Raw genomic sequence first — 50,850 nt, forward strand, 5'->3', positions numbered from 1 at the left:
CCTTCCGCGTACTCCTTGAAAGCGATCCGAAGCTCATCGTGCGTGTTCATGACGATGGGTCCGTACCAGGCGACCGGCTCGCCGATCGGCTTCCCCGACACGAGGAGGAATCGGACCGGCCCGTCTTCCGTGGTGACAGCCACCTCGTCCCCGTCGCCGTAATGGACGAGGGCCTCCGCCCCGCAAATGCATTTCCGTTCCATGTCGTACCAGTTCCTCCCGACCGCCTCGCGGGCGAAGGGGTCCCGCTCCGGATCGAAGAAGCCGTTCCCGTCGACGACGTAGGCGAAGACGGTGTGCCCCCGCTTCACCGGGCGGGTGAAGGTCGTTCGCGCCGGCACGGTAACGTCGAGGTACTCGGGGTCGGTGACGATGTCTCTCACCGGCCCCTGGATGTCGTTGACCCGACCACAGAGGATCCTTGCCGTGACGCCGTTTTCCAGGGCGATCTCGGGGATCTGGCTGCTTTTTATCTCCCGGTAGCGGGGATCCATCATCTTGTGGGAGGCGGGGAGGTTCGCCCAGAGCTGAAACCCCCACATGCGGCCCTCCACGTCTCCCTTCGGCATCTCCTGGTGGATGATGCCGCTTCCCGCAGTCATCCACTGCACGTCGCCGGGGGAGATCACCCCCCGGTTCCCCATGCTGTCACCGTGCTCCACGTCCCCCTGGAGGACGTAAGTGATCGTCTCGATCCCCCGATGGGGATGCCATGGGAAGCCAGGGAGATACCTGGAGGGGTCGGCGGAGTGGAAATCGTCGAGGAGAAGGAACGGGTCGAGATGCGGCACCTGGTCGTATCCGAAAGCCCTCTTGAGGTGGACACCGGCTCCCTCGATAGTGGGCTTGCTTCTCCATACCGTTTTGATCCTCCGTACGGTCGACATGGATTCCTCCTTTGGTTCCGTCCGTTCCGGTCGTAAAATACAATAACTGCAGACAGGATGTCTGTCCAGATGAGCAGCGTCCTCCCGGCGGCGTCCGTCGCATGCCGTGGCCCCGGCTCCACGCCGAATTGGCGTACGTCGACTCCTTTCGGTTTGCGCCGGATTCTCTTTTTTTGTTACAAAGGCATTATGGCTTCCACAACCCGGGAGACCCCTCCGCTCGATATCCTCGTCGTCGATGACGAGAGGAACATCCGCAAGACGCTGACCGTCTGCCTGGAGACGGAGGGGCACCATGTGGCCGCCGTCGGCAATTTCCAGGATGCCGTTTCGGAAGGTTCCAGGCGCTCGTTCGACCTCGCCTTCGTGGACCTTCGGCTCGGCACGGCGAGCGGCCTCGACCTGATCCCCGCTTTGCTCGCCTCGTCGCCTTGGCTGAAGATCATCGTCATCACTGCGTATGCGTCCATCGACACCGCGGTGGAGGCCATGCGAAGGGGCGCGACCGATTACCTTCCGAAACCGTTTACGCCGGCCCAGGTGACGCTTGCGGTCCGAAAAGTGGCGGAAGTCCGGTCGATGGAACAAAGGATCGCGGCTCTTCAGGAAGACCTTGGAAGAGCGGCCCCCGAGGTGGATTTCATCAGCAACAGCCCCAACATGCGGCGGGCCCTGAACCTTGCCAGGCAGGTTGCCCCGACGGAGGCGATCGTCCTCCTGCGGGGGGAGAGCGGAACGGGGAAAACCGTCCTGGCGCGCGCGATTCATGGCTGGAGCCCGCGGGCAGGCAAACCGTTCGCACTCGTTTCCTGCCCTTCGCTTTCCGCGGAATTGCTGGAGAGCGAGCTGTTCGGGCACGTCAAAGGCGCGTTCACCGGCGCCGTCCGCGACCATCCGGGACGCATCGCCGCCTGCGAGGGAGGGACCCTTCTCCTGGATGAAATCGGGGATCTGCCCCTCTCCTTGCAGCCCAAACTGCTGCGTTTTCTGCAGGAGCGGGAATACGAGCGCGTCGGCGACTCCGCAACCCGGAAAGCGGATGTCCGCATTCTCGCGGCCACCAACATGGACCTGGAAAGGGCGGTGCGGGAGGGGAAGTTCCGGGAAGATCTTCTCTATCGGCTCGACGTCATCCGGATCGAGATTCCGCCGTTGCGGGAACGTCCCGAGGACCTGTCCGTCATCGCCGAGCGGCTTCTTGCGTTCTACGGCCGCATCCACCACCGGTGTTTCCTCGGGTTCACCGAAGAGGCGCTGAAATCGCTCAAGGAATATCCGTGGCCGGGGAACATCCGGGAGCTGCGGAACGTTGTCGAACGCGCGTCCATCCTCTGTCCTTCCGACCGGATCGGCATCGAGGTTCTCCCAGCGACGTTGGCGCCCCGGGACGTGCCCCCGAAAATCGGGGACCCGGTTCGCCTGGAAAAGCTCGAAGAGGAGCACATCCGGCGTGTTCTCGCCTCAGCGAAATCGCTGCAGGAGGCCGCTGACATTCTCGGCATCGATCAGGCGACGCTCTGGCGCCGCCGCAAGCAATACGGAATTTAGCCGACTTCGCCTTCCCTTGCATTTTGCAATGACGCTGTTCCCGGACCCTTGCGATAAGCAATTCGCCAGCGGTCTACCAAGTTATTTATACCTAATGATATCAACTGGTTGCTTCTTAATCCCGGCAGGCATGGCCCTTGCCTTTTCTCAATTCGCAAGGGGGCACCACATGAAGATGCGCATCCCGGTCACAAAATATCTGGCGATGATCGGTGTGGTTCTCCTGTTTGAAAATGTTGGTGTTGCCCAGCAGATGATTCATGAGATGGGAAATGCTGAAGGGTTCAGGGAATTGGAGTGGGGAGATTCCATCGGGAAAGCCTCAGAAATATATAACGACTTGTATTTCGAGAAGTACGTGATCTTGAACAGCAAGGAAGATCCGTCGAAAGTGTATGCCCGAAAGAATGAGGAAGGCATGATTCATGGTGTTGCATTCGGTTCCGTTGAGTATTGGTTCAGGGATGGCGCTTTTTTTCAGATCAGAGCGGTACTGCGATCGAAATTCGGTCCGAGAACCCTGGTTACGCGGGCGGAAGATGCGTTTGACACGATATCCAACAGTCTCCAGCATCGGTATGGCAAGCTTTCGGAATATCAAGTTCATTACGTTACCGAATTCATGGCGGTGGTGAGGGAAGCTACCTGGAAAACCGGAATTTCCACAATAACCCTGAAGTACGAAGGTCCCAGGGAAAACAATGAAGATTTATTGATCCTGGAAATACGAAAATCCTTTCGGGGAGGATAATCTTGAACCTTCGCCAAAAATTAGCCCTCGGGTTCGGCGGGCTGCTGATGATCATCGCGGTGATCGGCGTACACAACATCTCGCGGATCACTACGCTTGGGCAATCCATCGATGTGATCCTCCGGGAGAATTACCGGAGCGTGGTCGCATGCCAGGAGATGAAGGAGGCCCTCGATCGGATGGACAGCGGGGCGGTGTTTGTGCTCCTGGGCGCCGAGCAGAAGGGGAACGACCAGATCGCGCAGAACGAGACACGCTTCGAGAAGGCCCTCCAGGTCGGGTTGGGCAACATCACCCTGCCCGGGGAAGGGCAAAAGGCGGAGCTTCTGAAGCAACTCTTCCAGCAGTACCGGTCGGACATCAAAGTGATGGGGAATCCTGCTTTCGGGCGTGAAGCGCGGCGCAAATCCTATTTTGCCGGGCTTCTTCCCTTGTTTCAGCGGATCAAGGACACGGCGGACGACATCCTGCGGATGAACCAGGAGAACATGGTCGCCATGGATGCACGGGCCAGACGACAGGCGTCATCGGTGAGGAGGCAGATGATCCTGATGTTGTTTGCCTCAACGGTTGTCGCCGCCGGTTTCCTGTTTCTCACGGGAAAATGGATCCTTCGGCCGATCACCCGGCTGATCCATTCCGCCAAGGAGATACAGAAGGGAAACCTGGACCTCGTTGTTGAAAGCGCTTCCCGCGACGAGATCGGCCAGCTCTCCGAGGCGTTCAACGAGATGGCGGCAAGCCTGCGCGAATTCCGGCGCACCGGCCAGACCAGGCTCCTGCGCATCCAGCGTTCCACCCAGCAGGCGTTCGACAGCCTGCCCGACGCGATTGCCGTGGTCAACCCGGAGGGAGAGGTGGAGGTGGCGACCGAAGCGGCGAGGGATGCATTCGGCCTGAAACCGAATGTCAGCGTTCGGAATTTGCCCTATCCGTGGATGCCCAACCTGTTCGAAGAGGCCCTTGCAAAGGGACACACCGCGGAACTCAAGGGAGCGCAAGCCGTCCTGCAGCAGTTTGTCGGGAACCAGGAGAGGTTCTACCGCCCCAGGGCCGTGCCGATACTCGATTCCGGCAGAGAACCGGCAGGCGTGGTCCTGATCCTCCAGGACGTGACGCAGCAGCGCCAGCGGGACGAGATGAAAAGCGGGGTGATCTCGACGGTCTCCCACCAGCTGAAGACCCCGCTCACCTCCATCCGCATGGCGATCCACCTCCTGCTGGAGGAAAAAATCGGGGGGTTGACGCCCAAGCAGGCGGACCTGCTGGTGGCAGCCCGGGAAGATTCCGACCTGCTTCACACGATCGTCGAGGAGCTCATGGACATCGGCCGGATCGAATCCGGAAAGGTCCGGATGGATTTTCATCCCGTCCCCCCGCTCAGGATGGTCCTGGAGGGGGTGGAGCCGTACCGCAGCGCGGCCCGCGATCAAGGGGTGTCTCTCACCGTGGACCTGCCGGACGACTTGCCGGAGGTGTGGGCCGACCCGACGCGGATCGCCCAAGTCTTCGCCAACCTCCTTTCGAACGCCCTGAAATACACCCCCCCGGGAGGCAAGGTTTCCCTCTCCGCTAGGTCTGAGGGGGACACCGTCCGGTTTCAGGTTTTCGATACCGGGATCGGGATTTCCGGCACGTATCTTCCCCGCGTTTTCGAGCAATTTTTCCGCGTTCCCGATCAGGGGGCCGGGACGGGGGCGGGGCTGGGACTGGCCATCGTGAAAGAGATCGTGGAGGCCCACGGGGGGACCGTCGGAGTGGAAAGCCGCGAAGGGGCGGGAAGCACCTTCTTCTTTTCCCTCCGGAGAGCGGACCGCACACCCAAGGAGGGTAGCCCATCATGATCGACGCAATTTACCTGGTCGTTCTCGTCGCAACGTTCGGCTTGTGCGCCCTGTTCGCACAGGCCCTGGAAAGGATGTGAATCCATGATGGACATCCTGGTCGGTTTTGTCGGTGTTCTGTTGATCGCATATCTCTTGGTCTCGGTTTTCAAGCCCGAGAAATTTTAGGGAAGAGGTCCTCCCATGGATCGTTTCGGCTGGATTCAACTCGGGGTTTTCCTGGGCGTCCTCCTGCTCGTCACCCGGCCGATGGGCGTCCATCTCTATCGGGTCCTGGACGCGGAAGGGAAGACGTTTCTTGACCCGGTTCTCAAGCCCATCGAACGGCTCTTTTACCGATTCCTGCGGGTCGACCCGAAAGCGGAGCAGGATTGGAAGCGGTACACGGTTTCCCTCCTGGCGTTCAGCGTGGTCGGGGTCGTTTTCACGTATGCCGTCCTGCGATTACAGCACGTTCTTCCGCTCAACCCGCAGCATTTCGGTCTCGTGAGCGAGCACTTGGCTTTCAACACGGCGGTCAGTTTCACCACGAACACCAACTGGCAAAGTTACGGAGGGGAGTCCACAATGTCGTACTTCTCCCAAATGGTGGGGCTTTCTTTTCACAATTTTGCCTCCGCCGCCTCCGGCATCGCCGTGGCAGGTGCGCTCGTGCGCGGGATCGCGCGACACACCGCCAAGACCATCGGCAACTTCTGGGTGGATCTGGTCCGGGTGCACCTCTACCTGCTTCTCCCCATCTGCCTTTTCTATGCGCTTTTCCTGGTCTCCCAGGGGATGATCCAGAACTTCCATCCGTATGTCGCCGCAAAGCTGGTCGAGCCCGGGACCGTGCACACCCAGACCATCGTGCAGGGCCCGATGGCATCGCAGGTGGCCATCAAGATGCTCGGCACCAACGGAGGCGGGGTTGTGAACGCCAACGCCGCGCATCCTTACGAGAACCCGACGCCCCTTTCCAACTTCATCCAGATCCTCTCGATCTTTCTGATCCCCAGCGGACTGACCTATTACCTGGGGCGGATGGTGAAGAACCAGCGGCACGGCTGGGCGGTATGGAGCGCGATGGCCGTCCTCTTCCTGGCGGGGGTTCTCCTCTGCTGGTGGGCGGAAAGCACGGGAAACCCACGGCTCCACGCGCTGGGGATCGACGCCGCCGGCGGGAACATGGAAGGGAAGGAGACCCGTTTCGGAATCTTCAACTCCGCCCTTTTTGCCACCGTGACCACGGACGCTTCCTGCGGAGCGGTGAATGCGATGCATGACTCCTTCACCCCGCTCGGGGGCCTCGTCCCGCTGATCAACATACAACTGGGAGAAGTGGTCTTCGGAGGGGTCGGATCGGGCCTGTACGGGATGCTCGTCTTCGTGGTGCTGACCGTGTTCCTGGCGGGACTGATGGTGGGCCGCACGCCGGAATATCTCGGTAAGAAGATCGAGTCGTACGACGTGAAGGTCAGCGCGCTCGCCGTGCTGATCCTCATTTTCGATATCTTGGGGTTCACGGTATGGGCGGTTGCAAGCCGATGGGGACTTGCTGGTTTGAACAACGCGGGCCCGCACGGGTTCAGCGAGATCCTGTACGCGTTTTCCTCCGCCACGGGGAACAACGGCAGCGCCTTTGCGGGACTCACCGCCAATACCTACTGGTACAACACGACGCTTGGGCTAGCGATGCTGATCGGGCGGTTCTTCTTCATCGTGCCGGTCCTGGCGTTGGCCGGAAACCTGGCGAAGAAGAAGATCGTCCCGGAAAGCGGCGGAAGCTTCCCCGTCTCGGGGGGTACCTTCGTCGTCCTGCTGGTGGGAACGGTTCTGATCGTCGGCGTGTTGTCGTTCTTTCCCGCTCTTTCCCTGGGGCCCATCGTCGAGCACTTCATGATGGTCCATTCCAACGTCGTCTTCTAGAGAGGAATCCCATCCATGGCCGTGAAGAAACATTCCCTGTTCGACAGGGAGATCGTCCAGCAGGCGGTCATTGCGTCGTTTCCGAAGCTGCACCCGCGTACCTTGATGAAAAATCCCGTCCTATTCGCCACTGAAGTGGGGGCCTTCATCACGACCGTCGGGCTCTTTTTCCGACCCGCCGGCGAACCGCTGGGATTCAGCCTACAGGTGGCGATCTGGTTGTGGTTGACGGTGCTGTTCGCCAACTTCGCCGAAGCCATGGCCGAAGGAAGGGGCAAGGCCCAGGCCGACGCGCTCCGGAGAACGCGAACCCAGACGATGGCAAATCGGCTCCGGAAGGACGGCTCGCAGGAATTGGTGCCGGCGGAGCAGCTCCGGAAGGAGGACGTCGTGACCGTATCCGCCGGGGAGCTCATCCCCGGAGACGGGGAGGTGATCGAGGGGATCGCCTCGGTGGACGAGTCCGCCATCACGGGGGAGTCGGCCCCCGTGATCCGCGAGGCGGGAGGAGACCGCAGCGCCGTCACGGGAGGCACCCGCGTCCTGTCGGACCGGATCAAGGTTCTCATCACCGCGAATCCGGGAGAGAGCTTCCTGGACCGCATGATCCGACTGGTGGAAGGGGCCCAGCGCCAGAAGACACCGAATGAAATCGCCCTGACGATCCTCCTCTCCGCCTTGACGATCATCTTCCTGGTCGTCGTCATGACGCTCAAGTTTTTCGGTATCTATTCGGGTGTCGCCTGGTCCGTTACCGTCCTGGTGGCGCTGCTCGTCTGCCTCATCCCGACCACCATCGGAGGCCTGCTGAGCGCCATCGGCATCGCCGGCATCGACCGGCTTGTGCAGAAAAACGTGCTTGCCATGAGCGGTCGCGCCGTGGAGGCGGCGGGAGACGTCAACGTCCTGCTTCTCGATAAAACCGGGACGATCACCCTCGGGGACCGGCAGGCGACCGAATACCTGCCGGCGGAGGGCGTGTCGGTCGAGGAGCTGGCGGATGCCGCGCAGCTCGCGTCCCTGGCCGACGAGACGCCGGAAGGCCGCAGCATCGTCGTGTTGGCCAAGCAATACGGCCTGAGAGGGCGGAATCTCTCGGAGATGCCCCTCGCCCGTTTCCTGCCGTTTTCGGCGCAAACCCGGATGAGCGGTGTCGACATCGACGGAAGAAAGATCCGCAAGGGGGCAGCGGATGCCGTCAAGAATTTTGCAGGCGGCTGTTTCCCCGAGGAGGTCGAGGACGCGGTCACCCGGGTTTCTTTCCAGGGCGGGACCCCCCTCATCGTGGCGGAAGGCAACCGGGTTCTCGGGGTGATCTACCTGAAGGACATCGTCAAAGGAGGCTTGAGCGATCGTTTCGAGCGTTTCCGGGCGATGGGGATCAAGACCGTCATGATCACCGGCGACAATCCTCTGACAGCCGCCGCGATTGCCCGGGAAGCGGGTGTGGACGACTTCCTGGCCGAAGCGAAGCCCGAAGATAAACTGGCGCTGATCCGGAAGGAACAGGCATCCGGCTACCTGGTCGCCATGACGGGGGATGGGACCAACGACGCCCCCGCTTTGGCCCAGGCCGACGTGGGGGTGGCGATGAACACCGGGACCCAGGCCGCCAAAGAGGCGGGGAACATGGTGGACCTGGATTCCAACCCCACCAAGCTGATCGAGATCGTGGAAATCGGCAAGCAGATGCTCATGACCCGCGGGGCGCTGACCACCTTCAGCATCGCCAACGACGTGGCAAAATATTTCGCCATCCTCCCGGCCATGCTGATCGGGGTGTTCCCGGTGATCGGGCCGTTGAACATCATGCGGCTTGCGTCGCCCCAAAGCGCCATTCTGAGCGCGGTCATCTTCAACGCTCTCATCATCGTCGCCCTCATTCCCCTGGCCTTGCGCGGGGTGCGTTTCCGGCCGTTGAGCGCCGCGGAGATGCTGCGCCGCAACCTGCTGATTTACGGATTGGGTGGGGTGGTTCTTCCCTTCCCCGGGATCAAACTCATCGATCTGGCGGTGAACGCGTTCCACCTTGCGTAAGGAAGGAGTCCCCATGAAGAACCTGATCGCGGAACTGCGCAAATCCTTCGTTGCGACGCTGTTCCTGGTCGTCCTGTTTTGCGGTATCTATCCCGTGGCGGTCTGGGTGATTGCCCAGGGGTTGATTCCTCACAAGGCCAACGGTTCACTGGTCGAAATAAACGGCAGGGTCGTGGGTTCGTCGCTCCTCGCCCAGGGATTCAACGGTTTTGCCTACTTCCATCCCCGTCCTTCCGCGGCGGGGCAGGGTTACGACGCCGCCAATTCCTCGGGCACGAACCTCGGACAGACGTCGAAAAAGCTGATCGAGGATGTGAAGCAACGGGTCGCCGGCTACAGGGAAGAAAACGGCCTGCCGCCGGATGCCCGGGTGCCGGCGGACGCGGTGACGTCCTCGGCGAGCGGCCTCGATCCTCACATCAGCGTCGAAAATGCGATGCTCCAGGCGGGCCGGGTGGCAAAGGTACGTGGCATGAGCCTGACGGCCGTTTCGCAAAAGATAAGGAACCATACCGAGGGGAGGGACCTTATGATATTGGGAGAGCCCCGGGTGAACGTGCTGATGCTCAATCTGGACCTCGACGGTAAAATGTAAACATGCTGCTGGAAGAACGAGCCGATACCTTCCTCCGGATGATCCGCCGCGCCGAGCGCGGGCGGCTCAAGATCTACCTCGGTTACTGTCCCGGCGTCGGGAAGACCTACCAGATGCTGCTGGAAGGCCGCCGGATCAAGGAAGAAGGAATCGACGTGGCGATCGGCTTCCTGGAAACCCATGGCCGGACCGAAATCGCGAACCTCGCCGAAGGGCTGGAAACGATCCCCAGGAGAAAGACGGAATACCGGGGTGTTCCCCTGGAGGAAATGGACCTGGATGCCGTCCTTGCCCGGAAGCCCCAGGTCGCCCTTATCGACGAACTTGCCCACACCAACGTTCCGGGAAGCAGGAACCCGAAGCGATACCAGGACATCCAGGATGTTCTGGCCGCGGGGATCCACGTCATCACCACGTTGAACGTCCAGCATCTGGAAAGCCTCTACGACACGGTGGAGCGGGCCGTCCACGTCAAGGTTCGCGAGCGTCTGCCGGACAACATCGTTGCCGAGGCGGACCAGATCGTGAACGTGGACGTGACGACCGAGGATTTGCAGAAGCGCCTGAAAGAAGGCAAGGTCTACCGGGCGGACCGGATCGAGGCTGCGATGGGCAATTTCTTCAGGACCTCGAACCTGGAGAAACTCCGCGAGCTCACGCTGCGGGAAATGGCCTCGCAGATCGACCTGCGGAGACGGGAGGCTGTGGAGCAAGAGGCAGCGGCTCCCGACCAGGTGATGGTCGCCTTGAGCTCCCGCGGCCCAAACAGCGAAATGCTGCTCCGCTACGCATCCCGCCTGGCGGGAAAGCTCAACCGGAACTGGTACGCGGTCTACGTCCAGACCCCGTCCGAGGAGCCCACGGTGATCGACGCCCATACCCAGCGCATCCTTTCAGGAACCCTGACCCTCGCCAAGCAGCTGGGGGCGATGGTGTTCACCTACAAGGGGGAAGACATTACGGGGACGATCCTCCGTTTCGCGAAGGAGTACCGCGTTGGGACCATCGTGGTCGGCACGCCGACACCGAAACCGCTTTGGAAGACGATTTGGAGAAAAAGCACCGTCGAACGCCTGATTCACGAAGCGAAGGGACTCACTGTGGTGATTCTCGATACGCGCAAGGAGGAACCTTCCGGGATCATGGCTCCTGAGGAAGAGGCAGGGCCGCCCGTCGCCGCGTCGTACGTTCCGGTTTCAACAGGAGCTTCGGCGTTGAGCGGATTCCTCTCTCCCGAACGGATCGTCGTCTGGGACCGGCCCGCGGAAAAGGACACCGTTCTTCGAACCCTGGCGAAGGCGGCGGTGGCCGGCTGCGGAGAGGTGGATCTGAATCTGGTATTGACCAACATCGCGAAACGCGAGGAGCAAGGGTCCACCTTCCTGAACGAAGGCATTGCCTTGCCTCATGCGCGCATCGAGAACCTTCCCCAAACTGTCGTCGCTATCGGGTTGACTCGGAAAGGGGTAACGGATGTATCCACTTCGATCCCGATCGAATACGTCTTCTTGATCCTGTCCCCGGCGGAGTCGCCGGAGACCCAGATCCAGATCCTGGGGCAGGTCAGCAGGGCTTCCCGCAACCGGCAACTGGTCCAGAACCTGGAATTGTGCCGCACTCCTGCAGAAGTCTTGACCGCCTTCCGTGACTGGGAAACGTCACAAGGTGCCAGCCCCCGGAAAACCGGAATAACGGGTTGAACGATCAGGAACGCTTAACGGCTCTTCGAATGAATTTTCAAGCTTCCGGGTCTTCCGGGTTCGCCGTCGATGGAGTGCGTGAACGCGTGGAAGAGCCCGGTTACCCAGAGGTTGGTCAGGAGGTGCTGCGTGATGCGGGATGTTGTGAAGTACGATTCCTCACCGCAGATCGAAAGATAGAGGGCGATCTGATCCGGCAGGTGGGGGTCCAGGGCCGAGCCCGTGGAATGATACCGGAGAAATTCCGCCGCCGCCTCCTCCCCGACCGTCTCGGCGCGCTTCCCGATCGCGCCGAGGGAGGTGAACCCCGCGGCTGCATTTTCGGATGCGGCGTGAAGGAACAGGAACGTCCCCTGGCCGGGAGTCGGCGCCTCCAGGAGGTCGATGCGCACCCCGACCTCCGACTCGCCGATTCGGGAACGGATTTTTTCCATTGCAGCCTTCCTTTGCCGTTCCGCGATCGACCTGGGGAGTCGACCGACGGCGGAGGACCCGGTGATCGCAAGGAGTTCCCCTCGTTCCGCCATCCGCAAGGGGAGGATTTTGGCCGCCGGGCGGATTTCCGCACCGATTTTCCCCCCTCCCCGCGGATAGAATCCGTATGACTCGATGGACAGCCGGACCTCCAGCCCCATCTTCGCGAGGGCCGGTGCGAAGACGTCGGAAACGTAAGGATAGGAGGGGCTGAAGGGAACGTGCGTCCCCCCGGTGAGCGTCACCGTACTCCTGCTCTCCGCGAAGAGCAACGGAGGAAGCAGGGTTTGAAGGACGAGCAGGGTGGATCCGGCGGTCCCGACGTCGAAGGCATAATCGCCTGCCTTTACCTCGCCGGGGGAAAAGGTGATCTCCGTTGAACCCGTGCGATCCCCGGTGACCTGCGCACCGGAAACGGCTTGCGCCGCCCGGACGCCGGTCAGGTGCTGAGGGCTGAGGCCCGGCTTCTTACGGTTCCTGCGGATATTGATGATCCGGAACGGTTTCCGGAACATGCAGGAGAGCGCGAGGGCAGTCCTCAAGATCTGTCCGCCGCCTTCCCCGTGGCTCCCGTCGATTTCGATCATGCCTTTCGTTGCTGTCCGTTCAGCTTGTCCCGTACCTTCGGAGAATGTCCCAGTACGCCCCCCGGTATCCTTCGCGGATGGCGTCCACGAGCAGCTGGTTGGCGTTGTAGTTGTAGTTGCTCGCGGGTCTCGACGGATCGAAGAACAGGAAGCGGGGATCGCCCCGAGTAAGCGCGTCGAGCAGGTCGAAGAGAAAAGGCGCGATCCCGGGGTCGATGTAAAAAACCGGCCTGGAGAGGTCCTCCCCGCCGATCAGCCCTTTCTTTCGCTCCCCCTGCAGGACCCATCCGGCCAACTTCGTTCCCGGGTAGACGCGCGCGCCCGCAGCGACGCCCGCACGGTCGGGACCGGCTCTTTTTACCATGTCGATCGTGCGAACGATGCTCTCCCGGGTCTCCCCCGGAGATCCGATGAGGAGGTCGAACATGACGGTGATGCCGGCCTCCCTGCAGGACCGGGCGGCGAGGAAGATGTCCTCCGACCTGAAGCTCCGCCCAAGCCTTCGCAGCATTCCGTCATCGCCGGAGTCCACGCCGAAGTTGATCCCTAGGCACCCCGCCCGGCGCATCAGGTTCGCCAATTGCGGGGAGAAGGGAGCCGGGGCGCAGTAGGCGTACCAGCAAAGCTTCTCGCCCAGGCCTCGCCGCAGGATTTCCCGGCAAACTTCCATCGCGTGGGCTTCCGGCACGTTGAACTCGCTGTCGCAGGTGTGGGCATGGTCGATTCCCTGCGCGAGCAGGCGCGTGATCTCGTCGGCCACTGCCGCCGCGGGACGCAGTCGGGAGGTCTTCCCTTTCGCCACGGGGTCGGCGCAGTAGACGCAGCCGCACGGACAGCCCCGCTTCGTTTCGAATCCGGCCTGACCCCCTTCCCGGAAGTACCTGCGGTTGTCCAGGAATCCCCGGCTCATCGGCGGGAGATCCGCAAGGGGAGGGGTTGAAACGGCATTGCGGTGCCACCTCCCGTTTTTGCGAAGGATGAGGTTGGAAAGGTCGCCCCAATCTTCATCCCTTTCCAGCCTGGCCGCGAGTTCCGGCAGGGCGAACTCTCCGTCCCCCCAAATGCCGGCGTCGGCCCCGCACCGGTCCAAAACCTCTTCCGGCATGATGGAAAAGCCGACGCCTCCAAGAAGGATCAGCCCTCCGGTGTGTTCGCGGACGGTTCTCGAAATGGCGGCGTGTTCCGGGAGGAAGGACTCCCGGCTTGCGAGTGAACAGTCGTCCGTGTTGCGGATCGAGATCCCGACCAGGCCGTACTCCCTCCGGGAGAAGAAGGACGCGACGGCCTGTTCCCATCCTTCCTCCCAGCAGAGGTCGAGGATTTCCACCTCCTGCCCGGATGCGGCGAGCGCCTCGGCCACGTAATCCAGCCCGATCGGCGCGATCGGCGGTTGGATCCGGTTGGTGTTCACAAGGGCGATGCGCATAGCTTCCAGACTGGCATATCGGCCGGCCAATTCCAACCGGGGAGGCAACGTGCCGGGGAACCGGCAGCGAGACGAGGGGGATGAAACCCTTGGATCACGGGAGGAATCGAAAGGTACAATACCGTTTGGGGGTGGTCTCATGCCGGCGCACGAACTCGGATCCGTCGCCCGTTCTCTCGTCGCGGCCGGCAAGGGGATTCTCGCAGCCGACGAGAGCGCTCCCACCATCGAGAAGCGCCTGAAAGCCGTCGACGTTCCTTCCACGGAAGAACACCGCAGGGCTTACCGGGAGCTTCTGTTCACGACCCCCGGCGTTTCGGAGTTCATCAGCGGGGTGATCCTGTTCGACGAAACCATTCGGCAGAAGGCCTCGGACGGGACTCCTTTCCCGGAAGTCCTTTCCCGTCCGGGGATCCTCCCCGGAATCAAGGTGGACCAGGGGGCCAAGGCCCTTGCGGGGTTCCCCGGGGAAAAGATCACGGAGGGGCTCGATGGTCTGCGGGAGCGCCTGGTGGAGTATCGCAAAGCGGGAGCCCGATTCGCGAAGTGGCGAGCGGTCATCGCAATCGGCGCCGGGATCCCGACGTCGTACTGCCTCAAGGCGAACGCGCACGCCCTCGCCCGCTATGCCGCCCTGTGCCAGGAGGCAGGGCTTGTACCGATCGTCGAGCCGGAAGTCCTCATGGACGGCTCCCACACCATCGAACGTTGCGAGGAAGTCACGATGACGATGTTGAGTCTCGTCTTCTCCGAGCTCCTGGAACACCGAGTTGTCCTTGAGGGGACGCTCCTCAAGCCCAACATGGTGCTTTCCGGCAAGGAGTGCCCGAAACAGGCGAGCGTTGCCGAAGTAGCGGAAGCCACCGTGCGTTGCCTTCGCAGGGTCGTCCCGTCGGCCGTTCCCGGCATCGTCTTCCTCTCCGGAGGCCAGTCCGCCGGGCAGGCAACCGAACATTTGAACGCCATGAACGCGCTCGGGAAACAACCCTGGGAGCTGAGCTTCTCTTACGGACGCGCCCTCCAGGACCCGGTCCTCAAGACTTGGAGAGGAATTCCCGCGAATGTCCCTGGGGCGCAGCGTACTTTTTATCATCGGGCCAGGTGCAACGGGGCGGCGCGCCACGGCAGATACACGAAAGAGATGGAAATCTCCGCCGCCTGAACGATTTTCGAAAGGATTCATCGAATCGCCACCCGGACCAGGGTTGGTTTCAGGATCCGGGCGACATCTTTCGGATCGACCCCGACCAGGTATCCGCGCTTCCCGCCGTTGATGTAGATCTTCGGAAGATCCAGGATCGTATCTTCCATGTAGACCGGCATCTCCTTGCGCGTGCCGAAGGGAGAGGTTCCTCCCACCAGGTACCCCGTATGTTTCAGCGCGGTTTCGGGAGAGCAGGGAATCACGGTTTTAACGCCGATGATCCGTGCCAGATCCTTCGTGGATACCTGCCGGTCGCCGTGCATCAGCATCACGAGCGGGTTCCTTCCGTCGTCCTCCAGGATGAGGGTCTTGACGACGACGTGCTCGTCCACCCCCAACTCCCGGGAGGAGACTGCGGTTCCCCCCTTCTCCTCGTAGACGTAGAGGTGGTCTGTGTACGGGATCTTCGATGCGCGGAGGACACGGACGGCCGGCGTGACGGGCGGCTTTTCCTTCGGCATCTTTGTGCCTTCCGGTTACGGGAGGAGCAGGACCTTTCCCGTGGTTTTCCGTCCCGAAAGCTGCCGATGGGCCTCCGCCGCCTCCGGCAACGGGAACCTCGCGGCGATCCGGACCTTGAGCTCCCCGGAGGCCACCCACCCGAGCACGACGTTCGCCCTCCAAAGGAGTTCTTCACGCGTCGCCGTGTACTGGCCCAGGGAGGGCCGGGTCAAAAACAGCCCCCCCTTGGTGTTGAGGATCTGAGGGTCGAACGGCGGCACGGGCCCGCTGGACTGTCCGTAGAGCGCCAGGTACCCCCGGGGGGCGAGGCAGTTCAGGCTCTTCTCGAAGGTCGTCTGCCCCACCGAATCGTACACCACCTGCACCCCTTTGCCGCCCGTAAGAAGTCTCACCTCGGACTCGAAGTCCCGCTCGGTGTAGAGGATGACCTCGTCGGCGCCGAACGCGTGTGCAAGCTCCGCCTTTTCCTTCGTGGAGACCGTGCCGATCACGCGGGCTCCCCGCCGCCTGGCCATTTGCGCCAACAGGAGGCCGACGCCGCCGGCCGCCGCGTGAACAAGGCAGGTGTCCCCGGGCTGGAGAGGATAGGTGCTGTGAGTCAGGTAATGGGCCGTCATCCCCTGGAGCATCGCCGCCGCGGCCAATCCGCCGTCGACCCCGTCGGGGAGCTTGATCAGCCGCCAGGAGGGGACGACCGCATATTCCGCGTAGGAGCCGAGTGCCCCGGCGTACGCGACCCGGTCGCCCACGGCCACCTCGCCGACCCCGGGTCCCGTCTCCGCAACGACGCCGGACCCCTCGTTGCCCGGGGTAAAGGGAAGGGGGGATCGGTAGAGCCCCATCCGCTGATAGACGTCGATGAAATTGACCCCGATCGCCTCGAGCTTGACGAGCGCCTCCCCCTTGCCGGGTTTCGGAACGGGGAGGTTCTCCATCGCGAGGTTCTCGGGTTCGCCGTACTGGTGGACGCGGATGGCTTTCACGGTTTCCTCCTGTGCGGCAAGGCGCGCATCGTCAAGGTGGACAAGGGCAGGCCGGCGCAATGCCGGCCTGCCCTACATCAGGGGGTAAGCACGGCGCGGAGTCGGACCTTCCCTTTGCGCAGCCTCTCCAGGACCTCGTTGGTGTTTTTCAGCGGATGCCGCTCCACCAGCGGCGCGATCCCGTGGTCGGCGGCAAACCGCAGCATGGCGTCCATGTCGTCCCGTGTGCCGATCACGGAGCCGCAGATGTGCTTCTGCCCCGTGATGAGGCCCGCGGGGATCAGGGAGGCTTTCTCCGCGATGGCCGCCAGCACCACGAGGGTCCCGTTGGGGCCCAGGCCCGGGATGCACTGCTCGAAGAGGCGGGCGGAGATCCCCGTCAGCAGGATCAGGTCCGCTCCTCCCATCGAGGAAAGCCGTTTCCCGATCTTCTCCTTTTCCGCATCGATGATCTCGCTGGCCCCCATCTGCCTCGCGAGGGGAATCTTCTCTTCCCCGCGGAGGATGGCCACGACCCGCGCCCCCATCGCGGACGCCATGCGAAGCCCCAGGTGTCCCAGTCCGCCGATCCCCGCCACCGCGACGGTTTTCCCGGCCAGGTTCCCCGCCCGGCGAAGCGGCGCGAAGACCGTGATCCCGGCGCACAGAAGGGGAGCCGCCTCCACGAGGTCGAGACCCTCCGGTATCCTGTGGGTAAAGGCCGCAGGCGCCTTGACGAACTCCGCGTAGCCGCCGTTCACGGTGACGCCGGTGCTTTTCTGGGCGGCACAGAGCATCTCCGCCCCGGACTTGCAGGGGGCGCACTCCCCGCAGGCGAATTGCATCCAAGGAATGCCTACCCGGTCTCCGGGGGCGAGGGTTTTCACTTCGCTTCCCACCTTTTCCACGATGCCGGTCGCCTCGTGTCCCGGAACGATGGGCAGGGGTGTTCCCCAGTCCTTCCAGTCCCCGTCGACCAGGTGGAGATCGCTGTGGCAGACCCCGCAGCCGCTCACCCGGATCAGCGCTTCGCGGGGTCCAGGGGAAGGCGTCGGCACTTCCGAAAGGACCAGCGGTTTCCCGAAGGCTTCGCATACGGCGGCTTTCATCGGGTGTCCCCCGCCAACTCGGTGATCTCCGCGCAGTCGCTGATCTCGATGGCCCCCTTCACGCTCATCGCCGCGGGACATTTCTCCTCGTAAACCTTGAGCGCCTCGCGTGCGTCTGCTGTTTTCCCCGGGGGGACCTTGAGCGTGTATTTTACCCGGATTTTCGTGATGCGCAGCACGCCGTCCACGTCCTCGACGTCTCCTTCCACGTCGGCCCTGAACCGATCGCCGAACGTGGGGATCTTCCTTCCGGCCAGCACCGTGGCCAGTGTCCCCATCATTCAGCCCCCCACCGCCCCGACGATGTGATCGAGCGTGGCGGCATGCTCCTTTTCCGGCTCGACCTTGTAGAAGTGCTTGATCCCGCCGTGGACGCCGTAGTAGACCGGTTCCGCGAACCCCTCGATCATCGCCTTTCGCGTCGGGCCTTTTTCCCGCGTGATGACGATCCGCGAGGTGTGAACTACCTGTCCCATCGTTTCCTCCTGTCCCCGGAAGTGTTCTTCAGGTGTTAGATGACGGTAACAGTTTAAAGGATGGAGGTACCGGAGAAGAATAGGATTTTTTCGGAAAATGGACTAAATAAAGGGCGATAAAAAACCGATAAATAGAGGGAATCGGAGGGTCAGGGAGCTATCCCTGGGAGAGATTACGTGATCGCGATCCTCGTCGGGTCAGCATTTTTCCAGTTTCTCGCGGCGTTTCTTTCGGTCCGGTTCGTCTATACCCGCCGGCTGGGGCGCCCCTGGATCCTGGTTTCTCTGGGGCTTCTCATCCTGGGAGGGCTTCGGGTGTACGCACTTGCCGGCAGCCTCTCCGAAACCGCCTCCGGAATCTTCGACCCCACGGTGGAGAGGTTCTCCCTGCTGGTTTCCTTCCTCCTGGCATCCGGGTTCGCGCTCACCGAGCGGTGGTTCCTCCTGAAGGAGCGGCTGGAGGGCCGGTTCCGGCTGATCTCCGAGGTGGACCAGTCCCTGATCGGCGTCCTGGATGAAAACCGGATCCTGTTCAACGTGTGCGAGGTGCTTTCGCGGCGCAAAGGATACCGCCTGGCATGGATCGCTGCCGGGGAGCTCGATGGCTCCGTCCGGGTCGTGAAACACGCGGGAGAGGGGGAAGCGCCCCTCACGAGCGCTGCCATCCGGTGGGACGATGCCCCGGAAGGGCAGGGGCCCACGGGTCGTGCGCTTCGAACGGGAGAGGCGTGCGTTGTGAACCGCATGCGGAGGAACCCCCGCATGGCGGCATGGGAGAAGGTCCTCGCGGAATCCGGCGTCCGCAGCGCGGCCTCCGTTCGCATCGAACCCGACGGGCAGCAGCCGATGGCGCTGACCATCTACGCGGACGCCCGTTCCGCCTTCGACCGGCTGGAGATGGAGGCCGTCTCCGCGCTGGCCCACCGCGTCGGAGGGGCCGTTCAGAGCGCGAGGCGGTACGAATTCTTCGTTTGCGCGAAAGGGGCGTACGACGACCTCCTTCGGACGCAGCGGGACGGTGTGATTCTCGTTCGTGGAGAGAAGGTCGTCCGGGTCAACCTCGCGGCGGCGGCGATGCTCGGATACCGGGAGGAAGAGCTCGTCGGGATGGATCCCGCCGTGATCCTCAAGGATTCACAAGAGAAGCCGGAGATGGCGAGGAGCCTTCGCGGCGGCGGCGAGGACGGCGGACGCTTCGAGTGGGAGGCGGAAATCCTGCGAAAGGACGGATCCTCCTTCAGCGGGGAAGTCATCGCCACGTGGCTCCCCAGGGAGTACAAAAAGGCGACTTGGATCCCGAAGTTCAGCGGGCCGCTCGGGATGATCATCCTTCGGGACATTACCCAGAGGAAACAGTTTCTGGAGGATCTGCGCAAGGAGCGCGATTTCTCCGCGAAGATCCTCGCCATCGCCGGGGTCCTCGTCGCGCAGCTGGGCCCCCGCGGAGAGGTTCTCCTGGTCAACCGCCAATTCGAGGAGATGACGGGATACCACGGGGAGCAGGTCTCCGGCCGGGAGATGGCCGGGTTGCTGATCTCCGGGACGGCGCGGGATTCCTACCTGAGGGCATTCGCAGACGTACTCAAAGGCAACGTTCCGTCCAACCTCGAGTTCCCGATCGTGTCGAGGACGGGCGAGGAACGGCTGGTGGTCTGGAACCACGCGGCCCTTCGGGATTCGGCCGGGCAAGTGACCTCGGTGATCGCGACCGGCACCGACGTCACGGAAAGCCGCCGCCTGGAGCGGCAGATCATCGAGATGCAAAAGATGGAAGCCGTGGGCACGCTTGCCGGTGGGGTCGCCCACGACTTCAACAACATCCTCACCGGGATCCTCGGGAACCTCGACCTGGCCAGCGAGGCCATCCCTCCCGAGTCCCTCGCGGCGCTTCCCATCCAGGAATCGATCAAGGCTTCGGAGCGGGCTGCCAACATGGTCCGCCAGCTCCTGGACTTTTCCCGTCGCTCCCCCTCGGAGCGGCGGGCCATCGACCTGGGGAAACTGGCGCAGGAGGTCGTGGACCTTTTTGCTCAGGCGATCGACAAACGGATCGAAGTGGAGACCTTTCTCACCGGCGATCTCTGGCTGGCGAAAGCCGACCCCAACCAGATGCACCAGGTGATGATGAACCTCTGCGTGAACGCCCGGGACGCGATCATGGAGTGCCTGGAAGGGAAACCACGCACCGAAGAGCCGTCGGGAAGATACAGGATCCGAATTCTCACGGGAAATGCTGCCATCGGGGAGGAATACTGCCGGCAGCACCCCTACGCGCGCCGGGGGGATTTCGTCGTCCTGTCGATTTCGGACAACGGTTCCGGCATGGACAAGGCGACCCAGCGGCGGATCTTCGAGCCGTTTTTCACCACGAAGAAACTGGGACGGGGAACGGGTCTCGGGCTCTCCACCGTGTATGGCATCATGAAGCAGCACGAGGGGTGGATCACTCTGGAAAGCCAGACGGGGAAGGGGACGACCTTCCATGCCTACTTGCCGCGGGCGGAAGAACGGCAGGCAGAGAAACTCCCGCCCCCGGAAAAAGCCAAGGCGAGGACGGGGAAGGAAACGATCCTCCTGGTGGATGACGAGGAGATGATCCGGAACTTCGCGCAGCAGATCCTCGAGATCCACGGCTATTCCGTCGTGACGGCGGCCGACGGGCAGGAGGCGGTCGACCTCTACATCCGGCAGCGGGACCGGTTCGACCTCGTGATCCTGGACCTCACGATGCCGCACCTGTCCGGGTCCGAGGTCCTGACGCGGATCCGCAACCTCAACTCGCACGCAAAGGTCATCTTGTCCAGCGGTTACCCGTCGGGGGAGACCTACCGGGCCTCCGCATTCCTCCCCAAGCCGTACCGAGCCGACACGCTGATCCGGGTCGTGCGGGAAGTCCTCGACCTCTACAGGGGTTAGTCGGTTACTCCTTCAGCGCCGACTTGATCGCAGCGCGCACGATGTAGCCGGACAAGTGCATGATCGTGTCCTGAAGACCGGGGTCGATCTCCATCGACGCGAGGCAGGGATGGTGGTGGTGCCGCAGCGCCCCGGTGTCGGGCGCTTCCGTGATGCGGACTCCGGAGAGGATGGACGCGACGAATTTCGCCGACCCGCACGGCGCGTCGCGCAGGACCTCGACCGACGTCACCCGGTCCCCGTCCCGTTCGACCCGGAACTTCGGCCGTCCGAACTTCGCCGCGAATTCATCGAGCCGCCTGTCCGGACCGCCGTCGAACCCGCACAGAGGGCGGGGGAAGGCGTGGGCGATGCCCATGGCGGCGAGCCGCTTGCGGATCTGGTTCTCCAGGCCGGTGGGGCAGGCGGTCCGGTCGTCCACCGCGGCCAGCACCGCTCCGGCGCCGCAGCCCTTGGCGATATCGGGGATGAGCTCCGCCGCGCCGGGGCTCTCGTGGAGGGAGACGAGCAGGTCAGAGGGGGGCAGCGGGGAGGGAAGGAACTCGTCCGGATCGTCGATTACCAACGGGAGGTGGGCGGGAAGCCGCAGCACGGCAACCTCCCACTCCTTCGGGCCGTTCGCCCGGACGTTTTCGGCTACCCGTTCCCCATACCTGCCCTGCACCGAGAAGAGGATCTTCATCGCGCGTTCCCCGGAACCAGGCTCCGGATGGCCCCGAACATCGCGGAAGCGGCCGGGGAACTGTCCGGCAGATCGAGGAAGGAGCGGCCGGACGCCTCCCAGGCGGGCAGCGTCGGGTCGTGCGGGATCGCGGCCAGGAGCGGGATCGGGAGGGAAGGCGCGTCTCCTCGGTCCCCCGCGGCATACGGCCGGTTGAGGAGAAGCCAGACCTTGCCGACGGGGAGGGCAAGCTGGTCCGCCAGTTCGCGGATGGCGCAAGCGGCCGAAATCCCGCGTGGGGAAGGGTCGGCGACGAGCACCAGTTGGTCGATCCGGCGCAGGTTGCGCCGGGAGAGGTGCTCCATCCCGGCCTCGTTGTCGACGACGGCCGCTTCATAACCGCCGGCGAGACGGGAGAGTGACTGGCGCAGGAGGTTGTTCACGTAGCAGTAGCACCCCGGCCCTTCACCGCGGCCCATCGTGACGAGATCGACGTCCTTCCCTTCCGCGACCCGCTGCTGGACCATCGCTTCGAGGAGCGCTTCCTTGGAGGTTGCCCCGTCGCGGGAGGCAAGGAGCTCCTCCCGAAGCGATCCCAGCCCCTTTGGCGCGGGGAACCCCAGGAGCAGGTGGAGGTTGGCGTTGGGGTCGGCGTCCACCGCCAGGAGCGGCCGGACGCCCGACGCGGCCAGGGCGCGCAGCAGCAGCGCCGAACAGGTGGTCTTTCCCACCCCCCCCTTCCCGGCGATGGCAATCATGAGCGTCACCTCGCCGTGCCTCCGTGCCGGCGCCGCAGAAGGGCGGAGAGCTCGCCGGCCAGGCGGACCGCACGTTCCGCCTCCTCCTCCAAGAGAGTGCCCAGTCCGCAGGCGGGGGTAAGGAACGCCGCACGGATCACATCTTCGCGGGAGATCTTCCGCGCCTCGAATTTCCGCAGGATGGACTCCATCCTTTCGGCCAGCGTTTCCGGGGTTTCGCGGCGGATCCCCTCGGCTGACGTCGGCACGATCCCGAAGGCGAGCTTTCCCCCGCGGCGAAGAAACGCCTTCACCTCCTCCGGATAGAGCAGGAGGGAATCGGCGTACTCGTAGGCGTCGAAGGACAGGTATCCCACCCGCGAGGAAAGGACCAGACCCCAATCGGTGTTCGCGCAGCAGTGCACGCCGCACAGCGCCCCCGGCAAGCCATCGAAGATTTCGTTGAGGCAGCCGATGACCTCTTCCTTTCCCAGGGAGAGGATGGCGGAGCCCACCGAGGCGAGGTACGGTTCGTCCAGGACGAGGATGACGTTGGGGGAAAGGCGGGAGAGCGCGGCGACCTGCCACTGGGCGACGCGGAGAAGGTGCTTCACCAGGACGTCCCTGCCGACGGGGTCGTAGAAGACAGGCTTCTTCTGCCGGTCGGTGATCATCAGGCCGAAGGAGACCGGGCCCGTGACCTGCCCCTTGACGGCGGGATACGGGCCGTTCGCATCCTCCAGGAAGCGGTGCAGCGCGGCTGCCCTTTCCTCAGGGATGGCGAAGGAAGCCGTGTCCTCCGAGAGGAACCGTTCGTAGAAGGCCTCGGCTTCGGGCAGCACGCCTTCCCCTCCTTCCACGAATAGCTTCCCCCCTTCGATGTTCGCTCCCGGCAGCCCGGCTGCAACCTGGACGTACATGTTCTCGAGAAAGGTCCTGCGAGGGAGTTGGGGCCAGCACGGGATCTCCCGGAAGCCTGAAAGGACGAGGCGCACCGCCTTGTCGGGATCGGTGTGTGGCAGGCTGCCCACGCCGGTCGCCAGGAACGGCGGGAGGTCGTTCATCACCTTGCGATCTCCGGGGAGAGGTTTGCGCGGTAGCTCTCGACATCCGTGTGCGGGAGGAACAGGGCGCGCTGGTAGAGGTCCATGAAGGCGGGGTCGGAGGACAGGTCATGGTAGGCCGTGGAGGGGGCCAGCGCGGCCGCCTCCTCCCACCGTTTCCGGCTGCGCAGCGCCCCGATCGCCCCTGCCAGAGAGGCGTTCCCGAGGGGGACGAATTTCTTCAGCGGAAAAGGCGGGAAGACCCCGATCGTGAGCGCCGACCGCAGGTCGAGGAAGTTGCCGAATCCCCCGGCGATATAGACCCGCTCCACCTCCTCCCGGGAGAGCCCGACCACCTGCAGGAGAGCGTCCGCCGCGGCGCACAGCGCCGCCTTCGTCCGGATGACGCATTTCAGGTCGGAAGCGGTGAAGGAGATGTCCGCACCGGTGGCGCTCCGGTCCGCCTCCACGACGACGAAGGCTCTCCCGCGCTCCGTCTCGCGGAAGGGGGCGCCGGCGCGCGATACAAAGCGACCCGTCCGGTCGATGAGCCCCGCCCGGAAGAGCTCCGCGCACAGGTCGAGGATGCCCGAGCCGCACACCCCCGCGGGCTTCCCGCTGCCGATCACGGTGTACTCGGCCGCCAGGCTCTCCGGGTCGATCCGGACCGACTCGATCGCCCCGGGATAAGCCCGCATCCCGCACGCTACTTCTCCTCCCTCGAACGCCGGGCCCGCCGAGGAGGAGCAGGCGATCCGGAACTCCCGGTTGCCCAACGCCACCTCGCCGTTGGTTCCCACGTCGAAAAGGAGCGACACGGCCTCCGACCGGTGCATGCCGGAAGCCAGGATCCCGGCGACGATGTCCCCGCCGACGAATCCCCCGATGGAGGGGAAGATCCGGAAGCGGGCGGAAGGGGCGTTGGAGACGCCGAGCTCCTTTCCCGTCTTTACGGGGTATTCCTTGAGCGTGGGCCGGTGGGGGGGCCGGCGGACCGGCGCGGGGGAGAGGCCGTAGAGGATGTGGGAGAGGACCGTGTTCCCCGCCGCGGTGACCTCGACGATCTTCCCGGGCTCGGGGGAGAAGGCGAGCAGGTCGGCGATCACCTTGTCCAGGCCGCGCAGAAGAAGGCGGCGCAGGAGGGGAAACCCGTCGGGGTTCTCCTCCCCGTAGACAATCCGCGAGATCAGGTCCTCCCCGCAGACCATTTGCGGGTTGTCTGCCGTGGCGCGGGCCAGTACGGCCCCGTCCCGGAGGTCGATCAGGACACCCGCCAACGTGCTGGTTCCGACGTCGAGGGCTACCCCAAGGGGGGTCCCTTTCTCGGGGACCACGTGAAAGGGGAGATACGGGCCGTTCTCCGCCATCTCCCTTCCGTCGATGTACGCCGACAGGCGAGCGGGGCGGCTCTCCGGGAGAACCGTGACGCCCACCTCGCCGTCAAGGGGAACGCACCGGCAGGAGAGGCGGATCCCGGAGCGGCGATCCTCCGGGGAAAGGATACCGGGATCGCTGTCGCCCCGGATGTTTCCGGTCACGGCGACGCGGCACTTGCCGCAGCGACCCTCGCCGCCGCACGGCGAGAGGATCGCCACCCCCGCGCGAATCGCGTGAGCGAGGATCGTCTCTCCGGTGGAAAGAGATGTGGTAACGCCCTCCGGGAGGAACCGGAGGCGCCCGCCGGAGGAGTCACCCATGGGCCGCCGCGAACGCCGCCGGCGGCAGCCGGCGGAGATAGGAGGGGAGCGCGGAGGACTCCTGAGGCCCGACCAGAACGCGCCACGGTGCGAGCTCCTCGATCTTCCCCGAAAGGCGCGCCACCATTCCGGGGAGGATGAGCGTCCGATGCCCGACCTGCTCGGCGATGCCGCTCTCGGTCAGGATCCTCGCGATGCTCTCGGCGGTGAATTTCCCCGCCGCCCAGGCGGTGAGCACCGACATCCCGTCGCACTCCGCGATCAGCAGGTACGCCGGAGTTTTCGCCGATTCGACGTCGCTGCGCACCGTGAAGTAGGTCAGGGAGAAGTTGGTGGTGACGAGGACCGGCGAGGAGGGAGTGACTTTCCCGATGGGGTAGATCCCCGGCTCCACCTGGATCGGGCGCTGCGGGTCGGTGAAGAGGTTCTGTCGAAGCGTGAGGATCGGGAAGATCTCCGCGGGGTCGGCGGTGTCGAGCACAAGGAGCGAGCCGTATTTGGATACGAGGAGGCAGGCGGCCGCGAAAGGTTGCGGGAACCCCTGCCCGAGATCGAATGCGGTCGGGTACGCGATCTCTCTCGCCCGGTGCGTGATGGCGAGCCTGCGGATGAAGACGGAATCGGCGACGGCCTGCAACGCGTCGGCGGACATCGGGTCGGCGACAAGATCCGTCGCCCCCGCCGTCCGGGCGATTGCGAGCGCTTTCGCGAGCCCCTCGATCCCCCGTGCGCGCACCACGAGCGGTAGCTTCCCCGACGCGGCCAGCCTCGCACCGTTCCCCGTTTCCTCGGGAGGGGGGCACAACAGCGGCCGGGAGGTTCCCGCCACCCCGACGGCAGCCTCGAGGACGGCACAGGGGCCGACGAGCAGGAGCGGCTTGCCGCCCGTCGCAAGCGCCGACGCCGCGGCCGCGGCAAAACGCGCCGGGTCGCCCGATTCGCATCGCACCGCCACCAGGTCGACGGAAAGGGCCTGTCCTACCCGCTCGAAGGAAAGTGCCGAGATGCCCCGCACGCGCTCCCGCAGGGTTTCCTCCGAAAGCGCGTCGGAAACCGACACCGCGATGGCGGTCGGGTGGTAGAAGGTCTTCTCGTGCCGGAACAGCACCACTTCGTCGCCCAGCGTGACGGTCCGGTCGCCGGTCCCCACGAGAACCTTGGGGAGGGGGGGCGCCGAGGCCGCGCCGAGCGTCTGCTTGGCCTCCTCGGAGGCGTGTTCGCACTTCTCGATCTTTTCTTTTCCTCCCGCCAACTGCATCGCGAACGCGAGACAAGTGGGGAATCCGCAGTCCTTGCAGTTGGTCTTGGGGAGCAGCTTGTAGATTTCGAGGGCGGTCAGCGCCATGCCATCCCCCGGAATGCCGCCACGTTCTCCGGGTGCCTGCACACCAGGAGGTCCGCACCCGCGGCCAGGCAGGCCCAGCCGGTCGCCTCTTCCCACCGGCGGCCGCGGACGACTACGTCCCCCCAGGAGGGTTCGGAAACCTCCACGGCCTCCCGCGCTTTCCACGCGTCCCCCAGGTGGCACAGCACGGGGAGGGCGAGCATCCCGTCGCCGCCCAACCCCGCCAGCCGGATCCGTTCCACGATGGAGAACGTGTATTCGAGCCCGTACCCCAGCCCTCCCGTGAGCGGGTCGATCAGGATTCGCCTGGCCGGGACGCCGATGTCCGACAGGAGCAGGTTGATCTGCTTGGCCATGTTGATGTCGATCGGGGACCACGACACGACCCCGTGCCCGTACGCCATCGCCGCGCCGCCGACAAGCCGGTAGTTTTTCTCGTCGGCATACGAGAGGAAGACCGGGCGGGGGGCCGCCTCCGCAACGGCGGGGAACAGCTTTGCATCGATCTCCTCCTCGCCGCACCCGCCCACGATCACCGGACAGGGTACCGCGGTGAGAACCTCCCGCAGGATCCTTGCGCCCAGCGAAACCGTTTGTCCTCCGCCGTCGGGGTGGCATCCGGAGAGGGAGAGGAAGAGAAACTGCGCCCCCCACTCCTCCACGCAGGCTTTCGCGAAGGAGACCGGGTCTTTTTCCCGGTTTTCCACCGCCCGCGCGAGGGAGGGAGGCGGCTCGCATACCCCGGTACCGACCTCCATCCCGACCGCCGCCCGGTGCGGCCGGTCTCCCTCGGGAACCAACGGGAGGGCGTTTTGTCCGCCGACGGTCACGGGGGTTCCTCCCGGCGCCGCCGGCAGGGTAACGGAAAGGATCCTCCCCGGATAGCACCGCGCGGCCGACGGGATCGTCATAGGAGCGGCGGCATCGAGAGGGCCGGGTGCCCGACTTTCCTCAAGTACTCGACCAGCCGGTCGGGAGTGCTCGCAATCGTCTCGTCGGCGATCTTGTCGACCAGGTCCGGCATCCCGATCTCGGCGGCCCGGACCCGCAGGTCCGTCCCGAGCTGCTCCTTCATCTCCTTCGTCATCCACACGAGGCGGGGGAGCCCCCCCTCGGCGCCCAGGAACTTCCTGCTGAGAAGGTAATGCTTCCCCACGCCCATGAAGCCGGGGGTCTGGATGCCTCCACCGACCGAGCCGGCAAGCGTCGAGAACCCCATGCCGCACGGCGTCCCGGCGCCCGCGAACTCGCGGTTGACCACCATCACGCCGTTGGCCTCGGGGATCACCGCCAGGATGCACTCGAAGCATCCGCAGGAGGTCATCGGGGCGTCCATGATCGAGTAGAGGTTGAAGCCGGGGACGGTGTTGCGGGAATGCTCGCGGACGAACGCGTTCACGCCGTCCCACGCCCCCTTGACGGGGTCGAGCGAGGCGCCCTTCTTGACCGGCTGGTTCGGGCCGGTCGGAGTGATCTCGTAGCCGGCTTTCCCGTCGAGCCAGTTGATGGCCCCGCACAGGCCCAGGCGTTCCGGAGCGACGATGCAGACGTGGTTGGGGGCGAACGACTGGCACAGCGTGCAGGAGTAGAACTCCTCCACGGCGTCGTCGGTCAGCGTCTGCGCCCGCGCGTCGCGCTCGGCGTAGACCGTCTTGGCGAACGCCAGCCCCTTCCGGACATCCCCCTCCCCGGTGGAAATCGACACGGATACCCTGTCGACAATGTTCTCGAAATCGGCGTGCAATTTGGCGTAGAGCATCCTCCCCAGGTCCGTCAGCGTAAACCCCTTGGCAACCGCCTCGCCGGACACGCGGATCCACGTGGTGTCCCGCTGGGCCACGTGCATCGTCCCCTCCCCGTAGTTGACGATGCGGTGGATCCGCCGCTCCAACACCGACTCGAAGTCCTTCTGCATCCGGTTCCCCGCGACCGTGACCACGATCCCCAAGGGGAGCGTCCCGCCCTTCGGGATGTCAGCGATGTCCGGGCCGGTGACCGTGATCTCCCGGTCCCGCACCTCCGAGAGTGGCGCAGAGACGACCAGTTCATACGCGGTGGAGCGCCCGCCGCCGAACTCGGCGTGGGTGTCCGACTTCCGGATCCGCTCCCCTTCGTAGGCCGGTCCGAACGCGATCGGGATCGGGACCTTGACGATCTTGACTTTGATCCCCCGGGCTTCCATCCCGGTTCTGACCATCTCCTCGCCGGCGGGACGTCGGAAGAGGACACCGGGGATCTCCGGGACATTCTGGTCCGAGAGCACCGGAAACCCCGCCTTGATCGCCCCGGCGGCCACCGCCAGCGCGATCTCGTCCAGGGGCCCCAGCGCGCAGACGAACGCCTTGACCCGGTGGCCCAGGTAGTTGTACATCGCGGCGGTCTGCCCGCGCCCGAGGCCGCCGAAGGTCAAGCCCGCCCGCACCGCAAAGTTGACGGCGTGGATGACCGCGGGGAGCGGGCCCAGCGGGAACGTCCTGAAGTCGTCGCCCAACTTCACCCCGGCCAGGTTCATCTGCGAGACCACGTCTCCGGCCAGGAAAACGAGGAGGCCGATCTCCTGGAACTGGCGGATCATGGCCGCCGCGGCCGCAGGGTCCGTTGCCCTTCCGATGACCACCGCGACCCCCGGAACGGAGCCGTCGACCATGAAGATGCCGAGCCTGCGCAGGATCGAGTCGGGGATGAACCCCACCGAAGGCGGCGGAAACGGGTTGCCGTCCTTGTGGGAGAGCGCCCCCAGCACCTCCGCGGAGAGGAGCGTGGCCGCTCCGGCGTCGAGCGCATTCTCCAGCGTGGGGGGATTCCGGAGGAGCCCCTCCGCCAGGCCGAGGAGCTTTTCGGCGCCGCCGAGGGTCGTGACGTTCAGGTCCGTCAGGCCGAAGGCGACCGGCAGTTCGTACGCCGTGTCGGGATACCCAATGGGAGCGTCCGCGCCCCGCCGGGCGAGGTGGTAGGAAAGGGAAGCCCGGGCCAGGGAGAGAACGCTTCTTGCCCCCCGTATGCAGGAAGAATAAAGCGGCTCGGTCATCGCGGGCTCCTTGTGGGGAGAGGAAGAAAAATTGGTTGTTGGAAAATTGTAATGCAAGTGATTCTCGCAATCCATGGGAATTCGGGCCGCGGATCGTTTTCCGTGCGCCTGAGCCGGCTCCGAAAGAGAGAATGCGCGGTCGACACCGCATTCTCGGCCCGGAATGTCGTCCGTCGGAAAGCGGGGCCATCCCGGGAGCGGCAAAGTCCTTACCCTTGTGCGCAACATGCATGTAATGTCGTGTTTATGACATTTATGTCTTTCCTGGTCCGGGAAAGGAATCGGGTAACCGCTGGAAATCCAACGGGTTCACGAGATGGCACGGTCGTTGCCCGTTCATGGTATGTCGGCACCCATCCCTTTCCGCCAAGGAGGAAATCCGAATGAACACCGGCGACACGGCATGGCTGCTCGTATCGGCGGCCCTGGTCATGCTCATGACTCCCGGGCTGGCGCTCTTCTACGGCGGGATGGTCCGCAGGAAGAACATCCTCGGCACGATCATGCAGTCCTTCATCATCATCGGCCTGATCAGCGTGGAGTGGATCCTCGTCGGCTACAGCTTCTCCTTCGGGCCGGATCGCTGGGGGATCATCGGCGACCTCTCCTGGTTCGCCCTGAACGGCGTCGGGCTGACCCCCTTCAAGGAATATGCGGCAACCGTTCCGCACCAGGCGTTCATGATCTACCAGATGATGTTCGCAGTGATCACCCCGGCCCTGATCACGGGGGCGTTCGCTGAGCGATTCAAATTTTCCACCTTCCTCGTGTTCACTCTCCTATGGGCGCTGCTGGTCTACAATCCCATCGCGCACTGGGTGTGGGGGATCGGGGGATGGATCCGAAATCTGGGAGCGCTGGACTTTGCCGGAGGCACGGTCGTCCATATCACCTCCGGGGTCAGCGCCCTCGCCGCGGCGCTCGTCGTCGGGAAGCGGAAGGGATTCGGCATCGATAACATGGCGCCGCACAACCTTCCCATGACGGTGCTCGGTGCAGCGATCCTATGGTTCGGCTGGTTCGGCTTCAATGCCGGGAGCGCCCTTGCGGCAGGGGACCTGTCGACCAGCGCGTTCGTCAATACCCATGCGGCGGCGGCCATGGCGACGCTTTCCTGGGTATTTACCGAGTGGATCCACCGCGGCAAACCGACGGTGCTCGGGGCCGCCTCCGGGTGTGTCGCCGGGCTGGTCGCGATTACACCCGCTGCGGGGTTCGTGCAGCCGATCGGAGGCCTGATCATCGGACTGGCGGCGGGCGCCCTCTGCTACGGCGCCGTGATGCTGAAGGGGAAATTCGGGTACGACGATTCACTGGATGTCGTCGGCGTGCATTGCGTCGGCGGTACCCTCGGGGCACTGGCCACCGGGGTGTTCGCCACGACGGCGGTCAATGCCGGGGGCGCAAACGGCTTGCTGTACGGCAATCCCAAGCTGCTCGCCATCCAGGCAGTGGCGGTCGTCGTGTCCCTCGTGTATTCCTTCGCGGTCACCTTCCTCCTGCTGAAGGTCCTCGACAAGATCATGGGGCTGCGGGTCGCGAAGGAGGACGAAATCCAGGGACTCGACCTTTCGTTGCACGGGGAGTCCGGGTACAACTTTTAACCAACGCGCGCCGATGCTCGTCGCGGTTCCTCCGGTGAGGTGATGGGGCCGACCACGCCTTTCGGAGGAGGGACGCCGGGGACCTGACCCGGCGTCCCCGGTTTTTGTGAACATCAGGGAAAATCCCCGCGGGAGGATCTTCCTCCTTTGCATACTATGGACGACACATAGCGGGACACCGGCGAACTCTTCCATCCCCTGCTTCGCGAAAGCGTCTCTTCATTTTTCAGAATTCTCCATGACGGTCGCGCCTCCTTCATTACCAAGGGGAAAGGATCGGGGTTCCCCTGGCCGGTGCAGGCAAGGAACCCTTTGTGCTATCTTTAAGCTCTCACAGCATCGAAGAAACCCGGAGAGGATTCCCGGAATTGAAGCGAAGGATCCTGCTCCTCCTGGCGCATCCCGACGACGAGACGTTCGGACCGGGGGGAACCATCGCAAAATATTCGAGCGAGGGGGTCGACGCGTACCTCGCGACGGCGACGAAGGGGCAGGCCGGAATGGTCGGAGAGCCGCCCGTCACCGACCGGGAGCACCTGGGAGAGGTCCGCGCCGCGGAGCTTCTCTGCGCCGCCGGGATCCTCGGGATCCGGAAAGTCGTTTTCCTCGGGTTCCTGGACGGACAGCTCCTCCACACTCCGCGTTCGCTGCTCGTCGAGAAGGCGGTCGAGCAGATCCGCTGGATCCGCCCCCACGTCCTTATCGGCTTCGGGCCGGAAGGGATTTCCCGGCACCCCGACCACATCGTGATGTCGGAGGTGGCCCGGGAGGCGTTCGACGCCGCGGCGGACCCGTTGCGGTTCCCCCACCAGCTGGTCGACGGCGTCGCCCCGTGGATGCCGTTCAAGCTGTACCAGTTCGAGATCGCGCAGGAAATCCTGGATGCGTGGAACGTCCCGCTGGCGGGGGTGCCGAAGGAAAAACTCACCACGTTCGTGGACACTTCGGCCTACGTCGAGAGAAAAGTCGAGGCGTTTTCCTGCCACCGGACGCAAGGCCGGGATTCCGAACGGATCCTCTCCAGGGAAGGGTACCGGGAGTTCGCCCGAATGGAAACCTACGTACTGGCGAAAACGCGGCTTTCCCGGGTGAACCTGCCGGAGAGCGACCTGTTCGAGGGAATCCCGGACGAGGAGACACGAGACCGATGAGGGTCGGAATCTTCGGGAAAGCCGGCACCGGCAAGAGCACGCTCTTCCGCGCCCTGCCCGGAGGGGGAGACACCTCCGTGAAAGGCCCGTCGGCCGGGATTTGCACGATCCGCGTACCCGATGAGCGGGTGGACCGGCTGGCGGACATTTTCCGGCTCAAAAAAGCGACCCACGTATCCATTACGTTCGAGGACATCGACGTGAAGGAGGACGAGTTGCTCTCCCCCGAAACCTTGGTGAGGATCAAAGGGGCGGAGGTCCTAGCCATCGTCCTTAGAGGGTTCTCGGACGATTTCCACCCGGCGCCTCCGGAGGGGCTCAATCCCGTCAAGGGATTCCGGGCGATCGAGTCGGAGTTGACGCTGTCCGATTACCTGATCGCGCAGAAGCGGATCGAGCGGATGACGAAGGAGGCGCGCCGGGACATCGAATGGACGACCCTTCACAAGGCGATCGCCTCCCTCGAAAGGGAGGTTCCTCTCCGCAAAGTGGTTTTCTCGGGCGAGGAGCTCCGCATCCTCTCGGGATTCCGGTTCGTCAGCCGGGTCCCGTTGCTCCTGGTGCTGAATGTGGGGGAGGGAGACCTTGCCGGAGAGCCGTACCCGGAGCTGAACTCCGTCGCACGGGATCGAGAGATCCCCCTCGTGCGCCTCTCGGCCAAGATCGAGGAGGAGATCTCCCAGCTATCCCAAGCCGAACAGGCCGATTTCCTGAAGGAAATGGGAATCGTGCGCGGCGCACGCGAGAAGCTGGTCCGGGGGGCTTTCGATGCCATGGACCACATCTGCTTCCTGACGGTGGGGGAGGACGAGGTCCGCGCCTGGAACATCCGGCGGGGCGCCACGGCCCTCATGGCGGCGGGAAGAATCCATTCCGACCTGGAGAAAGGGTTCATCCGGGCGGAAGTCATCGGATTTGAGGACTTTCTTCGGTGCGGGACAATGGCGAAGGCGAGAGCCGAGGGGAAGTTGAAGCTGGAAGGAAAGGAGTACGTCCTCCGGGACGGGGATATTTTCCAGGTCCGCTTCAATGTTTGAAAACGTCGAAATCCCACCGAAGAAATAAGATTAAATATTATCCCCTTGTTGCCGAAGAGTATCATCGTGAATCTTATGCCGCTGACAGGACATCGCTCCTACCATGCAAACGGTAACGGGAAGGCGGTCCTCGTCGTCGACGACGAGGAGTCCATCCGAACGATTGTCAGAGAACGCCTTGAAATTGAAGGATATTCGGTAGGGGAAGCAATCAACGGGAAGGACGCGCTGGCCAAGCTGGCCGCCGGGGGCTACTCCGTCCTCCTTACCGATATCCGGATGCCGGAGATGGATGGTATCACCCTCCTCCGGGAGTCGACGTCGAGGTTCCCCGACATCGCGGGCATCGTGATGTCGGCCCACTCGGAACTCGACACCGCGGTGGCCGCAATCAAGATCGGGGCCTGCGATTACATCACCAAGCCGTTCAATTTCGACGTCCTGCTCATCACGATCGAGAATGCCATACGGAAAAAAGCCCTCGAGCAAGAGATCCAGGATTACCAGGCGAACCTGGAGAAGAAGGTCAAGGAGCAGACCGACCTCATCAACTCCATGTACGTCCGGTCGATCGACGCCCTGATCAAGGCCCTGGAAGCCAAGGATCTCTATACGCGGGGCCACTCCCAGCGGGTAACCATGTATTCCGTGGCCATCGGGAAGGCGATGCATCTCCAGCAGGAGAAGATCGAGCTCCTCCGCCAGGCCACGGTGCTCCACGATCTGGGGAAGATCGGAGTCCGCGAGGTGATCCTCAACAAGCCGGGAAGACTGACGGACGAGGAGTTCAGGGAGATCACCCTGCACCCCGAGGTGGCAACCCGGATCCTTCAGCCCATCCCGTTCTTCCGGCCCCTTCTCCCGATGGTCCTGCATCACCACGAGCGTTTCGACGGGAGAGGATATCCCGCCGGTCTCGCGGGGGGCGATATCCCGGTGGAATCGCGCATCATGGCGGTCGCCGATACGTTCGACGCCATGACCTCCACCCGCGCCTATCGGCAGGCGCTCTCGCTGGAGGCCGCGAACAAGGAGATCCTCCGCTGCTCCGGGACCCAGTTCGACCCCGAGATCGTCCCCGTCTTCATCGGGGTGCAGGGGAGGATCGAGATCCTTGGGGACATCCACGACCTGATCATGCCCGATGCCTGCGTGGACTCCATTTTCGCCCCATCGGGCTGATGCCGCCCTACCTGACGAAAGAGGAGCGCATGGAGTTGCTGGCGATCGCCCGCCGTACCGCGTCGTCGTTTGTCCGGAAAGGGGAGGTGCCGGAGGAGGCTCCCGCCTCTCCCAAGCTGTCCGCGCCGGGAGCGGCATTCGTGACACTCAAGCAGAAAGGGCATCTTCGAGGGTGCATCGGGTATACCTTCGCTGTGGCCCCCCTGTACCGGACGATCCAGGAGTGCGTCGTGGCGGCGGCGACGGAGGATCCGCGTTTTCCCCCGGTGGGGCCTTCCGAAATCGACTCGGTCAACATTGAGATTTCCGTCCTCACTCCCCTGGTTCCGGCCCGGCCGGAGGAGGTCGAAGTGGGCGTCCATGGCCTGATGATCCGGAAGGGGGAGCGCCGCGGCCTTCTCCTGCCGCAGGTGGCCACGGAGTGCGGGTGGGACCGCCAGGCATTCCTTTCCAACGTGTGCCGGAAGGCGGGTCTTCCTCCCGACGAGTGGAGGGAGGGGGCTGAGCTGTATGCCTTCACCGCCGAGGTGTTCGGGGAATAGCCCCGGAGATCTCCTTCCCCTTCAGTTTGACCTTGAGGACTTTACCCTGGCTGTTCCGGGGCAGGGCGGGAATGAACTCGATCGACTCGGGAACCTTGAAGGGGGCCATGTTTTCGCGGCAGTGTGCAAGGAGGTCCAAGGCATCGGCCTGAGCCCCCTCCTTCAGAACGACGACGGCGACCGGAACTTCCCCGAGGATATAGTCGGGCCGCCCGATGACCGCCGCTTCCTTTACGGCGGGGTGCTCCGCGATGACATCCTCGATCTCCCGCGGATAGACCGAGATCCCCCCGACCATCAGAATGTCCCGCTTCCGGTCCACGATGTAAATGTACCCTTCCTCGTCCACGGAAGCGATGTCCCCCGTGCGGAGCCAGCCGTTCCGGAGCATTTCGGCGGTGGAGGACGGGTCCCTGAAATATCCGTCGAAGATGTTCGGGCCGCGCGCGACGATTTCGCCGATCTGGTCGGGGAGGACCTCCCGGCCGGACTCGTCCACGACCCGGACCTCGACGCCGATCGCTTCCTTGCCGATCGACATCAGCTTCCGCATGTAGGGGGCGCTCTCTTCCAGGGAGTGGTCCTCGGCGTGCAGGAACGTGAGAACCCCCGCCGACTCGACCTGACCGTAGGACTGGACCAGCCCGCACCGGAAGAACCTTATGGCGCGCTTCTGCAATTCGATCGGGATCGACGCCCCGCCGTAGAGAACCGTCTTCAGGGTGGCGAGGTTGAACCGGGAAGCGGTGGGCAGGTCGAGAATCCGGGCCATCATCGTGGGGGTCAGGAGAACGTGGGTGATCTTGCGCCGCTCGATCGTACGGAGCACCTCTTCTGGATCGAGGTCCTGCAGAATGACGATCGTGCCTCCCATGTACTGGAAGCGGAGATGTCGCCCCGTTCCCCCCATGAACGGAAGCGGTGTACAGGAGAGATAGACGTCGTTGGGGGACAGGCCGAGCTCGAGCGCCGCTGACACGGATGCGGCTGCCAGGTTCCCGTGGGACAGCATCGCCCCTCGAGGTACCCCGGACGTTCCGCTGGTGTAGATCAGGATCGCGATGTCGGACTCGGAGAGAGGAACCTCCTCGGCCGGAAGGCCGGGGGGAACCGTCTCTCTTTCCTCCGGACCGCCGCGGTCGGGGAAGTCCCGTTCGATGGAAACGAAGCGGGTGACGGAGGACAAGCCGGGCCGGATCCGTTCGACTTTGTCCCCGAACTCTTCGGAAAAGAGGAGGGCCTTTGCCTCGGCGTGCCGGAGGATCGCCGCGAGTTCCCTCGCGATCAGCAATTCGTTGAGCGGCGCAAGGATGGCCCCGATCCGCGTGATGGCATACAGCAGTTCAAAGTAAACAGGCGAGTTGCGCATCAGCACCGCCACCCGGTCGCCTTTTCCGATCCCGAAGCTCCGGAGGGCGGAAGCCCGGCGGGTCACGCGCGCCGAAAGCTCCCGGTAGGTGACGGATTCCTCGGCCAGCGCCAAGGCGACACGGTCGGGGTGGACGCGGACGTTCCGGGCCAGGATGTCGCGGAGAACCAAGCTTTACCCTCCAGGCGGCTATTTCATGGCGGGATACCAGCGTATACTAGGTTGGGGGGCGGCGTAAAGCGCGAAAGGGTTTGCCTTGAAGTCGGACGATTTCGACATCTACCCGATCCAGCACAACGGGAAGGTGTACAACGTGGTCACTCCTTTCGACATGACGTTTATCGAGGTCCATGCGCTGCTCGACTGGCTGGGCGAGCAGGGCGCCTTCGCGGTCACCCCCGAGGACGAGTTCATGGGGCCCGGGAAACTGTTTGCCTACAACGTTCATGGCGTGACGTTCGAAGTCGACGTCCAGGGGGATGAAGTGATCGTCTACAGCCGGAGCTCGTGACGTGGCCGCCCGCAAGCCGTCCGCGCCGGTCCCTTTCGTTCTGGACTTCTTGGCCGCCGCTTATCCGGCGGCAAGTGTCCTCCTCGACTTCCGCAATCCCTTCGAGCTGCTCGTGGCGACGGTGCTTGCCGCCCAATGCACCGACGAACGGGTGAACCAGGTGACGCCTGCGCTGTTCCGCAAGTACCCGGACCCGCGCGCGCTTGCCGCCGCGTTGCCGGAAGCGGTGGAGGAAACCGTTCGCCCGACGGGCTTCTTCCGGAACAAGGCGAAGGCGATCCTGGGGCTTTCTGCTGCGATCGCCGAACGGCATGGGGGAAAGGTGCCCGCGACGATGGAGGCGCTCACGGCGCTTCCCGGCGTTGGGAGGAAGACCGCTTCGATCCTTCTGGGGGCGTGCTTTGGAGCCAGCGCGCTGCCGGTCGATACGCACGTCGGCAGGGTGTCGTTCCGTCTGGGCCTCACCGCGTCGAAGGACCCTGCCCGGGCCGAAAAGGATCTCGCGGCCGTTGTCCCCGAGGCAAAGCGGTGGGAGTTCGCCACGCGCCTGGGCTGGCACGGGCGTCAGGTCTGCCTGGCCCGAAAACCCAGGTGTCCTGCCTGTGGCCTTTTTCCGCTCTGCCCCAGGAACGGCGTGAAGTGACGGGCCGCTGCCCGTGAGGTCAGGAGGCGGAGACGATCAGGAGCTGCGTTTCCTGGTCCGCTGCGTTTTTCCACCGGTACGGCGTGTTGCCGCGGAAGTAGAGGCTGTCCCCTTCCTCCAGCCGGGAGGTCTGGCCGTCCAGCTCGACCTCCAGGGCGCCCTTCAACACGAGGAAAAACTCCTCCCCGCGATGGGTCACGTAGTCCTCCCCGCTGATCGCGCCGGGCTTGAGGACGCTCATCATCGGCTGGAACCGCTGGCCCGGGACTCCCGATGCGAGGCTCAGGAAATCGACGTTCCGGATCTCGGTGGCCAGGCGCTCCCGCTTGTCGGCCCGCGTCAGGACGTAAGTGATTTCGCTTTCGCCCAGCAGGGAAGACAGCGATTCGCCGAGGGCCCGGGCAATGCCGGCCAGCGTGTTCACCGTAGGGGACGACACGTTCCGCTCGATGGCGCTGATCGCGGTGGCGGAGATCCCGCTCTTTTCGGCCAGCTCCTGGAGGGTCAGTCCCTTCCTTTTCCGTATGCTCTTGATCCTTTTTCCCACGTCGATCGTTTCCACGGCACACTCTCCTCCCTTTTGATAATGATACCTCCATGCGGTATTTTTTGTATAGATACCCACCGAAAAATCCATTAGAAAGCATATACGGAGCGCAAATTCCCTTGTATTGAGCCTAACCGATTCAATAGAATAACCACTTGCACTGAACCCGATTCCACACTCTTTAAGGGCAGGGGAGGATTGCATGGCTAGCATTCTGTCGCCCAGCGAAAGCTACAGCATCACGATACGCGTGGAGATCCAGAGCAAGGTGGGGATGCTGGGGAAGGTCACGACGGCCATCGGGGAGGCCGGCGGGGACATCGGCGCGGTGGACCTGAGCGGCCACGGGAAGGGGACGGTCGTCCGGGACATCACGGTGAGCGCTCGCGGTATCGATCACGCCCAGGAGATCATAAGCGCCGTCCGGCAGGTCCAGGGCGTGAAGATCGTCAACGTGTCCGACCGGACGTTCCTGAAGCACCTGGGCGGCAAGATCGAGATCAGCAACAAGATCCCGGTCAAGACGCGCAGCGACCTGTCGATGGCGTACACGCCCGGCGTGGCGCGGGTCTGCATGGCGATCCACAAGGACGTGAGGAAGTCCTACACCCTGACGATCCGGAGGAACTCGGTGGCCGTGGTGTCCGACGGCACGGCGGTGCTGGGACTGGGGGACATCGGCCCCGAGGCGGCCATGCCCGTCATGGAAGGGAAGGCGATGCTCTTCAAGGAGTTCGCGGGGATCGACGCCTGGCCGATCTGCCTGGCGACGAAGGACACCGAGGAGATTATCCGGATCGTGAAGGCGCTGGCTCCGACGTTCGGGGGGATCAACCTGGAGGACATCTCGGCGCCGCGGTGCTTCGAGATCGAGGAGCGTCTCAAGGCGGAAATGGACATCCCGGTGTTCCATGACGATCAGCACGGGACGGCGGTGGTGGTGCTGGCGGCGCTGCTCAACGCCCTGAAGATCGTCAAGAAGCGGCTCGAGGATATGAAGATCGTGGTGGCGGGGGTCGGGGCGTCGGGGGTTGCGTGCAGCAAGATCATCAGGAACGCGGGGGCACGGAACATCATCGGCGTGGACCGCGTGGGGGCGATCTACAAGGGTCGGAAGCAGCACATGAATTTCATGAAGGACTGGTACGCGGAGCACACCAACCCGTTCAACGAGAAGGGGAAGATCTCGGACGTGATCGCCGGCGCGGACATGTTTTTGGGCCTTGCGGGTCCGGGCCTGATCACGGTGGTAGATTTGAAGAGGATGGCGAAGGACCCCGTCGTGTTCGCGATGGCCAATCCCGACCCGGAGATCATGCCAGAGGAGGCGGCACCCGTTGTGCGGATCATTGCGACGGGCCGCTCGGACTACCCGAACCAGATCAACAACGTTCTGTGTTTCCCCGGGATCTTCCGGGGTGCGCTGGACTCCCGTGCGGTGACGATCAACGAGGAGATGAAGCTGGCCGCGGCGTACGCGATCGCCTCCTGCGTGGCGAAGGAGGAGCTGTCGGAGGACTACGTCATCCCGTCGGTGTTCAACCGGAAGGTGGCGCCGGCGGTGGCCCGGGAGGTGTCGCGGGCCGCGCACCGCACCAAGGTGGCAAGGCGGACCTCGCGGACGTACTCGGAGATCAACCTCGAGTAGGGAAAGGCGATGATCAACCCGCACATCTTTCGGGAATACGACATCCGGGGCGTCGTGGGGAAGGACCTTACCCCCGACTCGGTACGGACTCTCGGGAAAGGATTCGGCACGTACGCGGTCGGGAAGGGGATCCGGACCGTCATGCTCGGGCGGGACTGCCGCCTGAGCTCCCCCGAGTTCCGGGATGCAATGGCCGAGGGGCTCTCCTCGACCGGCCTCTTCGTCGTGGACGTGGGGATCTGCCCCTCCCCGTTGTTGTACTTTTCCATCCTCCAGTTCGGCGCCGATGGGGGGGTGATGATCACGGGGAGCCACAACCCTCCCGATTTCAACGGCTTCAAGCTGTGCATCGGACCGTCCTCCCTTTACGGAGAGAAGATCCAGGAGGTTCGGAGGATCGTCGAACGCGGGGAGTTCGCCTCGGGCACCGGCCGGGTGACGAGCCGGACCGTGATTCCCGAATATCAGCGGTACATCAAGTCGATCCTTTCCATCCCGCGCAGGCTGAAAGTCGTGGTGGACGCCGGGAACGGGACCGCTTCGACGGTCGCGCCGGAGCTCTTCCGCGACATGGGGGTGGAGGTCGTGGAGCTCTTCTGCGAGATGGACGGGCGTTTCCCCAACCACTTCCCCGACCCGACGGTCCCGGAGAACCTCCGGTTTCTCATCGAGGCGGTCCGTGAGCACGGTGCGGACGTCGGGGTGGCGTACGACGGAGACGCCGATCGCATCGGCGCGGTCGACGAAAAAGGAAACGTTATTTACGGAGACTACCTCCTGGTGCTCTTTGCGCGGGAGATCCTCTCCCGGAAGCCGGGCGCCTCGATCATCTCGGAGGTCAAGGCTTCCCAGAACCTGTACGACGACATCGCCCGACACGGCGGCAGGCCGATCATGTGGAAGGCCGGGCATTCGCTCATCAAGCAGAAGATGAAGGAGGAGCTGGCCGAAGTGGCGGGGGAGATGAGCGGTCACATCTTCTTCTCGGACCGGTATCTGGGTTTCGACGACGCGATCTACGCGTCCCTCCGGCTCTTCGAGATCCTGGCCGGGTCGGACCGCCCGTTGAGCGCCATGCTCTCCGACCTCCCACCCGTCGTTGCCACTCCCGAGATCCGCGTGGAATGCCCGGACGACCGGAAGTTCCGGATCGTCGAGCGGGTGGCGGCGATCGTCCGGCCGCAGGCCAGGGAAGTGATCGACGTGGACGGGGTGCGTGCCCTCTTCGACGGGGGCTGGGGACTGGTCCGAGCCTCGAACACGCAGCCGGTCCTGGTGCTTCGGTTCGAAGGAAAGGACGAGGCCGTCGTCGGAAGGATACGCGCTGTCATGGAAGACGCGGTGAGGAAGGCGCAGGCATGACGGCGGTTGCCGGTTGACCTTCCTCCAGTCGATCTTCCTCGGAATTCTCCAGGGGGCGACCGAGTTCCTGCCGGTCAGCAGCTCGGGCCACCTCTTTCTCGCCCAGCGGCTGCTGGGGATCCGGGAGCCGGAGCTCGCATTCGACCTCCTCCTCCACCTGGGGACGCTCTTTGCCGTCCTGGTCTTCCTGCGCAAGGAGATTTTCGAGATGGCGTCCTCCCTCTTTCGAAGGGATAGGGCCGTCGCGGAAGGGTGGGGGCGGAGAGAGATCCTTTTTGTGATCCTTTCGACGATACCGACCGGCATCATCGGCCTTGCCTTCCACGACACGGTGGAGACCGGGATCACGGTGTGGGGCGTGGGGGTGCGTTATCTCCTGCTGACTTCCTTCCTGCTCATCAGCAACCTGCGGTTCCGGCACAAGTGGGACCCGGAACGGATGACGGCCTGGGAGGCGCTCGCCATCGGGATGATGCAGGGAGCCGCCGTGTTTCCGGGGCTCTCCCGGTCCGGCTCGACGATCACGCTGGCGCTTGTCCTCGGGATCTCCCCTTCCCGCAGCGCGAAATATTCCTTCCTCATCTCCCTGCCCGCCATTCTCGGAGCCGCGTTGGTGAACGTGCACAAAGGGATCTCGGTCCTGCCGGGGTTTGCCCCCTCGGCCGCAGGATTTTTCTTCTCCCTCCTGATCGGGTACCTGTCCCTTTTTCTGGTCGAGCGTCTGGTGACCCGGGGGAGGTTCATCCGCTTCGCTCCCTACACCTTCCTCCTGGCGGTCCTCTGCTTCGTTCTCAACTGGAAGGGGTGACCACGCGGGTCGCCGTGTTGCCGTCACACCGCTGGGTCAGACAGACGTCTCGACGCTCAGCAGCTTCGGGCCCTGTTGGATTCGGAATCGTCCTTCGGCCGTATCCCAGATCCATCCGGAATAGCCGTAGCCGCCTACGGCCTTGGTGACGAACGCTCCTTTCCAGGATTCCGACCTGGGCTGATTGAGCGCCACCGTGCCGAATTTCCCGAAGGTGTAGCCTTCCACGGAGTGGCAATAATCCTCCCCTTTCAGAGCCCCCGCGGTCCGCTTCGCGGCATCCCCGCCAAATACCGCGGCGCGGAGACCGTACTTGTGGCTCTTGGCCCGGCGGATGGCCTCCTCCTCCGTTTCGAAGCTCGTCGTGAACGCCACGGGTCCGAAGACCTCCTCCTTCATCCCGAGCATGTCGTCCGTTGCGTCCTTCACCACAGTCGGGTGGATCAGGCTCCCCTCGATCTTTCCGCCGGCGAGGATCCGTGCCCCCCCGGCGCATGCATCCTCGAGTTGCCGGCGGATCCTTTGGACGGCGAGATCGCTCACCACGGGGGCAATATCCACGGCTTCGTCCGCCGGGTCGCCGACGACGAGTTGCCCGATCCTCTCCACGAACCGCTCCAGGAAGTTCTCGTAGATCGATCGGTGGATGAAGATGCGCTTGGGGGCCGTGCAGGTTTGCCCGGAGTACATGAACTTCGCGGTCATCAGGTCGGATAGCGCGAGATCCAGGTCCGCGTCGGGGAAGACGATGAACGGGTCCTGGCCGGGTCCCTCGAAGACGAGCTTCTTGCCGCTCCTCATAAAGGATTCCTCGTACGGGAGGACATTTTCATCGAACCCGAAAACCACGATGGACGTCACCTCGGGGGACTTGAGCGATCTTTCGATGAAGCTTTTTCCGTTTTCCCTGGAAAAGGTGATGTCGTCCCCGAAGATGGGCCGGTACATCTCCTCGGTCAGGCCCATGACGTCGGAGCCCTTGGAGGAGAACTTCACGCTGACCTTGTTCCCGACGATGTAGATGGAAGTGATGGCGGTGTTCAGCCACGAGCTTCCGTTGTAGGAGAGCATCAGGGAGACGCGGGAACCGGTTCCCCCGAGCGGCCTCCTCCCTTTGAGGAAGGCGGCCGCCTGCTCGTACATCTTCAGCCGGTCGAACGTGATGTCCACCTCCTTGGCGCTGTCCTTCACGGTAAACCGGAGATCCCTCACGGCGCAGGCGACGAGCTTCTCCTTGTTTCGAATCAGGGACCGGCCGAGCTCCTGTATGTTTTCGAATCGCTCTTCGTAGGACATCCCTCTTCACCCTCCCCCGTCCCTTGCAGGCATCGTGAAGATTCCCGCGATGATGGTTCAGCCTACACCATTTTTACGGTTCGTTTCCTCTCCCGCATCTCGGCCAGGCCTATGGCAAAGGGCAGGGCGAGCATGAGGATTCCCAACACCGCCACTCCCGGCCAGCCTGCCAAGTGATAGGTATGGCCGCTCGCGGTGATGCCGATCGAGCCGCCCAGGTAATAGAACAGCACGTAGAGGGAATTGGCCCGCCCCCTGCCGGAGGAGAGCCTCAAGTTCAAGGCGCCGGCCGCGGCGGAGTGGACCGCGAAGAATCCGGCGCACACCCCCGCGAGGGCAGCGGCGATCACCGGGAGCGAGGGGATGAAGGTCGCGGCGATGGCGATCGCCAGTGTCGCGGAGCCGAGGGCCATCGTAGCGCCGTTGCCGATCCGGTTGCTTAATTTCCCCGCGACGGGACCGGTGAACGCACCGACCAGGTAGGAAAGGTAGGTCCAGGTGATGACCTGCGTGGAAGCGCGGAAGGGCGCGGCGGAAAGGTAAAAGGGAAGGTAATTGAATACCGAAGAGAAGACGAAACAGGCACCGAAGGCGACGAAGAAAATGCGCAGCAGTTCGGGACGGCGGAGCAGCCCCGCAAAACTCTCGAATTCTTCGGACGTCTCCCTCTGCCCTTCACGTTTCGGCAGCCAGCGGGACGCGGCCAGGGTTGCCGCCAGCAGGAGAAGCGACGCAGTGACAAAGGCGTAGCGCCAGTGAAGGGGCGGATGGATCCATCCCCCCAGCAGCCGCCCGCCGAGTCCCCCCACCACCGTCGCCGAGACGTACGAACCCGTCACCACGTTCAGCCGGTCCGCGGGAAGGCTCCGCACCAGGTGCACGACCAGGCACGTGGTGAGGGAGGGGATGAAGAGCCCTTGAATGAACCTCGCCGCGATCAGGAGCGACAAGTCCTTGGTGGAGGCGCAGAAAATCCCGCACGCCACGATGACCGAGCCGCCCAGGAGGATGATGGGACGGATCGGATAGCGGTCCACCAGCATCCCGAACGGAAGGTTGGCCAGCGCGATTCCCAGGATGACCGCGGAGATGGTGAGAGAAGCCGTGGAAGCGCTCACCCCGAACTCGGACCGAAGCACCGGGAGGACGGGCTGCGTAATGTAGATCGTGGAGAAAGTGGCGGCCACCAGCGAAAAAATCAGGACCTGCAGGCCGATGTGCTTCCCTTCGGGCATGCGATCCGGTCTCCCCTTGCGATGGTTTCAGGAAATCTCGACGCGGCGCCGGGGGGTGAGGATGGCCGACGACAATTCCTGACCTGCCGCAAGGACTGCCCCCGGCCAGACGATTCCCCGGGTGACCGTAGCTCCTTCTCCGACGGCACCGTCCTCCTCTACGACCGCTTCGGGACCGATGCGGGCGCCGGGCGCGATTTTCGCCCGCGGGGAGATGTGGACGGGGGGAGTGATCACGGAGTCGGCGGGCGTGGAGGGAAGATCGACCTTCTGCCCCGGCTTCTCGGAGAGAAGCGCGAGCGTTCCGTACAGGTAGTCGGCGGGCGATCCGAATTCCCGGAAGGTACCGGAGGAGAGGAACCCGAAGAGGGGCGCGCCGTCACGGAGGAGCGGCGTATACGTCTCCCGGATGATGCAAGACGCCTTCCCGGCGGGAATCCGCCGCAGCAGTTCCGGCTCGAGGATCTGGAACCCCGTGTAAAAGCCGGACCGGGTACCGTCGCCTGCCACGTTCCCGAAGCCGGTGATCCTCCCCTCCTGGTCGATCCATACCGGGGGGTAGCGCTTCTCCGGGTCGGGGAAGAGGACCAGGGTGACCAATGCCTGCTTCTTCCGGTGATAGGCGAGTGCGGAGGCGAAGGGGAACCGGATGACGGTGTCCGAATTCGCGGTGACGAACGTCCCGCCCGAAAGGAAATTCCTGGCGTTCCAGATTCCTCCGCCGGTCCCGAGGATCTCCGGCTCCACGGTGTATTTCACGCCGATTTTCTTTCCTGCCCACCCGCTCACTCGCTGCTGGATGAGCTTGGGCTGGCGGTGAAGGTTCAGGACGAACTCCCGGATCCCCGCCTGGAAGAGGAATTCCATGTTGTAGGAGCACAAGGGACGTCCGAGGACCGGAACAATCGGCTTGGGCAGCTCGTAGGAGAGAGGGCGCAGGCGCGTTCCGAAACCTGCCGCCAGGATCATCCCCTTCATGGCGGCGCTTCCGTTGCGGCTTTCGACGCAAGGGAAGAAAGAATGGGGAGCAGCTTCCTCGACAGCGGGCGCATTCGCGGGTTCCGGTCGAAATTCGCGGCGAGGGTCGCAACGGTCGGCGGGATGAAACGAAGATAGAACGTTTTCCCCCGGTTGCGCGCTTGGTTGCCGAAGGTTCCGATCGCCTTGACGTTCCGCTGAAGCGCAGCCGCGTCGATGCGCCAAGCGAACGCAGCGGGGTCTCCCCACGTCGCCTTGAGCCCCGCGGGCGAGGCGTGCCGGTAGGCGTAGCAGAGGTGGTCAACCGCCTTGTCCGACAGCGTTACGTAGGAGTCTCGCAGCAGGGAGCAGAGGTCGTAGAAGACGTTTCCCATCCGGGCGTCCTGGAAATCGAGGATCCGAAGCTCGCTCTGCCCTCCCGGCGTGACGGGAAGGACCATCACATTGCGGCTGTGGTAGTCGCGGTGGGCAAGGACGCGGGGGAGCGCCGCCATCTCTTCGAGGAAGGGGAGGAACAGGTCCTCGATCCTCCGCTCATCGCTTTCGGACAAGGCGATCCCGCCGTATCCGCGGACGGCATGCTCGAAGAAGAAGTCGATCTCCTCACGGAACTTCCTGACGTCGAAGGCCAGCCGGGCGGGGATGGCGTTTCCGTCCATCGCCGTCGTCCCGTCCCACTGGATTCGCACGAGGATCTCCACGCACCGCTCGTAGAGAGGGAGAACGTCTTCCTCCGCCCGGGCGGCTTTGACGGCACCCTCCAGCAGCGTGTCGCCCGCGTCCTCCAGGAAGAGAAGCTTGGCTTCCGGCGCGGCCAGATAGATTTCCGGCACGGGGACCCCCGCCTTGCGCAGGTACCGGTGGACGTTGACGAACGGGAGTTCCCCGCCGGGCTGGATTTCCTCGGGGTAGCGCATCAATACGAGGGAAGACAGGGGGGAGCCGGGGGCCATCCGGATCCGGTAGTAGCGCCGGGAGGAGGCGTCGCCGGCCAGCTCGGTGATCTGGGACATCTGCGCGGGAGCGCGGAAGAAGGTGGACAGGGTCGACTGGATCGCCCGCTCGTCCACCGGGGGGGTCATGGCGTTAACGGTCTCCGTCGAGAACCCGGGCGAGCGTATGGCTGCACTCGGCCAGGATCTCGTCAAAGTTCCTGTAGAACGCGTCGTCCCCCCGGGTGTAGTCGCGCAGCTCGACGGTGAAAGCCCCGTCGAAACGGACTTCCCGCAGGGCGTCGACGGCCTTGACCCAGGCGATCGACCCGCGTCCCGGAACGAAGTGGTCGTCCTGGATTGCGTGGTTGTCCGAGGCGTGGACGTGGATCAGCCGCTCGCCGGAAGCCCGGATGGCGTTGAGGACGTTTTCTTGAATGTTCGCGTGCCCCAGGTCCAGGCAGACGCCGACCCGTTCCGGTGAATAACGGTGCGCGATGTCGAGGATGACCCCCACCCGGCCGGAAGGGAGGGGAGTATTCTCCACGGCGAACCGGACGTTCTCCGGGACCAGCGAGAGGAGTTCGTTCATGGAGGAGAGGAAGGCGGCCCACCGGTAGGGGTACCACTTCTCTGCGGGAAAGGTCGTGTGCACGACCATCGTCCCTCCGCCGTGGTGGGCGAGCCAGTTCGCCGCCTGCGCGGTGGCGGCCACCGACACCTGGCGGTGCCCCTCTTCTTCCGAGGACAGGGAGTACCAGCGGTCCTTCTTGTACGTCCTCACGTCGGGGTAGAGCGGCGCGTGGACGCTGGCGATCCTCACTCCTTTCGATGCGAGCAGCCCGGCGATCCGGTCGGATTCCGCGATGTCGCCGTACGGGAAGTGGGGGGGCATGGCCCAGAGCTCCGCCGAAGAAAACCCGAAACGTTGAAACAGGGAGGCGATCGTTTCGTCGATATCGTTGAACACGAAGAGGTGGGTGGAAAGCGAAATCTCCATCAGGGGGCCATTCCTTGTGCACGGGTCCGCATATTAGCGATATTATCATTGTATCTCCGAGGAGGACACCTGCGCGCGTGACACGAGCCTTGCGGTTCCTGGTGGTTGCGGCCCTGCTGTTGCCCCCCTCGGTTTCCACCGGCGCTTCCCTCCCCTCCTTCGATACGGCATTCCGGGAGGGATGGTCTCACCTCTCGGAGGAGAAATACGCGGAGGCGAGATCGGCGCTTCGGATCATTCCTCCTGCGGACTACGACCTCGGCGACTACGTCCTGTACTTCACCGGTCTGTCTCTGGCCCGGGAGGGGAACCGCGGAGAGGCAGCGGCAATTCTGGACAACCTCGTCGGGGCCTTCCCCTTTTCCCCGCTCGTCCCGTATCTTTCCCATGCGCTCGCCTATGCCGCCGCCGTCGACAACGACCTTCCGGCCGCGAAGGGGTTCTACGAATCTTCGCGGGGGAAGGTGACCGGCAACGGGTACAAGGCGGAAGAAGGGTACGTCGCCGCCCGCCTGCTCGAGTCGGACATCCCTTCCGCGAAGGCCGCGGAGGCCCACCTCGAAAACTTCTCCACCCACACGGCGCAGGAGGCGGCGTTCCTGTCCATGGAGCGACTCCGGCAGTGGCGGCAGGAGGGGAGGTGGGAGGAGTGGAATCTCCCGATCGGATTCCACGGAACGTTCGCCAGGGCTCTCTCGCGCGCGTCGGAAAACGAGACGGCGAAGGCGGTCTACGCGGAGGTTGTCCGGAAATTTCCCCCCTCCGATGATTATTATTCGGTCCTCCTCGACTACGCCGAGCTCCTGAGAAAGCTGGGGGACACCGCGGGATCGAGAGCCCTGCTGGACCGGGCGGCGCCCGGCGCACCGCAGGCCTTCCGCAACGAGGTGGCCTTCCTGCGGGCGAAGCTCGACTGGAAGGCCGGACGACTCAAAGAAGCCCGGGACGTCTTGCTTGCGATCGCGGAAGAGGGAAGCGTTCGCCCCGGCACCGCGGAGCGCGCCAGGTACCTTGTGGCCTGGATCGCGGAGGAAGAGGGGGACGTCCCGGCCGCGACGGACGCCTTCGGGAAGCTTCGCGCAGCGAGGGACGAGGCGATCCGTCAGGAAGCCATCTTCCGGCATGCGTTCAACCACTATCGGCAGAAACGGACCGCGGAGGCGATTGCACTCTTCGAGGCGGGCGAGAAGACGGGGTTCTCTTCCGTCGAGCAGGCCCGGCACGCCTACTGGAAGGCGAAGACGCTCCTCGAAACGGGACAGCGCGACGAAGCGGAGAGGATGCTGTTCCTCCTTGCCGTCGACCCGGGGGCCGGTCCGTACGCCCTGTTCGCGGCGAAGCTCGCCGGGAGGGACCCGTACAAGATGTTCAACGCTCCTTCCGGCGGGGAAACGACCTCCTGCGGGCAGGAAAAGGACCAGCTGTGGGAAAGGGTCCGGAAGGCAGGGTGGGGGAAGGAGGACGCGGAAAAAATCCGCAGGGCGGAGCGGCTGATCACCCTGGGAATCCCGGAGTACGCGATTCTGGAGGCGGAGCGCATCGACCGGGCCGCCATCCGCAAGGCGATCGGCCTGGCCGACGGCGGGACACCGGGCCTGATCCGCTACCTGGCGGGCGACCTGCGGGGCGCCATCCGGGAAACATTGAACATCCCCAACGATCCGGCGACGGTGGAGCTGATCGATCGGATCCAATTCCCCCTGGCCCCCGAATATGTGGGCGATTGCGAACGGAAGAAGTCCGGCGTGGATCCCCTGGTGCTGCACTCCATCATCCGGCAGGAGTCCCACTTCCAGTTCAACGCGCTCTCGCCGGCGGGTGCGGTGGGGCTGATGCAGCTCATGCCCCGCACGGCCGCCGAGGTCGCCCGGAAGGAAAAGATGCACAAACTCCGCCGGAAGGACCTTCTCAAGCCGCAGACCAACGTTGCGTTGGGAGCTGCGTACCTTTCGCGCCTGATCCGGGAGTACGGCGGTGATTATCTGCGTGCGGTGGCCGCCTACAATGCGGGGGAGGCGGCGGTGGCGAAGTGGTGGGGGGATGCGAAGGGGGACCCGGCCCTCTTCCTCGAAACCATCGCCTACCGGGAGACGCGCTTCTACCTGAGGAGGGTGTTCTTCAACGTTCTCCAATACTACATGATCTATCGTCCGAAGCTGTTCGCGCTCTACTTTCCCAGCGTTCCGAGAGAAGCTCCGCCAGCGCCCGGTGTCCCTTCGCTCCCACCGATCGAAGAGACTCCCGCCGCGCCGAAGGAACCGGCAGCCGCCCCCGGAAACGGGCAACCCGGCGGGCAGCCGCAGCCGTCATCCTCCTGAAATCCGAGCAGGTGCGCCACTCGCGCGCGAGCGCCTCGGCGGCTTCCGCCTGCTCCCTTTCTCCCCGGCACACCAGGACGGCGTCGCAACCGGCGGAAAGCGCCATCACGGCCGCGCGACCGATTCCGTAGTGCCGGGTGATCGCTTTCATCTCCAGCGCGTCGGAGAACACCATCCCCCGGAACGACAGCTGCTCCCGGAGAAGCCCCGTCAGGATCTTGCGGGAAAGGGTGGCCGGGCATTCCCGGTCCAGCGCCGGGTAGAGGACATGGGCGGTCATCAGGGCAGGGATCCCCGCTCGGACGGCTTCCCGGAAAGGGAAGACCTCACGGGCCAGGAGCGACTTCCTCGTCCGGCGCATGACGGGCAGTTCCACGTGGGAGTCCGCATCCGTGCCGCCGTGGCCGGGGAAATGCTTCCCGACGGGAAGGACGCCGCGGGAAAGGGAGCCGCGGCAGAACGCAATGCCGAGGCGCGCGACGGTCGCCGGCTCGCCGCCCAGCGCCCGGTCCCCGATCACGGTGTTGCGCGGATTGCTGTCGACGTCCAGCACGGGGGCGAAGTTGATGTCGATCCCGACGGCGGAGAGTTCCTCGGCCAGGACTGCGCCCGCCGCCTCCGCTACCCGATCGGCATGGGAGCGGAAAAGGGAATAGCTCCGGGCCGGCGGGAACTGCGTGAACCCGGGGTCCTTGAACCTTGTGACCCTGCCGCCTTCCTGGTCGGTGGCGATCAGCGGCGCGGAGCGCCCTTTCCCCGCTGCCGCGCGGATCTCCCGGCACAGCTCCTTCACCTGCCGGGGACCTTCCAGGTTGCGGGAGAAGAGCACGACGCCCCCCGCCGTCCCGTCCTGGAGCCGTGCGGCGAGCACGGACGGCAACGACTTCCCCTCGAATCCCATCATCAGGAGAGGAGCGCCCCCGGTTCGCTTTCGCAGAAGGGTCATGACGTCAGCACTCTAACACGCAGGGTCCGTCCCGATCCATCCTCTCCGCCGGGCCCACTTCGCGGCCTCGAGCACCGGGAAGATCGTGAGCGCTGCCGGTACGACGACGAGCCAGTCCGCGGGCGAAAGCGCGAACGTACCGAACAGCTTCTGAAGCACGGGCACGTAGACGACGGCGGCCAGAAGGAGCAGTTCCCAGGCCACGGCAAGGTTCAGCCAGCGGTTTGCGAACGGACGCTGAGACAGCGAATGCCGCTCCGATCGGAAGATGTAGGCTTTGAAGAACTGGATGAGCACCAGCGACACGAACGTCATCGTGACCGCCTCGGCTTCCTCCAGGCCGG

42 protein-coding genes and 1 pseudogene are annotated in these 50,850 nt (G+C 64.1%); 20 read left to right on the forward strand and 23 right to left on the reverse strand.

Annotation, left to right across the window (positions count from 1 at the left end; translation table 11 throughout):
• Positions 1-887: hypothetical protein (locus A2Z13_00050; GenBank protein ID OGP75909.1), on the reverse strand; the 887-nt coding region annotated here is incomplete at its 3' end.
• 189 nt (positions 888-1,076) lie between these two features.
• On the opposite strand from A2Z13_00050, the gene A2Z13_00055 reads away from it, so the two are divergent.
• The 7 genes from A2Z13_00055 to A2Z13_00085 all read left to right on the forward strand — a co-directional run bounded on the left by A2Z13_00055 (position 1,077) and on the right by A2Z13_00085 (position 11,270).
• Positions 1,077-2,435, forward strand: coding sequence for a sigma-54-dependent Fis family transcriptional regulator (locus A2Z13_00055; protein OGP75910.1), 1,359 nt, complete (start codon positions 1,077-1,079; stop codon positions 2,433-2,435).
• 130 nt (positions 2,436-2,565) lie between these two features.
• Positions 2,566-3,186: a hypothetical protein gene (locus tag A2Z13_00060; protein ID OGP75911.1), complete on the forward strand. Its 621-nt coding sequence runs from the start codon at positions 2,566-2,568 to the stop codon at positions 3,184-3,186.
• Positions 3,187-3,233: 47 nt separating this feature from the next.
• Positions 3,234-5,030, forward strand: a complete 1,797-nt coding sequence (locus A2Z13_00065) for a hypothetical protein (protein ID OGP75948.1) — start codon at positions 3,234-3,236, stop codon at positions 5,028-5,030.
• A 183-nt stretch (positions 5,031-5,213) separates the two neighbouring features.
• Positions 5,214-6,938: a potassium-transporting ATPase subunit KdpA gene (locus A2Z13_00070; GenBank protein ID OGP75912.1), complete on the forward strand. Its 1,725-nt coding sequence runs from the start codon at positions 5,214-5,216 to the stop codon at positions 6,936-6,938.
• Between the two features lie 15 nt (positions 6,939-6,953).
• A complete protein-coding gene (locus A2Z13_00075; protein OGP75913.1) occupies positions 6,954-8,975 on the forward strand; it encodes a potassium-transporting ATPase subunit B in 2,022 nt (673 codons plus the stop codon).
• Between the two features lie 13 nt (positions 8,976-8,988).
• On the forward strand, positions 8,989-9,570 hold the full coding sequence (locus A2Z13_00080; protein OGP75914.1) for a potassium-transporting ATPase subunit C: 582 nt from the start codon (positions 8,989-8,991) through the stop codon (positions 9,568-9,570).
• A 2-nt stretch (positions 9,571-9,572) separates the two neighbouring features.
• Positions 9,573-11,270 (forward strand): PTS sugar transporter subunit IIA, encoded by a 1,698-nt coding sequence (locus A2Z13_00085; protein OGP75915.1) that lies wholly within the window; start codon positions 9,573-9,575, stop codon positions 11,268-11,270.
• A 14-nt stretch (positions 11,271-11,284) separates the two neighbouring features.
• On the opposite strand, the gene A2Z13_00090 is transcribed toward A2Z13_00085, so the two are convergent.
• Together A2Z13_00090 and A2Z13_00095 are read right to left on the reverse strand one after the other, a co-directional pair.
• Positions 11,285-12,331 (reverse strand): RNA 3'-terminal-phosphate cyclase, encoded by a 1,047-nt coding sequence (locus tag A2Z13_00090; GenBank protein OGP75916.1) that lies wholly within the window; start codon positions 12,329-12,331, stop codon positions 11,285-11,287.
• 19 nt (positions 12,332-12,350) lie between these two features.
• The gene (locus A2Z13_00095; GenBank protein OGP75917.1) at positions 12,351-13,757 is read right to left on the reverse strand and encodes a hypothetical protein; all 1,407 of its coding nucleotides are present in this window, start codon (positions 13,755-13,757) and stop codon (positions 12,351-12,353) included.
• A 139-nt stretch (positions 13,758-13,896) separates the two neighbouring features.
• On the opposite strand from A2Z13_00095, the gene A2Z13_00100 reads away from it, so the two are divergent.
• The gene (locus tag A2Z13_00100) at positions 13,897-14,919 is read left to right on the forward strand and encodes a fructose-bisphosphate aldolase (protein OGP75918.1); all 1,023 of its coding nucleotides are present in this window, start codon (positions 13,897-13,899) and stop codon (positions 14,917-14,919) included.
• A 17-nt stretch (positions 14,920-14,936) separates the two neighbouring features.
• Here A2Z13_00100 and A2Z13_00105 read toward each other — a convergent pair whose 3' ends face one another.
• The 5 genes from A2Z13_00105 to A2Z13_00125 all read right to left on the reverse strand — a co-directional run bounded on the left by A2Z13_00105 (position 14,937) and on the right by A2Z13_00125 (position 17,970).
• Entirely contained in the window at positions 14,937-15,422 is a 486-nt protein-coding gene (locus A2Z13_00105; protein OGP75919.1) for an aminoacyl-tRNA deacylase, read from the reverse strand.
• Positions 15,423-15,437: 15 nt separating this feature from the next.
• Complete coding sequence (locus A2Z13_00110) at positions 15,438-16,406, reverse strand: NADPH:quinone reductase (GenBank protein ID OGP75920.1); 969 nt, start codon at positions 16,404-16,406, stop codon at positions 15,438-15,440.
• Positions 16,407-16,483: 77 nt separating this feature from the next.
• Positions 16,484-17,494, reverse strand: coding sequence for a hypothetical protein (locus A2Z13_00115; protein ID OGP75921.1), 1,011 nt, complete (start codon positions 17,492-17,494; stop codon positions 16,484-16,486).
• Positions 17,491-17,775 (reverse strand): hypothetical protein, encoded by a 285-nt coding sequence (locus A2Z13_00120; protein OGP75922.1) that lies wholly within the window; start codon positions 17,773-17,775, stop codon positions 17,491-17,493. The genes A2Z13_00115 and A2Z13_00120 overlap by 4 nt, the downstream gene beginning before the upstream one ends.
• Entirely contained in the window at positions 17,776-17,970 is a 195-nt protein-coding gene (locus A2Z13_00125; protein ID OGP75923.1) for a hypothetical protein, read from the reverse strand.
• Positions 17,971-18,147: 177 nt separating this feature from the next.
• On the opposite strand from A2Z13_00125, the gene A2Z13_00130 reads away from it, so the two are divergent.
• Positions 18,148-20,886, forward strand: coding sequence for a hypothetical protein (locus A2Z13_00130; protein OGP75924.1), 2,739 nt, complete (start codon positions 18,148-18,150; stop codon positions 20,884-20,886).
• A gap of 4 nt (positions 20,887-20,890) precedes the next feature.
• Here A2Z13_00130 and A2Z13_00135 read toward each other — a convergent pair whose 3' ends face one another.
• From A2Z13_00135 to A2Z13_00165, 7 genes are read right to left on the reverse strand one after another with little or no spacing between them, the layout of a single operon-like run.
• Positions 20,891-21,568 (reverse strand): hypothetical protein, encoded by a 678-nt coding sequence (locus A2Z13_00135; protein ID OGP75925.1) that lies wholly within the window; start codon positions 21,566-21,568, stop codon positions 20,891-20,893.
• Positions 21,565-22,305 carry a hypothetical protein gene (locus A2Z13_00140; protein OGP75949.1) on the reverse strand — a complete coding sequence of 247 codons (741 nt, stop codon included), beginning with the start codon at positions 22,303-22,305 and terminating at the stop codon, positions 21,565-21,567. Before A2Z13_00140 ends, A2Z13_00135 begins: the two co-directional genes overlap by 4 nt.
• 5 nt (positions 22,306-22,310) lie before the next feature.
• The gene (locus A2Z13_00145; GenBank protein OGP75926.1) at positions 22,311-23,348 is read right to left on the reverse strand and encodes a hypothetical protein; all 1,038 of its coding nucleotides are present in this window, start codon (positions 23,346-23,348) and stop codon (positions 22,311-22,313) included.
• On the reverse strand, positions 23,348-25,024 hold the full coding sequence (locus A2Z13_00150) for a hypothetical protein (protein OGP75927.1): 1,677 nt from the start codon (positions 25,022-25,024) through the stop codon (positions 23,348-23,350). Before A2Z13_00150 ends, A2Z13_00145 begins: the two co-directional genes overlap by 1 nt.
• Positions 25,017-26,369, reverse strand: a complete 1,353-nt coding sequence (locus A2Z13_00155) for a hypothetical protein (GenBank protein ID OGP75928.1) — start codon at positions 26,367-26,369, stop codon at positions 25,017-25,019. The genes A2Z13_00150 and A2Z13_00155 overlap by 8 nt, the downstream gene beginning before the upstream one ends.
• A complete protein-coding gene (locus A2Z13_00160; protein ID OGP75929.1) occupies positions 26,360-27,280 on the reverse strand; it encodes a hypothetical protein in 921 nt (306 codons plus the stop codon). The genes A2Z13_00155 and A2Z13_00160 overlap by 10 nt, the downstream gene beginning before the upstream one ends.
• Complete coding sequence (locus A2Z13_00165; protein OGP75930.1) at positions 27,277-29,397, reverse strand: CO dehydrogenase/CO-methylating acetyl-CoA synthase complex subunit beta; 2,121 nt, start codon at positions 29,395-29,397, stop codon at positions 27,277-27,279. The genes A2Z13_00160 and A2Z13_00165 overlap by 4 nt, the downstream gene beginning before the upstream one ends.
• A 383-nt stretch (positions 29,398-29,780) precedes the next feature.
• On the opposite strand from A2Z13_00165, the gene A2Z13_00170 reads away from it, so the two are divergent.
• The 5 genes from A2Z13_00170 (at position 29,781) to A2Z13_00190 (ending at position 34,913) form a co-directional block, all read left to right on the forward strand.
• On the forward strand, positions 29,781-31,001 hold the full coding sequence (locus tag A2Z13_00170; GenBank protein ID OGP75931.1) for an ammonia channel protein: 1,221 nt from the start codon (positions 29,781-29,783) through the stop codon (positions 30,999-31,001).
• A gap of 368 nt (positions 31,002-31,369) precedes the next feature.
• A complete protein-coding gene (locus tag A2Z13_00175) occupies positions 31,370-32,152 on the forward strand; it encodes a hypothetical protein (GenBank protein ID OGP75932.1) in 783 nt (260 codons plus the stop codon).
• Positions 32,149-33,189, forward strand: a complete 1,041-nt coding sequence (locus A2Z13_00180; GenBank protein ID OGP75933.1) for a hypothetical protein — start codon at positions 32,149-32,151, stop codon at positions 33,187-33,189. Before A2Z13_00175 ends, A2Z13_00180 begins: the two co-directional genes overlap by 4 nt.
• A gap of 75 nt (positions 33,190-33,264) precedes the next feature.
• Entirely contained in the window at positions 33,265-34,371 is a 1,107-nt protein-coding gene (locus A2Z13_00185; protein ID OGP75934.1) for a hypothetical protein, read from the forward strand.
• Positions 34,371-34,913 carry a hypothetical protein gene (locus tag A2Z13_00190; protein ID OGP75935.1) on the forward strand — a complete coding sequence of 181 codons (543 nt, stop codon included), beginning with the start codon at positions 34,371-34,373 and terminating at the stop codon, positions 34,911-34,913. Before A2Z13_00185 ends, A2Z13_00190 begins: the two co-directional genes overlap by 1 nt.
• On the opposite strand, the gene A2Z13_00195 is transcribed toward A2Z13_00190, so the two are convergent.
• A complete protein-coding gene (locus A2Z13_00195) occupies positions 34,888-36,453 on the reverse strand; it encodes a hypothetical protein (protein OGP75936.1) in 1,566 nt (521 codons plus the stop codon). The genes A2Z13_00190 and A2Z13_00195 overlap by 26 nt on opposite strands.
• Before the next feature lie 85 nt (positions 36,454-36,538).
• On the opposite strand from A2Z13_00195, the gene A2Z13_00200 reads away from it, so the two are divergent.
• Both A2Z13_00200 and A2Z13_00205 read left to right on the forward strand, forming a co-directional pair.
• Positions 36,539-36,793: a hypothetical protein gene (locus tag A2Z13_00200; GenBank protein OGP75937.1), complete on the forward strand. Its 255-nt coding sequence runs from the start codon at positions 36,539-36,541 to the stop codon at positions 36,791-36,793.
• Between the two features lies 1 nt (position 36,794).
• Positions 36,795-37,436: an endonuclease III gene (locus A2Z13_00205; protein OGP75938.1), complete on the forward strand. Its 642-nt coding sequence runs from the start codon at positions 36,795-36,797 to the stop codon at positions 37,434-37,436.
• Between the two features lie 19 nt (positions 37,437-37,455).
• Here the strand turns inward: A2Z13_00205 and A2Z13_00210 are convergent, their stop codons facing one another.
• A complete protein-coding gene (locus A2Z13_00210; protein OGP75950.1) occupies positions 37,456-37,989 on the reverse strand; it encodes a hypothetical protein in 534 nt (177 codons plus the stop codon).
• 196 nt (positions 37,990-38,185) lie between these two features.
• Here A2Z13_00210 and A2Z13_00215 point away from each other — a divergent pair, with 196 nt between their 5' ends.
• The 3 genes from A2Z13_00215 to A2Z13_00225 are packed head-to-tail and all read left to right on the forward strand — an operon-like array spanning position 38,186 to position 41,801.
• A complete protein-coding gene (locus A2Z13_00215) occupies positions 38,186-39,631 on the forward strand; it encodes a malate dehydrogenase (protein ID OGP75939.1) in 1,446 nt (481 codons plus the stop codon).
• Positions 39,632-39,640: 9 nt separating this feature from the next.
• Positions 39,641-40,993: a phosphomannomutase gene (locus A2Z13_00220; protein ID OGP75940.1), complete on the forward strand. Its 1,353-nt coding sequence runs from the start codon at positions 39,641-39,643 to the stop codon at positions 40,991-40,993.
• A 13-nt stretch (positions 40,994-41,006) separates the two neighbouring features.
• Positions 41,007-41,801 (forward strand): hypothetical protein, encoded by a 795-nt coding sequence (locus A2Z13_00225; protein ID OGP75941.1) that lies wholly within the window; start codon positions 41,007-41,009, stop codon positions 41,799-41,801.
• Between the two features lie 36 nt (positions 41,802-41,837).
• On the opposite strand, the gene A2Z13_00230 is transcribed toward A2Z13_00225, so the two are convergent.
• The 5 genes from A2Z13_00230 to A2Z13_00250 form a co-directional block, all read right to left on the reverse strand.
• A complete protein-coding gene (locus tag A2Z13_00230; GenBank protein ID OGP75942.1) occupies positions 41,838-43,097 on the reverse strand; it encodes a hypothetical protein in 1,260 nt (419 codons plus the stop codon).
• A 62-nt stretch (positions 43,098-43,159) separates the two neighbouring features.
• Positions 43,160-44,332: an MFS transporter gene (locus A2Z13_00235; GenBank protein OGP75943.1), complete on the reverse strand. Its 1,173-nt coding sequence runs from the start codon at positions 44,330-44,332 to the stop codon at positions 43,160-43,162.
• Between the two features lie 27 nt (positions 44,333-44,359).
• Positions 44,360-45,310 (reverse strand): hypothetical protein, encoded by a 951-nt coding sequence (locus tag A2Z13_00240; protein ID OGP75944.1) that lies wholly within the window; start codon positions 45,308-45,310, stop codon positions 44,360-44,362.
• Positions 45,307-46,392 (reverse strand): hypothetical protein, encoded by a 1,086-nt coding sequence (locus tag A2Z13_00245; protein ID OGP75945.1) that lies wholly within the window; start codon positions 46,390-46,392, stop codon positions 45,307-45,309. Before A2Z13_00245 ends, A2Z13_00240 begins: the two co-directional genes overlap by 4 nt.
• A gap of 4 nt (positions 46,393-46,396) precedes the next feature.
• Entirely contained in the window at positions 46,397-47,242 is an 846-nt protein-coding gene (locus tag A2Z13_00250; GenBank protein ID OGP75946.1) for a hypothetical protein, read from the reverse strand.
• A gap of 89 nt (positions 47,243-47,331) precedes the next feature.
• On the opposite strand from A2Z13_00250, the gene A2Z13_00255 reads away from it, so the two are divergent.
• Positions 47,332-49,560 carry a hypothetical protein gene (locus A2Z13_00255; protein OGP75947.1) on the forward strand — a complete coding sequence of 743 codons (2,229 nt, stop codon included), beginning with the start codon at positions 47,332-47,334 and terminating at the stop codon, positions 49,558-49,560.
• A 958-nt stretch (positions 49,561-50,518) separates the two neighbouring features.
• Here A2Z13_00255 and A2Z13_00260 read toward each other — a convergent pair.
• Positions 50,519-50,850, reverse strand: a pseudogene (locus tag A2Z13_00260) (hypothetical protein).

The sequence above is a fragment of the Deltaproteobacteria bacterium RBG_16_64_85 genome (assembly GCA_001798885.1).
Taxonomy (GTDB): Bacteria; Desulfobacterota; Deferrimicrobia; order Deferrimicrobiales; family Deferrimicrobiaceae; genus FEB-35.

Excerpts from the sequence above, each read along its gene's own strand:
- A2Z13_00160 (OGP75929.1), bottom strand. The coding sequence starts at position 27,280 with ATGACGATCCCGTCGGCCGCGCGGTGCTATCCGGGGAGGATCCTTTCC.
- A2Z13_00230 (OGP75942.1), bottom strand. The coding sequence starts at position 43,097 with ATGTCCTACGAAGAGCGATTCGAAAACATACAGGAGCTCGGCCGGTCC.
- A2Z13_00185 (OGP75934.1), top strand. The coding sequence starts at position 33,265 with ATGCCGCTGACAGGACATCGCTCCTACCATGCAAACGGTAACGGGAAG.
- A2Z13_00075 (OGP75913.1), top strand. The coding sequence starts at position 6,954 with ATGGCCGTGAAGAAACATTCCCTGTTCGACAGGGAGATCGTCCAGCAG.
- A2Z13_00105 (OGP75919.1), bottom strand. The coding sequence starts at position 15,422 with ATGCCGAAGGAAAAGCCGCCCGTCACGCCGGCCGTCCGTGTCCTCCGC.
- A2Z13_00065 (OGP75948.1), top strand. The coding sequence starts at position 3,234 with ATGATCATCGCGGTGATCGGCGTACACAACATCTCGCGGATCACTACG.
- A2Z13_00125 (OGP75923.1), bottom strand. The coding sequence starts at position 17,970 with ATGGGACAGGTAGTTCACACCTCGCGGATCGTCATCACGCGGGAAAAA.
- A2Z13_00090 (OGP75916.1), bottom strand. The coding sequence starts at position 12,331 with ATGATCGAAATCGACGGGAGCCACGGGGAAGGCGGCGGACAGATCTTG.
- A2Z13_00235 (OGP75943.1), bottom strand. The coding sequence starts at position 44,332 with ATGCCCGAAGGGAAGCACATCGGCCTGCAGGTCCTGATTTTTTCGCTG.
- A2Z13_00240 (OGP75944.1), bottom strand. The coding sequence starts at position 45,310 with ATGAAGGGGATGATCCTGGCGGCAGGTTTCGGAACGCGCCTGCGCCCT.
- A2Z13_00250 (OGP75946.1), bottom strand. The coding sequence starts at position 47,242 with ATGGAGATTTCGCTTTCCACCCACCTCTTCGTGTTCAACGATATCGAC.
- A2Z13_00190 (OGP75935.1), top strand. The coding sequence starts at position 34,371 with ATGCCGCCCTACCTGACGAAAGAGGAGCGCATGGAGTTGCTGGCGATC.
- A2Z13_00220 (OGP75940.1), top strand. The coding sequence starts at position 39,641 with ATGATCAACCCGCACATCTTTCGGGAATACGACATCCGGGGCGTCGTG.
- A2Z13_00055 (OGP75910.1), top strand. The coding sequence starts at position 1,077 with ATGGCTTCCACAACCCGGGAGACCCCTCCGCTCGATATCCTCGTCGTC.
- A2Z13_00145 (OGP75926.1), bottom strand. The coding sequence starts at position 23,348 with ATGAACGACCTCCCGCCGTTCCTGGCGACCGGCGTGGGCAGCCTGCCA.
- A2Z13_00070 (OGP75912.1), top strand. The coding sequence starts at position 5,214 with ATGGATCGTTTCGGCTGGATTCAACTCGGGGTTTTCCTGGGCGTCCTC.
- A2Z13_00170 (OGP75931.1), top strand. The coding sequence starts at position 29,781 with ATGAACACCGGCGACACGGCATGGCTGCTCGTATCGGCGGCCCTGGTC.
- A2Z13_00165 (OGP75930.1), bottom strand. The coding sequence starts at position 29,397 with ATGACCGAGCCGCTTTATTCTTCCTGCATACGGGGGGCAAGAAGCGTT.
- A2Z13_00215 (OGP75939.1), top strand. The coding sequence starts at position 38,186 with ATGGCTAGCATTCTGTCGCCCAGCGAAAGCTACAGCATCACGATACGC.
- A2Z13_00100 (OGP75918.1), top strand. The coding sequence starts at position 13,897 with ATGCCGGCGCACGAACTCGGATCCGTCGCCCGTTCTCTCGTCGCGGCC.
- A2Z13_00080 (OGP75914.1), top strand. The coding sequence starts at position 8,989 with ATGAAGAACCTGATCGCGGAACTGCGCAAATCCTTCGTTGCGACGCTG.
- A2Z13_00060 (OGP75911.1), top strand. The coding sequence starts at position 2,566 with ATGGCCCTTGCCTTTTCTCAATTCGCAAGGGGGCACCACATGAAGATG.
- A2Z13_00135 (OGP75925.1), bottom strand. The coding sequence starts at position 21,568 with ATGAAGATCCTCTTCTCGGTGCAGGGCAGGTATGGGGAACGGGTAGCC.
- A2Z13_00155 (OGP75928.1), bottom strand. The coding sequence starts at position 26,369 with ATGGCGCTGACCGCCCTCGAAATCTACAAGCTGCTCCCCAAGACCAAC.
- A2Z13_00150 (OGP75927.1), bottom strand. The coding sequence starts at position 25,024 with ATGGGTGACTCCTCCGGCGGGCGCCTCCGGTTCCTCCCGGAGGGCGTT.
- A2Z13_00140 (OGP75949.1), bottom strand. The coding sequence starts at position 22,305 with ATGATTGCCATCGCCGGGAAGGGGGGGGTGGGAAAGACCACCTGTTCG.
- A2Z13_00245 (OGP75945.1), bottom strand. The coding sequence starts at position 46,392 with ATGACCCCCCCGGTGGACGAGCGGGCGATCCAGTCGACCCTGTCCACC.
- A2Z13_00115 (OGP75921.1), bottom strand. The coding sequence starts at position 17,494 with ATGAAAGCCGCCGTATGCGAAGCCTTCGGGAAACCGCTGGTCCTTTCG.
- A2Z13_00085 (OGP75915.1), top strand. The coding sequence starts at position 9,573 with ATGCTGCTGGAAGAACGAGCCGATACCTTCCTCCGGATGATCCGCCGC.
- A2Z13_00180 (OGP75933.1), top strand. The coding sequence starts at position 32,149 with ATGAGGGTCGGAATCTTCGGGAAAGCCGGCACCGGCAAGAGCACGCTC.
- A2Z13_00120 (OGP75922.1), bottom strand. The coding sequence starts at position 17,775 with ATGATGGGGACACTGGCCACGGTGCTGGCCGGAAGGAAGATCCCCACG.
- A2Z13_00095 (OGP75917.1), bottom strand. The coding sequence starts at position 13,757 with ATGCGCATCGCCCTTGTGAACACCAACCGGATCCAACCGCCGATCGCG.